The following is a 57,484-nucleotide window of genomic DNA, read 5'->3' as shown; positions in this document are numbered from 1 at the left end:
CAGGAGAGACCTTTCAACGGGTCTCTCCTGTTTTTTCGCGTCTGGGCATAACGAGAGTTGCCAGACAGACAAGTCTGGATCGGATTGGTGTACCGGTCTGGTGTGCCTATACCCCCAATGCCAAAGCGATTGTGATTGCTCAGGGTAAAGGCCTCGATGACGAGGCGGCACGTACATCGGCTGCTATGGAAGCCGTGGAACGCGCTGTTGCGGCCAATCCGGCCTGTGAGACACGGTTCGCCACCCCGCAGTTCCTACGCACGAGCGGCCAGAGCTTCACCTCGCTCGATAGCCTGCTATCCATCAGGATGGCACCGATCCGCGACGATGAGGTCGTGACATGGACCAAGGCGGAAAATCTGCTTACCCGCGATGAGACCTGGCTGCCATTCGAAGCCGTTCAGCTTGACCGCACGCTGATATCACCACGTTTCTGGCAATCGTCAGATGGGCTCGCCTCCGGCAACACCCGCGTCGAGGCAACATTGCATGGCCTACTGGAGCGCGTTGAACGGGACGCCATTACACTCTGGCAGGTGACATCACCGACAAAACGGCATCGCCAACGCATAGACACCGCAGAGATATCCAATCCGGCGCTATGCGGCCTGCTGGACAAACTCTCTGCGGCCGGACTGGACCTTGCGCTGTTTGATATCACCAGCGATCTCGCCATTCCTTGCGTGGTTGCCTTCATCAAACCACAACACCAGCCATCAACCGGCAACAGTCTGCGCCATGTCGATATTACACTCGGTGCAGGTGCTTCCGTATTCCCCGAGGTCGCAGCAATGCGGGCAATCACCGAGGCCATTCAGTCCCGCATGACCTTTATCGCTGGCGCACGGGACGACGTTCTGCCAGAGACATTCCTCAAACCAGCCGATCCGGTCATCCTTGCAGCCTTTGATGCTGCCGTATCACGTCAGCTCGCGGAACTGCCCCGCCTCGATGCCAACTCCGCCAGCCATGCCCTGGAGATCGTTCTTACCCGCCTGCAATCACATGGCATAACAGAGATCTATGTGGTCGATCTCTCCCCGGACTGGCTTCCAGCTTCCGTGGTAAAAATCATCGTGCCGCAACTGGAAAACCCGGATGGCGGTCGACGGCTACGTTTTGGCAGTCGCGCCATATCGCGAGCGCTGCAATGAAAGTGGTATTTGTTGGCCCGAGCCTTCCCGACGCGACGGACATGCCAGACATTCAAATCAGGCCACCAGCCTGCCAGGGCGATGTCATGCAAGCAGTGCTGGACGGCGCAACCGCCATTGGCCTGATTGACGGGCAATTCGAGTTTGTCGCTCCGGTCTGGCACAAAGAGCTGTTGTTTGCGCTCTCAAAGGGGATTGGGGTTCTGGGCGCTGCCAGTATGGGAGCGCTTCGCGCCGCAGAATGCTCGGCTTTCGGCATGGTTGGGGTTGGCCGAATTTACGAAGATTACGCCAATGGACACCGCGACGATGACGGCGACGTCGCATTGCTACACGGTCCAGCAGAGCTTTCCTACATTCCGCTGACGGTCCCGATGGTCAATGTCGACGCCACCCTTGCGCATGCAGAAGAGCTGGAGCTTTTGTCTGCGGCAGAGCGCCAGCATATTTCGCAGGCAGCGCGATGCGTGTTCTTCAAGGATAGAAACTGGGCAGTCATTGCAAAAACAGCAGGCTGTGACGTTCAACGATTACGCTCGATAGTAAAACAAGCTTGGGTTGATCAAAAGCGCCTGGATGCGTTGCAACTTATCGAGGCAATCAGGGTACCAGCAGCTCCAAAACCGGCCAAGACATGGACTTTCAACGAGATTTCCGTGTGGCGCAATCTGTTCCCCTCCGATGAAGGCGAGCGAAAACCATAAATCCCGCCGAGCGTGTGCAACGCTTTTGCAACGCGCACACCTGAAAATTCTATGCTTATTGTCGCCTCGACACTGTATCGAGGATGGGACATGATGAATAATGATGCCGGCATTCAGCTCAGCGAACGCCATGAGGAATTTCTCGCACTGATCAACATGATCGAATATTCCGTCGGAATTGCCGAAAGCCTTTCCGTGGATGGCGCAGCCTTCCAGCTGGATGCAGCCCGCAAGACCCTGCTCAGCGAATTGAAGGGTGAACTGGACCGCGAGTTGTCAGCGCGGGAAATTACACATCTGGCAGGCACCACAGTCGGCCATTGCTGAGACTGTAAAACAGGACCAAAGCGGCAAATAACATGTCGGCACATTTGTCTGCCGACATAAAATTCCGCTTCAAAACAGCTGACAATGCAGGAACATGAGACATCAAAACACTGGTATCTCTATGTTTTCTCGTCCAGACATCACACTGACATCGTGAAACCTGCTTTGATGTGTCGGTAATATATGCGCCAGCGTGGACCTGACCTAAAATAAGAACTGCGCCAGGAATGGTAAAGTTTGTTATCGGAAAGGGTCAGCGGAAGGCGACCACACCAAGGGCAACCGATCGTTGTCATGAGCAACAGGCTCTTTTCGAGCTGTTTGCCGGCATTTATCTCAGTTTGCCATCGGTGCCGCACCATTGTTGTTGGCGATATTGCATTTGCCTTGCCCGGCGCGCTCATGCCGGCCCTCACCCGCAATCCGCTCGCTGAATCCGGAATTATGGGCATCTATGCAGGTGCGGCCTTCGCCATGGTTGTGGCAATGGTGTTTTTGGTATTCCAAGTCCACTGTCGCTGATCTGGTTTGCCTTCATCAATATCAGCCGGGAGCGGCTCGACAAAGTTCAAGGCGTAATTTCGAGCAGAAGAGACTGGCTATCCCCGCCCAATTCCTGGCCAGACAATAAAAAGTTGCCATCCCTGGGTAGCGGCAGCTTTTTATCTTCAACGATCGGCGTGTCGCTACTGCACTTCAACCGGGCGCGGTACCGGCACCGGCACATTGGCCAAAGTATCGCTTTCCCAGGTCCTGATGGCATGGAGTTGGCCTGGCATCTCCTGCTGCAAGTTACTTTCATGACCCGGCAGGCCCATCGGGTACAGTTTCTCGCGGCTCACCTCGTAAGCAGCGCTCTGGTCTGTACACAGACGTACCCGCATATCCTCTGGCGCGACATCAGACCGATTGCTGATATCATCAACGCGCCCTTCGCGCGCCGGGAGACGCCCCTCAAAAGCCTGTTTCAGATATTGTGCAGAGCGCTCATTGCGTTCACGTTCCGTGGTTGCCCCCAGAACGACCACCATGACCTGCCTGCCATTCTGTGAAGCAAGGCCAACATAGTTGCGACCCGAGGCACACAGAAAACCGGTTTTCATGCCGACCGTGCCGTTAAAGCGGGTCAGCAACAGGTTGTTCGATTTGATTTCTTTGCCATCAATGGCAACGGCGGTTGCCTGGAAGAAGTAGCGATATTCAGGAAACAGCCGATCAATTTCCATTCCCAGGATCGCAAGGTCACGCGCGGTGGAATAGTTCTGTTTGCTGAACAAACCGTTCGGGCTGGCGAAATGCGTGCCGGTCATGCCAAGCTGAGCCGCCCTTTCATTCATGCGGGCAACAAATGACGGTTCGTCAGCGGCCACCGTTTCCGAGAGCGCAACAGCAACATCATTGGCAGACGCGGTGATGGTCGCATAGAGCGCATCTTCCAGCGTCATGGTGCGCCCGAATGTGAGGCCCGATTCCAGAAATGCCTGTTTCGTCGCATTTCGCGTCATCACCACGGGTGTTGTCAGCGTCACCTTATGGGCGCGCAGCGCCTCAAATGTCAGCAGCGCCGTCATCAGCTTGGTGGTCGAGGCCGGATACCACGGCACGCCGGCATCTTCCTGATAAAGCACATCACGGCTTGCGACATCCACAACAAGCACGGGCGTTGCCGCCGCAGGCACAGCAGCAAAAACGGATGCGACGAGCAAAACGCTGTTGAGCATTCTTCCCGTCAGAAACTTCATAACCATATCCAGACTTCCGAATGAACTTTGTTTGTCGATGCGGTCATAAGATCAGAGCAACAAAACGTTCGAATACATCCTCAACCACCCGGAGCGCAATGCCTAACCTCAATGGATCATCGGTTCGGTGGTTCCATGTGAACACAATTGAGCGATCAGCATCACTTAAAATCAAATAGGGGCAGCCTTTTCAGCAAGCCTGATGGAACGACGTTCCCAGGCGACCAAAACAAGGCTCGATGCCACGATGATGAAGGCACCGACAAAGACATTGGATGCTGGAATATCGGCCCAGATGAGGTAGCCGTAAATGAAGGCCCACACGAGGCCGGTATATTCCACCGGCGCCAGCGCCGATGCGGGCGCATGGCGAAAACCTTCGTAAAGCAGGTACTGGCCGATGGTCGCGATGAGGCCAAGCCCGATCATCAGTGCCCAGCCCATCAGGTCAGGCGTCTTCCAGATCCACGGAAAGGTGACGGCACAGGCAATGCCAAACAACAGGCTTGTTGCCCACATCTGGGTCAGCGTTGTTTCTGTTTTGCTGACCAGCCGGATCAGGATGGTGCTGCATGCCCAGAAAAAGCCAGCGATAATGCACATCAAAGCTGGAATGAGATTGGGCGAATGCGTCGGGTTTGCCGCAATCACCATGCCGGCGAAGCCGCCAAAACAGGCAAGCCAGCGACCAGCGCCGACCTTTTCCTTCAAGAACAGGATCGACAGAAACACGACCATGATCGGTGCAGAGAAATAAAGCGTGGTCAGCTCCGCCAATCCCATCACCTTGGCGGAGTTGTAGAACAGAAGCCAAGCAAACAGCATCAGTGCGGCACGCAGCACCAGTGTGCCGCGATATTTGCTCGTCAGGATCGAGGGGTGACGGAAATGTGCCGCAAGCGTGCCGGTGATCAAAACGATGACCAGACTTCTCATGAACAGGATTTGTGGAACTTCATAGGTTTCCACAAGCCACTTCACCAAGGCATCCTGCAGAGCAAAACAGGCGTAACCGCCGGACGCAAGGGCAATTCCAAGCAGGGTTTTGGTATCAGTCGCTGTGGCACTCATGATCTCGATACTTTTCGGATGCAGCGCATGACGGGGATGGCAATGTCGGATCTGAAACTGAAATGGGTTACAGGCACGACCTCAAAGGCGCTGTTATGACAACGCGTTAGAGCGTGGCGCGCTTTGTTGCAACTGCAAAAATGACCTGTGATCATTTGCTGGCGAGAAGAAGGAGCCTCTGGCCAAACCGGCCAGAGGCAGCGACTTATCCGAACAGAGATACCAGCACAAAGGTGGCGTAGGAAATCAACGCAGCCGCTGGCATGGTCACGATCCATGCAATGACGATATTGCCGGCAAGTCCCCAACGCACGGCCGACATGCGCCGCGCTGCGCCAACGCCGATGATGGCACCGGTGATCGTGTGTGTTGTCGAAACAGGAATACCAAGCCAGGTCGCAGCAAACAGCGTCAACGCTCCGCCTGTTTCGGCGCAGAAACCCTGCATCGGGTTAAGACGGGTGATCTTTGATCCCATCGTGTGCACGATACGCCAACCGCCGAACAACGTACCAAGCGCCATGGCCGACTGGCAGGTGATCACCACCCAGAACGGCACATGGAAATCCGAGCCGAGATAACCCTGACTGAACAGTAGAACCGCGATGATGCCCATGGTCTTTTGTGCGTCATTGCCGCCGTGACCCAGCGAATAGAGCGACGCGGAAATGAACTGCATGATGCGGAAGGTGCGATCCACCGCAAATGGCGTCTGGCGCACAAAGATCCAGGACACGGCCAGAACCAGCACAAGTGCCAGGAGGAAACCGATGGCCGGCGACATGAAAATCGCACCGGCCGTTTTCAGAAAACCGCTCCAGACGATCGAGGACACACCAACTTTGGCAATGCCGGCACCAATAAGACCGCCCACAAGAGCGTGCGAGGAACTGGACGGAATACCGAAAATCCAGGTGACGATGTTCCAGACGATCGCCCCCATCAGGGCAGCAAAAATCACCGATGGCGAAACGATGCCCGGATCAATGATGCCAGTCCCGAGGGTTTCCGCCACATGCAGGCCGAAAAACAGGAAGGCAATGAAGTTGAAGAAAGCAGCCCAGGCCACCGCATATTGCGGTTTAAGCACACGCGTTGAAACAATCGTTGCAATCGAATTGGCAGCGTCGTGCAACCCATTGAGAAAGTCGAAAAACAGCGCGATGCCGATCAAACCGACCAGAAGTGGAAAAGCAAGTGTCGCGTCCATCAGACGTTCTCTATCACAATGCCACTAATTTCGTTGGCAACGTCCTCGAACCGGTCGACGACCTTTTCCAACTCACCATAAATTTCGCTGCCAATCATATAGGCCATCGCATTGCCAGCCGCACCGTGACGCAGGAACAGGTCCTTGAGGCCCTGATCATGCAGGTCATCCGACCGACCTTCGACACGGGTTACGTCTTCGGCTATGGCGCTGAGGCGCTGGGCGTTTGCGCCAACCTTGTCGAGAAGTGGAATGGCCGTTGCCACGAGATGTGCAGCACGGACAACCTCTTCACCCATCTGGCGCATCAGCGGATCGAAGCTGCGCTGTTCAAAAAGACGGATGGTTTTGACTGCCTTATGCATCATGTCGATCGCGTCATCCATTGACTGGATGAGATCCTTGATGTCACCGCGATCAAAAGGTGTGATGAAGCTGCGACGCACGGCCAGCAGAACTTCGCGGGTAATATTGTCCGCACGATCCTCGAGCGCGACGATACGATCGCAATTGGCTTCGACGTCGATGCCGTTGAGCAGGTTCCGCAAGGCTTCCGCCGCCTCGACGACCGTTCGCGCATGTTCGCTGAACAGGTCGAAGAACTTGTCTTCGCGCGGCATCATTTTCCGGAAAATACTCATCATCGCTTTTCATTCCTGCCTATAGGTCCAGCGCGATCGCACTGTCATAAAACTGTCATAAAAGCAACTCGGCCATTGAAGCAACGCCGAAAATCAGCGATTTATCTTTGGATGAAAGCCGCCAGAAAGAACCGCAAGGGTTCGCCTCCGAAACAAACGACATTGCTTCAACAGCTTGCCTCCATGCCGGACAAGCTGTTCAACGGTGGTTTTCGGACACAGTATGGCGCCCTCTGTTTCCGGCAACTGCCGGAGGCTGGCGATGTTCAGGTGCTCCTGGTCACAACCAGAAACACCGGCCGCTGGGTCATTCCGAAGGGGTGGCCGATGAAAAAGAAGAAACCTTATGAGGCTGCCGAAATCGAAGCCTGGGAGGAGGCTGGCGTAAAGGGACGGGCCAGAAAAAAACCTGTCGGACGCTACACATATCTCAAATGGCTCGACAATGGCGATGTTGCGCCATGCGTGGTTGACGTGTTTCAGGTCGAGGTCTCAGACGTTGTCGCCAATTTCAAGGAACGCGGTCAACGCGAAGTGGCATGGTTTTCCCCCGAAGAAGCCGCCCGACGTGTGCGAGAGGTAGAACTCAAGTCGCTGCTGGTCGAATTTCAACCCAAGGGCAAATAAAGTCCGCGCTGATGACCGGTCATTTGGGGAAGCTCTGATCAAACGCTCCGTGCAGTTTGCAAATAACATCAAGGTGGGTATGGTCGAGCATTCCCGCCTTTTTGTTGCGACCATACCGCCAGAACATCCGAAATAGCACCGGCATGTCTGCTCGAAAATCTCACCGTTTACGTGCAGTTGGAACCAGATGCATCCTTTGGCCGTTCGCCATGACAGGTCAGAAACGGTCCCGAAACAAATCTCGATTGCAACTGACATTATTGATCGACTTTTAAGTAGTGGACACTAATATGTCGCAAACATTGAGCCGAGCAAGAGCTTCTAGCGACCAGTGACGAGGGGACACTCTCTGAAATGAGCAAAGCGCAATCGAGTTGGCAACAGTCTTCGGGCGGCACCAGTGATTGTGCTGACAAGCTCACGATCTTCGATCGCCAATTCAAGCTCGTTGATGTCCCCAGTGGCGTAAAATCGTCTATTTCCCGAGATCAAAATCCTTCGCTTTGGGAAATCTACCCTGAATTAGACAGGCTGACAGTTCTGAACCACTTCGGGTTGACGCCCGACCAGCCGTTGCGGTTAAGCCGTGATCTGGGTGGCGGTGCATTTCGGGAACTTGCCATCCATACCGTCGGTGATTTCTATGGCGTGGTTCAAACCTATCGTGCTGCCGACGAATCTGAACGCATGGCATTGCTTTATCAAGCCACCCATGATCCGCTGACCGGACTTCCAAACCGGCGCCAATTTGCCAGAGACCTGTCTGCAGCGCTTATGGCGATATCACCCGGCAACAATACCGTTTCCCTGATGCAGCTTGATCTGGATGACTTCAAACCCGTCAATGATACGCTAGGGCACCCGGCTGGCGACAAGCTGCTGCAACTGGCAGCCGATCGGATCACGCACTGTCTCGCCGGCAAAGAAATGGCCTATCGTCTCGCTGGAGACGAATTTGCGATTATTGCAGCGGGTCCGGATCAGCGGCTACGCACCCGCGAATTGGGCGATGCGCTGGTCCACGCATTCAAGCAAGCATTCACCATTGATGGCATCTCGGTGTTTGTCGGCCTTAGCGTTGGGATGTCGATTGCCCCCGGCGACGGCTCTGACCCTGAAACCCTGATGAAGGCCTCAGATATCGCGCTCTATGCCGCCAAGACCGAAGGGCGAGGCCGTGCCAGTTCTTTCGATGCAGCGATGTTGCAGATCATCGAACAACGCGAGTTGTTGCGGAGAAGCCTCCGAATAGCCTTGGAAAAAGACCAGTTTTTCATTGAATATCAACCAATCGCCGAAGGTAACGGACTTTTCGGCTTCGAAGCGCTGTTGCGGTGGCAACACCCGCTGCTCGGTGAAATTCCGCCCGCGGTGTTTATTCCCATGGCTGAAACAGATGGCTTGATGAGCGAAATTGGCCAGTGGGTGCTGGAGAATGCCTGCCGGGAAGCCTTGAACTGGCCTAACGACTACATCGTTGCCGTAAACCTTTCACCTGCCGAATTTCTCGTCAGCGGACTGACAGACCGCATCTCTCATGTGCTGGATACCGTCGGCCTTGCCTCCGAGCGCCTTGAGCTTGAGATTACCGAAGGTGTGCTGCTGGAACGGACCGTCAACAATCTCGATACGCTGAACACGTTAAGCGTGCTCGGCATCCGCATTGCACTCGACGACTTTGGGACGCAATATTCCTCGCTGAGCTACCTGAAAAACTTCCCCTTCGACACACTGAAAATCGACAAATATTTCGTGTCCGACCTCGAGAGCGAACCCAAAAGTCAGGCGATTGTCCGGTCCGTCGTGACACTCGCCCATGATCTGGGCATGGAGGTTGCGGCAGAAGGTGTTGAAACAGTAGAGCAGGCCAATTGGCTGCGTGGCCTCGGCTGTGACCGCCTGCAGGGGTACGCGATCAGCAGACCCATGCCCGCTTCTGCAATAGCTGGTTTTATGGCCCGCGCCGGTTCTTTGCCGGGCACCATCACCGGGCCACCCGTCATTGATGATAAAATTGACCAGATGTAATCTCGATATTTCAGTCTTTTCCTGAAACTGGGTGGAGGTAATGATGACCGGACACTATGCCAGTCCCAAACCGGACACATTTCAGGACATGGCGGCATTGGCGCTTGATGTCGGCCTCTTCACCTCAGAGTTTCGCCTATGTGATACCATTGCCGAATATCTGGCGGATATCGTCGCACAGTCTCACGAAGACCCGGCAAGATACGCCAATTTCAGCTCCCAGATGATCAACGAAATAGTCGAACTGGCATTTCGCTCCGCTGGCCCCGGCGGGAATATTGATTTCAACCTCCTCAAAAGCGAGGCCCGGGTCCGTGTGTCCATCGGGTTTCCCCATGATGGGCGGAATGCCCTTGCCTGGGAAAAACTGAAGCAATCCGATGTGACCGATGGTCAGCATCCCGCTCACAGCCTGCTGATGCTGTCAGATGCCATCAGGGTGGACTTCCATTCCGGCACCGATGGAGACGATCGCGTAACACTGACGGCAGATTTCGACCTGCGGGAGAGCGGCCGGTGAACCAGCTCTATTCCGCATTCACAGCAGATTTTGACGACATCAATCAGGAAATTGTCCTCAGCGGCAGGATGCGGCCGAAATCTGCGCATGAGATGTCGCACGTCATCAACGTGATCAAACAAAGCCTGAACGGCAGTAGCAGTATCGTTTATCTCAACATAAAACGCGTCACGCACCTCAACATGACCGCGTTTCATTGTCTGGCAGATGTGCTGATCAGTGCTTCCAGGGCAGAACCGAACCGCAAGATCGTCATCGTCACCTCAAGCGTCATTGCCTGGTCTGCGCCGTTATTTGAAACACTCGCGGCTGAACAACCCAACCTCGTAGTCGAGATTTACGATTCCGCATTTTATCCCGGTCAGACATTCGTGGAGGATGAGAGCTTCATTCCCATTCTTCGAACCCAGACAAAAATGACCTGGCGCCATGAACGTGACATCCTGCCTCGGCATGGTTTGCGCCAGGGTCTAACCATTGCCGATATCTGCTGCGGCATTGGAGACTTCGCGACCCTGATCAAACGGCAGTTCAAGCCGGTGCGGCTGGTTGCTCTTGATCACTCGAAGAAAAGCCTCGAATATGCCCGCAGAGTGGCTGCCGAATTCGGTCTAAGCACGATAGAATACACCTATGGCGATGCCGCGCAGATGCTGTTGGCTGACAATCAGTTTGATTTCGTCACCTGCCGGCATTCGCTGCAGATTTTTGATCGACCGGATATTTTGCTGCGCGAGCTTTACCGCATCTGCAAGCCGGGCGGCCGAGTTTACATCACCAATGAAAAGAACTCCCATTGCCTTGGTGAACCGCATTCGGAGTCGATCCGCTGGACCTATGAGCAGGTGGCGAAACTGTTCAGCCATTTCGACATGGATGTCGAGATGGGACCAAAAAGCCGGCGCCTGCTGAATGATGCAGGCTTTGACGATATCAAGGTTGAATCCTTCATGGTCACCAATCTCGATGGCGACCCGAGGGATTTTGCCGATGTGATCGAAGCATGGGAAAATGTCTATGCCGGGCAGATGGCCGTCCGACGCGGTGATCCACCCGATTTCATCCGGCGTTTTCGGCAAGGCTTCAAGGACCATGTTCTGGCAGCCCTGCATCCCAAGGGGTACGCGGGTTGGCCAATCTGGGCGGCGTCAGGACGGAAACCATATTGATGACCAGCACCTTGCGCAAAATCAGACCCTGGGCGTCCTTCAGAGCCAAATTCATCCTTGTTGTTGGCAGCGCGGTGTTGATCGATCTTTTGATCAGTGGTGGTCTGGCACTATGGAATGTGCAGCGGCTGTCGCGTGACGCGGCCAGCGAGGTTGGCCACGGACTTGAACAGGCAAGCCAAGACTACATCAGAACCTACGCAAACTCTACCGCCGCGCAGGTGTCGTTGCTTCTCGGCCAGGTAAACAATGATGTCAGCGTTCTTGCCGGCGTCTTGCAGGAACAGATCGACAATCCGCAAAGGCAGGCCAATATTGGTTCTGCCATGTCGGGCACCTCACCGGGCAGCGTACAATTGTCCTATGATGCGACCGGGCAGTGGGCACAAAATGCGCCAGGTGCCGCCTCGGTCGTCAGCGCCTGGGGTTATCTGCTGAATGACGATCACCTACCCCGCCCGGATGTGCAGACCGAAATTCAAACCAGCGCCGTTCTAGACCTTGTCGCACCGAGCCTCCTCAGAAACGGCTCATCCAAACTCCAGATGTATTTTATCGGACCAAAGGAACGGCCGATCTTTCGAACCGCGCCCTATACCGATCAGGCCCAGACCTTTGATCGCCTCTATCCCGGGCATAACGTTGCCAATTTCTGGGATTTCTTTTTTCCCGGTCTTTATGAATCCTGGCAGGGTCTGTCGGCCGAGGTACGGGCACAACCCGGCCCGGATGACATAACACTGACCGCTCCCTATACGGACGCCATCACCGGCAAACAGATCGTCAGCTTCTTTCACCCGCTATGGAGTGCCGACAGACAAAATGTTGCCGGCACTGCGGGGGCGGATATCACCCTCGACCAGCTTGCCGAGATCGTGGAAAATGTGAAGGTCGCTGAAAGCGGATTCGGTTTTCTCGCCATGTCGGACGGCAACGTCATTGCCATCAGCAAAGCCGGTGAGGAAACGATTGGTCTGCGTTCGGCAAGCGACGCAAAGGGAACCGGTGTGACCGGTCTTGAACGCTCATTGAAAGGCAGTTCGCAAGCAGCGATCACGGAACTGGCCAACAATCCGAACGAGGAGATAAAACACCTTCAACTGACGCAAGGCGACGAAACCGTGCCATTCATGGTCATCATGAAAAAGCTGCCCCCCATCAATCTCTGGGAGCCGGGACATGTCAGAAAAGATGCCATGTCGCTTGGCATCGTGGTGCCGGAACGTGAAATTTACGCTTCTCTTTACGCCGCACAGGCCAAGATCTCCGAAGCAACCAACCGCATCGTCATCTACCAGATCCTTGCCATTCTCCTGTCACTGCTGATTGTCACTTTTGCTGTGCTGGCGGTGTCAAAACGCATTACCGGCGGCGTCAGCGCACTGGCAGGTGCCGCACGACGCATTCAGGATCAGGACTATTCGGTCCGCGTTCCCGTTACCAGCCGCGATGAAGTGGGCCAGGCCAGCGAAGCTTTCAACCGCATGGCACAGCAGATCAGTTACCACACCGAAAATCTTGAACAGCTTGTGGAAGAGAGAACCTCCGAAATAGAGGAGGCGAAGGAAAAAATCACCATGCTGAACGCCCAGCTGGAGAAGGAGAACCGACGGCTGGGGACGGAACTTGCTGTCGCCGAACGTATCCAGATGATGGTTCTTCCCCTGGCGTCCGAACTGTCTTCTTCGAAGGACCTGGAAATCGCGGCCTATATGAGTGCGGCCGATGAGGTGGGTGGCGATTATTACGATGTTCTTGAGGCGGATGGACGGTTTAAGATCGGTATTGGCGACGTGACGGGACACGGGCTGGAAAGCGGCGTGTTGATGCTGATGGTGCAGTCTGTCGCGAGAGCGCTGCATGAAGCAGGCACCACCGATCCGGTCAAATTCCTGGTCGATCTCAACAGTGCCCTGTTCAAGAACATCATACGCACAAGGCTCGACAAACATCTGACCCTCGCGTTCCTCGACTACGACGGAAAGGACATGCTGATATCAGGCCAGCACGAAGAGGTCATTGTCGTGCGGGCAAACGGCGCACTAGAGCGGATAGAAACCATGGATCTCGGCCTGCCGATCGGCCTGGAATCCGACATCACGCCCTTCGTTGGCACACGCAAGATCAGGCTTGAGAAAGACGACATCATCGTTCTGCACACCGACGGTGTGACGGAAGCAGAAAATGCAGGCGGCGAACTGTTTGGTATCGATCGGCTTTGCGAGGAAGCCGTGAAGTTACATGCTCAAAGCGCAGACCGTATCGCCACCGGCATTATCGACCGGCTTATGGACTATATCGGTCCACAGAAAGTTCATGACGACATCACACTTCTTGTATTGCGGCACAGGTGAGCCATGTCAAAGAACGTCCTTGGGGTTTACGACCTTACCGAAACCAGCTTCTCATCGGGGGCTTGCCTCACACTCGTTGATGGCCCGCTGGAGCTTGGCTGGCGCCATTCAGGCCTGACGTCCGACTTCATTGCCGAGGCCATGGCCCTGCCCTTTTCCGGTTCGAAGGCGCTGCACACCAATATCCGCCACAACATCGGTTATCTCAGCAATGAACTGATCGAAAATGCCGTAAAATTCAGGCAGCCCGGCAAGATCATCATTGAAGCCTGCGTCATCAACGACGTGTTCCTGATGCGGGTACGCAACAAAATCAACACGGAGACATCAGGGCGATTTCAGGATTTCCTGATAAACATGTTATCGGTTGATCCGGGAGAACTTCTTATCCGACAAATCGAAGCAAACGCCGCGTCTGACAGCGGTGGCTCTGGACTGGGTCTGCTTACACTTCTAGCAGATTACGACGCGCGCATGTCATGGGAGTTTGAAAGCTCCAGTGACGATCGTGTGAGGCTTACGACAACCGCTTCGCTTGCACTGCCACAGTCATCAAACGGGTGAACAACAAATGGAAATCAGAGACGAAAACTTTCGCATATGGACCGAAAACGACTGTGTGTATTTCGACGGCGTTCTCAGACTGGCCGGACCGGATGCCTATGCGCCGATCTATTCTCTGGCTTTGACAGCCCTTCATGAAAATCCCGAACGGGTGATCTTTGACCTGACGGGGTTGGAGTTCCTCAATTCATCCGGCATCAATCTGCTGGCAAAGCTGACAATCGAGGCGCGCAAACAATCGGGCACACAGTTCTTGATCAAGGGTACGGCGCAATATCCCTGGCAGTCCAAATCGCTGCCAAACCTCAAGAAGCTCTATCCGCAACTGGATTTGCAGCTGGCCTGATCAACAGAGCACCAGGCGTGTATCACGCCGCCGGTGCTGTGACATATTGGCGAACGAGATCGCGAAACTCTGCCTGTTCCTTGAGGTAATTGCGATAGGCAATGAAGCCTGAGAGATAATGCTCGATATCGTCGATCCGCACTCTGAAGGCGTGATGCCGGATGAAGAAAGAACCGGCAATACGATCGGGTTTTTGGCAATACATCGCCATCTCAGGCCAGAAGTGCCCATTGCGAAGATGGTTCGCGCGCTTTTCGATCGCCCGCTCGAAATGGACGAGATCAATGCTGGCGAACAACCTGTGCAACTGTGGATCGGCAGCGATACGTGACAATGTCTGTCGCGCTGCCATCATCAATTCCAGCAAGGTCGGGAAAGTGGTGATGCGGTTTTCGACAAAGTTGAGAGGACCCAATATTGCGGATAGCAAAGCGAAAATAACGCTCTTCCGGTTTGTAGTGTGTCAGTTCATTGACACAATAACCAAGCCAATGGTCGTGATGTTTCCAGTGCTCCTTGGCAATGAAATGTTCAAATGCCTTCTCCACTGTTTTAAGCCAAAGATCGTTGCCTACTAGACCGTATAGTCGCATGAGCCCGAAGGCTGCCTCACCGTCATAATAGATGGTGCGGTATTTTGTTTGATCGAGAGGTCAGGAACATGGACAGTTAGCAGAGATTAGCGGGACGGCCAGTTCCATGATGGCGTCTCAATGCCTTCCGCAATCGTTTCGCCGACCACCTTGCTAAGTCTCACCATCAGCGCCTTATTCTCGGCGCCCAGTGCCGTCACCAGTTCCTCCGCATGCGAAACGACAATAAGCTGAGAGCGCTCACACGCCTGCAAGATTAGCCGCGAAAGTGGTGCAAGAAGACTGGGATGTAGGCTTGTCTCAGGTTCGTTCAGCACCATCAAGGAAGGTGGTCGCGGTGTCATCAATGCAGCGACCAGCAACAAATAACGCAGCGTGCCATCGGAGAGTTCAGCAGTTGAGAGCGGGCGCAACAGACCTTTCTGCCGCATCAGAAGTTCAAAACGTCCCCTGTCCTCAATGATTTCGATTGTGCTGCCAGGAAATGCATCATCGATAGCGGCATGGAAACCAGTCGCATCGCCAATCTCAAGAATTGTCGCGACGGCTGCAGCCAGATCGGCACCATCGGATGAGAGGACAGGTGTCCGCGTGCCGATCTGCGCCTGCCGAACAGGCGCGTGAGGATCTGTGCGGAAGTGATCATAAAACCGCCAGCCATTCATCCGGGCACGGAGATGCAACAATTCAGGAAGGTTCTTTGGATCGGCCGTCTGCATCATCATGCTCTCAAATGGCGCAAGGTCATGAAGCAAGATCTGACGTTGGCCGCTGGTTGAAAGCGCTGTGACGGTCGGTCCGGTTCGCTCCGCAAAAACATTGCGGCGGCTCAACACTTCGCCCGCCCATACCGCTTCGGCCTTGATTGCAGGGTCGAGCGAGAAATAGCTCGGTGGCGGCGGTGGTATCGGCAGACCAAGGTCAATCGCATACCCATAATCTTCCGAAGCAAACCCCAGTTTGAGCGCAACCGGGTTTTTCCGTACCGTGCCCTGCAGCGGCACGCTGCCATCCTTCATGCCGCGTGAAAATGTCTCTGGTCCGGCCCAGATGGTTGATTGCAATCCACCTTCTGACGCCAGTGACGCGATTACCCGCCCCTGCGCCACATCAGCAAGAAGCCGCAGCGCACGATAGAAACTCGATTTGCCTGAACCATTTGCACCCGTGACAACGGTCAGTCTTTCAAGCGGCAGCACGAGATTGCGAAGCGAACGATAACCGGAAATGGCGATGGTCAAAATCATGCCCGCGAACCTGTCACGCTTTGTACGGGCAAGGCAAGAGCTGCATTACATGATTGGCCCACGCGAAAAAGCACCCTCCCGGACGTTTTACCATCGTCCGGAAGGGCATTTATCGGCTCATATTCATGCACGCAAAAAGTCGGTGAGGCGCTCCAGACCCTGGGCAATACTGTCCTCGGACACGGCGTGGCACCAGCGCAACCAACCCTCACCTTCGTGACCGAAGGCGGCACCCGGTGCCAGACCAAGCCCCACTTCGCGCACAAGGCGCTGCGCAAGTTCAAGGGAGTTGTCGTAACCATCAATACGCAAGAAGGCATACATCGCACCACCGGCTTCCGGCACGCTGACACGGTTCATGCTGCTCAGTCCATCCACAAGTAGCGAACGGGTCTTGGCAAGATGGGTTCTCAGGCGCCGAACCTCATCCTCCCCTTCGCGGATCGCAATGGTTGCCGCACGCTGGGTCGGCTCAAAAATGCAGGAGAAATTATATTCGACCAGTTTGGTGGAATCCTGTGCCAGCACTTCCGGAATGACCATCCAGCCTATCCGCCAACCGGTCATCGACCATGCCTTGGAGAAGCTGTTGACCGAAATGATGCGGTCACCGGTTTCGTAGTATCGCAGAAACGACGGCGCTGTGTTCTGCGTCGTATCATAGACCAACCGCTGATAGACCTCGTCGGCCAGAATCCAGATGCCATGTTTGCGGCAATGAGCAAGGATGATGCAGATGCTCTCATCATCAATGGTCCAGCCCGTCGGATTGTTCGGCGAATTGATGATGACCATGCGCGTATCAGGGGTCAACGTGGCAATCAGCTTGTCGACGTCGAGCGACCAGCGTCCGTCATTCACCGACAATGAAACACGCTCAACCTTGGCACCAAGAATAAGCGGTGCCTCGCTGATATTCGGCCAAAGTGGCGTTACCGCCACGACCCGGTCTCCGGGTGACAGAACCAGCTGCATGGCAATTTGCAGACCCGTCATACCGGAGCCGACGGCCACGACCTGATCGGCAGGGATGGGACGGCCGAGCAGATCGCTTTGATAGGATGCGATGGCCTGACGCAGATAGGGACGGCCAAGGTTCTGCGAATAGAAGGTTTCGCCCTTCATCATCGATTCCGCTGCCACATCGCGAATGAACTGCGGGGTCGGGGTATCGGCCTCACCAAACCAGAATGGCAGAACATTGGTTTGCCCCATGGCAGCATTGGCAACTTCGCGGATCAGCGAACTGGAAAGCGCACGGACAGCGGGGCGCGCTTCAACGGCGGTATCAGTCATCAGGGATACTTTCATTTACGGGTTTGAATTCAGCCGGCCGCACCGTGCATGATGGAGCTTAACAAGACCTTGGGGCAGGTTCAGATCGCTCCTTGCATGTTGGCCATTGGAAATATCCATACCGCGGATATTTCGCCTGTCACCATAGTGTTTGCGACAATCAGGACCGCCCAACATAAAAATCCTGCTATACCCGGCGATAATAACATGATATTTATAGTCATGTTTATTTGACATGTCCTATCGCCTCCCGGTCGTGCTGGCCGTACCCGCCAATCTGATCTACTCACGATGCCGCAACGACCTGCAGGAACATTCATCCGTCCGGATAGCGGCGCAAAACCGCGAAAACTACCGCGCTGGCTCGGTCTGTGGCTAACGCCTCTGCCACCTATCTCGGCACTACTGATGTCTGCCGTCGTTCATGCTGGCGCAAGCGGTGCGCTCATCGCCTTCGGCTACAACGTAGACATGCCTGAGGCCGAACCCGAACCGGCTGCCATCACGGTGGAGATCATTCCCGATGCAAGGCCGCGTGACGAAACGCCGACGGAAATACCCAAGGGCGATCCAGAGCCAACACCGGCCGAGGAAACCGTTGCTACGCCGGAAAACATCACTGCACCGCCGGAACCTGTAAAAGAGATTGCCGCATTACCCACCGAACTGGCCCTGCCAGAATCCGTGCCAATGCCGATCCAGCGGCCAAAACCTCAGAAACAAAAGACCGAGAAACCAAGCGAAAAACCCAAGAAAGCAGAACCTAGAGGTATTGAGCGCAAGTCTGCCCCAGACATCACTCTCAGCGATGAAGCAACCGAGATCAGAACCTCGCAAACCTCTGCGCAATATGCATCACTGGGCAGCCAGACCCGCAATGTCAAAGCCGAGCAACGCTGGCTTGGGCAACTGGCCGCACATCTTGAACGACGCAAGAGATACCCACACGCCGCACAATCCCGCCGGTTGGAGGGTGTGGTGCGCGTGCGCTTTCTGGTGTTGTCCGATGGATCTGTCACGGCCACCGAACTGGTCGAACCGTCAGGTGTCAGTGAACTCGACGAAGAGGTATTGAACCTGCTTCAACGTGCCTCGCCAGTTCCCAAGCCCCCGGCTGATGTCAATCCGCTGATAACAGTGCCGGTGAACTTCTCGATCAAGCGCTGAGATCGCGGTGGAGCCATTTTAATGGCTGACCACCATGTCATTCAGCGCCTTGTGCCGCGCCATGGCCTGCTGCAAATCCGGCAAGGTTCTGTATCCTTCACGGAACAGATTGATGCAGATTTCGGCTGCGATACTCACGTCAGGGTCATCCTTGGCAAGAGCATGATGACTGCGCCACGCCTGCAAGGCGTCATCGATAATATTCAGTTCCAAAGGTCCAAATGTAGTTTCGAAAAAAGATGTCATCAGTATTCACTCTCCACAACGCAAAGCGATGTAAGAGACCGAGCAAAGAAATCAAGAATCTGCGCGGAAAACTTTGAATATTCGAAATTTCAATTATTAAACAATGATTTAATCGGCCATCCATCGGCACATGTTGCGCATGGTGATTTGTCTGCGCAAGGTACGAAAGTGCCGAGATTTTCAAGTCACTTTATTTTGAATCGCCACAAACCCGCCTTTCCATGCCCGTTAAAGAGGCAAGACTCTCTGCCATCTTGATGGCCGCCAGAACACCATCAACAACCGGCACGCCGAGCAGTGTTTGCAACTCCATCGCCCTCCCCGTCAAACCGCCTGAACCTAACAACAGGGCTTCGGCACCATCCTCATCAATCGCTTTACGAGCGGCATCCAATATCCGCCGATCCGTGTCTCCATCTTGTGCGGCCGCTGCTGCTACACCAACGCCCGCAGCCCTGACCGTGCATATATCTGCAGCGCCGTAGCGGTTCAGCAGGATCTTGATGCCAGGCACTGCAGAATGCACTGTTGTGATGATCGCAAATCTGCCAGCAAGTGTGCGGGCCGCCGCAATGCCTGCCTCACATGTGCCGACCACAGGCACCGACGCCAGGCGACGCGATTCCATCAAGCCAATGTCATCGAAACATGCAAAGGCATAGGCATGATAATCGTCATCCAGCGTGCTGCGCACCAAATCAATGGCCTGCGGTATGGCTTCCTCACGGTGAGCGGTGGTTTCAATGGAAAACGGCCCGATTTTCGGATTGACGACTGTTATGCTTGTACCCGGCAAAATCAGCTGATCCGCCGCTTGACGGATACGTTCTGTCACGGCTGGATTGGTATTGGGGTTGATAACAAGGAGACGGCGTACAGCCGCCTCCTGAAAGGGAAATTCACGCATCAGCATCATCGCCCCGCCAACATGTCAGGGAGCCACATGACAATGGCCGGAAACACGATCAGCAATATGGTGAAGACCATCATGATAAAGACATATGGCCAGGAACCTTTGACGACATCACTATAGCTGCCGCCATCCGTTCGCACGCCCTGAACCACAAAAAGGTTCATCCCAACCGGCGGCGTGATCAGTGCAGCCTCACACATGATCACGATAAAGATACCGAACCAGATTGGATCGACACCCGCTGCCACAACAACCGGAATGACAATCGGCACCGTCAACACCAGCATCGACATTGCATCCATGAACGTGCCGAGCAGAATGTAAAAGATCAGCAGTACAAACAGCAATGAGAACTGGCTAAGCTCAAAAGATGCGATCCAGGTGGTCAGGGCCTGAGCCGCCCCAGTCATGGAAATCGTGACATTAAGCAATAGAGAGCACACCAGCACGATCATCACCATGCCGCTGGTCTTGGCGGCCTGAATGGAGCACACAATCAGCAGATCAACGGTCAGCCGTCCGTTGAATGCTACGAAAGCCATGGCAATAATCACGCCAATCGCTGCGGATTCAGTTGGTGTCGCCAACCCTCCATAGATCGATCCCATTACCACAGTGAACACCACGAAGGGTGGAATGAGGTGGCGGGAAAGCGCCAGTTTCTGCCGAAGAGGCATATCGACGAGGTCACGTGCTTCCTGTCCAGCCTTGCCATGCGCAAAGAAGATGTAGAGCGAAAAAGACGCTGCCATCAACAGGCCCGGAATGACACCGGCTGCAAACAGCTGCCCGACCGATGTATTGGCGATTGAACCGTAGACCAGCAAATTGACGCTTGGAGGAATGAGAATACCAAGTGTTCCGCCTGCGGCCAGCGAACCGAGCGCCGGTTTTATCGGGTATTTATACTGTTGCAAGGCAGGTAGAGCGATGGTGCCTACCGTCGCTGCGGTTGCCACGGAAGAACCTGAGGTCGCAGAAAACAGCGTGCAGGTGGCAATGTTGGTGTGCAGCAGGCCTCCCGGAAGCCGGGCAAGCCACACCGCCATCGCATCATACATGCGGTCGGCAATACCACCACGCAGCAGCAGTTCGCCAAGCAGCATGAACAATGGAATGGCCAGCATGGAGGGGCTGTTGAGGCTCGACCAGATGACACCGCCCATCATCTCGACCAGCGGCATGCCGTAGAGCATGTAGCCGCCCAATGTACCAACCGCGACAATCGTAACTGCAATTGGAAAACTGAGAAACATCATCAACAGCATGGTCGCAAAGCCGATGGAAACAATCAAAATGCTCATTGGGCCAATCCTTCTCGCTTTTTGAGGTCATCAAGTTCGGCCTGCAGTTCTTCCTGTGCGGAGATTGGTCCGAACTTGTTGTAAAGGACCCGCCAATCGCCCCGGATTAAAAGAACGACGGCTTTGATCGCAATAATGATGGCTGCGACGGGAAAGGTCGCCATTGCGACAAGCCAAATGATTTGCGGATAGATCAAAGGTGTCGCCCAGGGCGTCTGGGCGATCGATTGGTAGGCCTGCGTCTCCAGAACCGTGTCGACAGTGAAGTAGAAAAAATACATCGCGAGGATAGCAAGCGAAAGCGCTGACAGCACATTCAGAAATGCTTGAAACTGTTTCGGAAAAAGCGACGTCAGCTGATTGATGCGGATGTGGGCGTTGTCAGCCAGCGCCACGGTGAACGCAAGCGGAGCGGCAATTGCAATTGCGTAACCGCTGAGTTCATCTATCCCGCCCAGAGAGTAGGAGAAGAACTTGCGCAATATGGTTTCTGCCGCTGTTGCCAGAGACAGTAGGATCATCATGACTCCAAATATGATCCCAAGAATGCGGGCGTAGACGTGCATGGTTCTTCTCCTACGCTGACAATCAGAGGCCGAGGTCCGCGCCGATGGTCTTCTTCCAAACCTCTTCGCAATCGGCAGCCACTGCATTGCATTGCTTGGCCCAGATCGGCAGCGAAACATCGGCGACAGCGGCAGTAACGGTCTTGATATCTGCATCCGAAACCGGCGCCTCAGTCAGCTTGTAGGGCTTACCACGTTCACATGGTGTAACACCGGCATTGCAGCGCATCGCATCCTCATAGAGTTCCTTCGAGAAATCCCAGATATCGGCATTCAATTCGCCAATTGCGGCTGCAAGCTTCTCTTGTTGTTCCGGCGAAAATTTCGCCCAGCTTTTCGTGTTGATGGCATAACCGTTGACGGCAAGCTGCAAGGCAACCGGCAACACGGTGGTTGCGGCTTCCGGCCAGCCGCCCGAATTGGCCGAGGCAGGACCGGTGATGGCGCAATCTACAACACCACGCGCCAGTGATTGCTGAACTTCACCAAACGGCATGGAAATGCCGGTCGCACCGAGCTTGGCAACGAAGTTTGCACCGCTCTGGTCGCCGACACGTACTTTTAAACCTTCAAGATCAGAGAGGCTCTTCACCTCCGGCTTGCAGAAGATAACCTGCGGTCCTGCTGGCCATACACCAAGAAGTTTCGCGTTGAACTTGCTCTCCAGCCGGCTTCCGACATAGCCGCTAAAAGCGTCCATGTGCTTTTTGCCCGCTTCGAAGGATGTATTGAGACCCACGAGATCAAGACCAAGAATCGATGGCTCGTCTCTGCTGACCTGCGGTCCACGCAGCGAAACGATGTCAAACAGGCCAGATTTGAGAACCCGCAGACCATCCGTATCAGGAATGCCGGCAACATCGACCGGCAGATATTCGACCTTGATATCGAGGCCGCTTTTTTCAGCAAGCTTTTGGAAGAACGGTTGTTCTTTTTGCTGTGCGATCAGGCCCGAGCCGGAAGGCTGGCCAAGCACACGCAGAGTAATGGTATCGGCATAGGCCGCACTGGCAGTTGCGATGGCAACAAAGGTAGCGGTAATGACTTTCAACATGCGAGTTCCCCTTGATTGAGTTTGAAAATGACTTGTCTGCTCGTATCAGTCTCATGTTGGGCAGGATGTGAGGAAGTGTCTGGACGATCCCCAGAGCGACACCCCTTACATTTGCCTTTTCACTGCAGCAGGGAATGCAGATTTCATGCCAGTTTACATGAAACTACAGTTTCATATTTAAATACAGATACTTAAGTATTTTTTGACGCCATCACCACCAAGAAACTGGAATTTCTTTCGGATTACAAAATAGCCGACGGTTTCATGCAGTTGCACAAAATAGCTTCAGAGTTCATCCAGCGCTTCGTTTATAGCCTCGATGTTCCGAAGTCGCGTCCGCCCGCTCGCCGCCGCATGTTCAATAGAACGCGTGATGATCAAATGGCAGAGCGCCATCACAGAAACATGGTTGAACAGCGGTCCCGGCGCCAGCGTCTGGCATCTGAAATGCCATTCAGCCGATGCCAGAAAAGGCACCTCTTCGTCCGTGACGAATAGGAGACGCGCGCCAGTCTTACGGATCTGATTGATAAGGGCATCGGTATTGGAAACCCGACGCCGTAATCCAAACAGAATGACGACATCGTCGCTTTTCATGCTCACGACATGCTCGCCCAGAGTTTGCCCGCTGGCCGGTATGGCAACCACCTGCTCGATGACCTGGGTCAGTTGCCACTGCAGATAGGACGCGAAGGGCGCACTGGCTCGAAAACCGATAACCCACACTTTTCGCGCGGAAAGGATCGCGCTGGCGACAGAATTGAGTTGTGTCTCGCCTACACCCAAAAAGGTTGCTTGCAGGTTCTCCACACTCTGCGCGACATGAGCAACGATGGACTGCTCACCCGCAGCATCAGCCGATGTTGTCAGAAACAGTCGAGATCCCGTGGCTTTTTCCGCTCGGGCGTGACGTCGCGCTTCCTCGTAATTTTCATAACCTAGGCGCTGAATGAACCGTGTGACCGTCGCCTTCGAAACATGCGCAAGAGACGCCAGTTCCTGTGCTGAATAACTGGCGAGTTCGCCTGGAAAATCGCAGACGAATTCACCGATGCGACGCTCTGCAGGATGGAGCTGTGGCAAGATCTGCTGCACCCGCGTCAGGAATGACTGTTCTTTAGGACTCACCGCAGCCTCATGAAATTACGATTTCATGAGAAGTGCCTTGTTTCGAGAAAAACCACAAGCGGAGTTGACATTTCACGTGATCATCGATGATCCCAATTTCAATGTCCGGTACGGCTTACGAAACCTGGAACGCGACGATACTTCATCTCAAAACCGTATGCCGCCTTTGCCTCTCCAGTTAATATCCCGTCATTTCGAGATAACCCCGCCCGGAGATACTGCCGTCAAAGGCAATTGGACCTTCCCAATAGGGTGTTGATGTGGCCATCCAGGCCTGATCGTTGAGCGCTTTCGTACGGATATCGAGACCATGGCTTGGTATCCTGACCCGCCATTCCACCGGAATTGTCTTGCCGCCAACATCCGCTGTTCTCAGCGGCTCGAAGAACACGTCGCCATTGGCAAGAGGCATCGTTTTGCCATCTGCATCGATCCACGTCGCCGATGTGTAACCGCCGGCACTGTCACGCAGACGAAAGGCCATGACCTTTTCACCACTGTCCAGATGCAATGAAAACCAGTCCCAACCGGTCTGGTCGGCGCCGAGCGGTTGCGATGACCATTCGCGGTCAAGCCAGGCTTTTCCCGTCACGTCAACCGATTGCCCGTCAAGCTGCACCGTGCCGCGCACCGTGTAAAACGGCTGCGAGTAATAATAGCTCGCCTGCCCCTCCAGAGATTTGACCGAATATCCCTTATCACCCTGTAAAGTCAGCGGACCTGTCGCCTCGAGGGTCAGACTGTAAGAGAAATCACTGCCACTGGCATTGATATCGAGGCGATCAAGCGCATCACCGCCAGATGCGGCACCCTTCATCTGCCAGTCGTCAATCCATGCTTCAAACGGTTGTGATACGGTTCCGGCCTGGCCGACGCCACCTCTGGCGAATCGCTCGGCAACATGGTGGCTGTTCTCGCTGGTCAGTGCGGCATGGCCAATCCATATTTGCGGGTCGGACCACCCAACCCGCATTTCAGGCGTAAGCGCTGAACGAAACAAGGTCCATTGCGCACCCAATATCCGGCCATCCGTCGTCTGAAGGTTGGCGGTGACGTACCACCATTCGATCCGGAAATCGGGATGCGCGGCATGGTCACGCGGGAATTCCAGTGTCGTTCCACGTTGTGGTACGGCAAAGCCATCGGCGTCCGATCCAAGCCCGGCAAAACCCTGCGCCAACACCATGGCCGGAGCTGATATAACAAGCATGAACACGGTAAAAAGCATCGCTTTAACGTTCATTGGCGAATACCTTTAAGAGATCGGCAGGATCGGTCTTTGCAAGTCTGCGCACCGGGATCAAAACGGAAATCAGGGCTGCGCACAGCGCAACGAAACCAAGCATCAGCCAATCGAGCGGAAACAGCATCAACGGCAGCTGCCATCCAAATGCCTCGACATTCACCACCGCCAACAGAACCCAGGCCAGTGCCAGCCCGACCGGCACTGCCGCAACAAAGACTGCCAGCCAGAGCGCCAATGTCCTGATGACCTCCAGCAGGGCAAGGTCACGACGGCGCAAGCCCGTTGCCCAGACCGGAGCCAGTTGCGGCAGGCGCAGTGCAGACAAGGTCAAAAGGCTGGAAAACATCGCAAATCCGGCAACCGCCAGCGTCAGCAGGTTCAGCGCATCGGTCACGGCAAAGGTCTGTTCAAAAATCGCGGTGGATTGCTTTTTCAACGCGGCCTGATCAATCACATTGCTGTCCGGCAAACCGAATTCATCAATCAGTTGCTGCTTTAGCTGCGGCACCAGTTGCGGGTCGAGGCGCAACCCGTAACGAAGCTTAGCCACATCAGGATAGTGCTGACGCAGAGCATCAATTCCAATCATCACCTGGCCGTTTGGATTGCCGTAATCGGAAAACACCCCGACAATTTCCGCGTCCCAATGCCCCGGCAGATCAATCCGATCGCCGAGGCTCAAACCGGCTGCGCGCCAGAGCTGCTCATTGATCAAGGCACCGCGACCGCTGGCAACCTCGTCCCACGTTTTCGGCGAACCCGCGATCAATGGCCAGTGATCTCGGTAGGTCGCATCATCGGCAACACCAACAATCTGCATAGGTCGATCAAGAACCTCGCCTTCCGTACTCCAGATCGGCAGCACTGCTCGTACATGCCCTGGAAGCCACATGCGCAGCCGTTCGGCCTCAACCTCGTCGCGCGCCGTGACATAGATCTCCGCTGCCAAACGCTGGTCGAGCCAACCAAGGAAAGTATGGCGGAAGCTGGCAACCATCGTTCCGACACCAACATTGGCGGAGAGCGCCAACAACAACGCCATCAAGGCCAGGGAAAGGCCCGGCAATTGCTGTCGGGTATCCGCCCAGAACCAGCGGGTCAGCACATGGCGGGACAATCTTTGTCCTGTCGCCATCACCAATGCCAGCAAGCCAGGCAGGATAAGTGCCGCGCCAAGCAGCAACGTGGCAAGCACCACAAAGCCGGCATAAAGGCCGTGACCGAAAGTGGTGAAAATGCCGGCAAGGGACAAAAGAAGCGAACCGGTAATGGCCTGCAGCGTGAGGCTTTTGAAGGATGCCCGCGCCCATGCTCGCTGTTGTGTGGCAGCCAAGATCGGCATTTGCCAGACCTGCCACAGATGCTGGGCTGTTGACAATAAAGTGCCGGCCAATGCCATGGCGAGACCGGCCAGCCACCATTCCGGCCGGATGGAAAGTCCACCGGAAACACTTGCGCCATAAAGCCCGCGCAAGGTAGCTGCAACACCCGGCAAAAGTATCGAAGCCACAACGTAACCCAGCATGACCCCGAGTGCGCCTGAAACAACGGCGAAACATAGGGTCTCAAGCAGCAACATGGCTGTCAAAGACCGCAGTGATACGCCAAGTGATCTCATAGTGCGGAACGTTGCCCGGCGTTGTTCAAAAGACAGGCCGGTTGCCGAATAGACGATGAACAGCCCAACGACGAAGGCAAGAAAACCGAAAGCCGTCAGATTGAGGTGAAAGCTGTCGGTCAACCGTGCAACATCGGGACGTTCTCCCGCATCGCGCAAAACCAGCTCAGGAGCGATGGCCGACAATGCCGTGATGCCCGGCCGCTGGTTTTTGGCAATGACAATACGGCTTAGTTCTCCATTGCGATGAAGCAGACGATCAGCCGTGCCAATATCAACAAAGGCTGCGCCATCGGGAAGATCAGCTGCCGTTTTAACCGCAAGACCTGTTGTGTCGCCAAGACGGGCAGCTGTTGCCGCCGACACGATCAATTCACCCGGCGCACTCATGAATTTGACGAGATCGCTGGCACTCGAAACGGGAACAGCACGCTCCTCAGACGGCATGCTCAATGGATCAATGCCAATCAACCGGATGCGGGTATGGCCGAAGCGATAATTGCCTTCAATAACAGGCGAAACGTTCCAGCCGGAGCGACGCAGCTGGGCATATGTCGCAACCTGAATTCCGCCCCCATCCCGCGAGACAAGCTGGTCGAGTGCATTCTGCTCAAAAATCGCCGCTGCACGCCCGTAATTTGCGCGCGCTTCCGCGTTGATCGCCTGAACGCCGGACCACAGTGCAGTTGCAAGCGCCACACCAAGGACAAGTGTTACACATTGCAATGGCCTGTAACGCCAATGGGACAACAGTGCCCGGAAAGAGATCCAACTCATGGGACGACTTTCCCACCGCTCAAAGTGATACGGCGGTCCAGCTTGTCGGCCAGCCTGTTGGAATGGGTCACCAAAAGAAGCGCTATTTTTGCCGATTTCGTCAGCCTGAGCATGATATCGAGAACAATATCGGCTGTCGCCTCATCCAGATTGCCAGTCGGTTCATCGGCAAGAACAAGCGGTGGTTTTGCCGCAAGCGTCCGGCCGATTGCCACACGCTGCTGCTGCCCGCCTGACAGCTGCTCCGGATAACGTTTGAGCAATTGGCCGATGCCAAGTTCATTGACCAGTTCCGCCTCCCAGGCAGCATCAAACCGACCAGCCAGCCTGGCATGGAAAGAGATGTTGTCGGCCACATCAAGGCTCGGGATCAGATTGAACTGCTGAAAGATGACCCCGACGTCCGTGCGCCGAAAGCTGGCACGACCTGTATCGTCCAGCGCGGTAATGTCACGACCATTCACCAGAATGCTGCCACTGTCTGGTCGGTCCAATCCTCCCGCAAGATGCAACAGCGTGCTTTTTCCGCTGCCTGATTCACCCGTCAACGCCAGGCTTTCACCTTGGGCCAGCCCCAGCGTCACACTTTTGAGAACGGCGATCGGGCCTTCGGCAGATCGGTATGATTTGGTGACATCTGAAAGCGAAAGGATCATGGCAGTCTCACTGTGGCATTCTTCTTATATAGACCGCTCACCGGCGAGTGCACGCATAACCATCATGCCTTGTTTGTTTTGACGCCGTATCCGTCAATTTCGTGCCTTGGCAGCAGGCCTTAATGGCTTTACATGCGCGCCACATCCCTCGCTTTCCGTTGTCGCAGCGCACTTCGATTGGTAACAGATTTGCGATAAGCTGCCGCAATCAACGCATCCTCAAGGCCACCTACATGAACAGCAAAGTCTCAGGCTACATTTATGTCCTGCTCGCAGTCACCATATTCGCCGGACAGGATGCGTTCTCAAAACTGCTCGGAGAAAAATCCCCGCCGATCCTGATCGTGATGATCCGGTTTTGGGCTTTTGCGGTATTTGTCACGATTTTGGCAGCGGCGGCACCGGGCGGGCTTCGGGCGTCGCTTGCCACCAAAAAACCGTTGCTGCAGATCATTCGCGGTATTCTCCTCGTCGTTGAGGTGGTGGTTGTGATCATCTCGTTCACCACCGCTGGCCTTGCGATGACCCAGGCGATCATGCAGTCCACACCATTGATTGTCACCGTTCTGTCCATTCCGCTTTTGGGCGAACAGGTTGGCTGGCGGCGTGGCGTTGCCGTTCTGGTCGGTCTGGTCGGCGTCCTTGTCGTTCTAAACCCGGTCAATGTCGACTTTGATGCCCGCCTGCTTATTCCGCTCGCTGCCAGCGTCATGTACGCCATATACAATGTGGCGACCCGCGCCGTGGGGCATTCCGACAGCCCGACAACCAGTGTTTTCTACGCCGGCGTCATTGGCGCTCTTGTTGCGACAGTGATCGGTCCATTTTACTGGACACCGATTGCCGCGAGCGACTGGCCTGCGATGGCGGCACTCTGCATTTGTGGCGCGGTCAGCCATTATTTCCTGATCAAGGCCTATGGCCTGCTCACCGCCGTTGAAGTACAGCCGCTGACCTATTTCCAGCTTGTTCTCAGCGTCGCCATTGCCACGCTGTTCTTCAACGAAACCATCACGCTCAACATGGTGGCGGGAGCGCTTATCGTTGTGGGTGCTGGGCTGTTCACGGTGTGGCGTGAATATCACCGGGCGAAATTCAAACCACAGTCGACGGATATCATCGGTTCTTGAGGCCGTGGTGGCGACTGGCCACTAACGAGCGGCAAGCCTTCGTTTCATGGCGCGAACGACATCTGCGTCCGTGTGTTTTGTTTTGGAGCCTGAAAATCCAAAAGCAATGATCGCGGGATCCGTGACATCGACTGTCGACGAGCAGGACGAATGCAGCTCCGAAATATCGAGCGACGAAATTATGGTCTCGATCGTCTCGAGATTGACGCCACCGCCGGGCATGATGGAAATGCGCCCTGCTGCAATCTCGATCAGCGTCTTCAGCTCAGACAAACCATCTGAAACGGTCAAGGCGCGGCCTGAGGTCAAAATGCGCTCAAAGCCGCAGGCAATGGCAATCTCAATGGCGTCCTCTGCATCCGGTACAAGATCGAACGCGCGGTGCAGCGTTCGCGGCATGCCCGCGACGGCGTTTGACAACCGCTCAAGCGCTGAACGGTCAAGTCGGCCATCGACAAGATTGGTGCCGAAAACAACGCCAGCCAGGCCGCAGGTCGCGGCAAAACTAATATCGTCTTCCATGACGGCAAGCTCGTCAGCACTGTAGACGAAATCTCCCGCACGCGGCCGGATCATTGCGTAACAGGGCACGGCAGCGCGCGCCGCCAGCGTCATCAGCCCTGCGGAGGGTGTCAGCCCACCAAGGTTAAGTGCACTGCAAAGCTCTATGCGATCGGCTCCGCCGTCGACCGCTGCCTGAAGGCCTGCCACATCATCGACACAGACTTCCAGTGCAATAGCGGTCATCGAATGGCTTTACCGTCTGCGTCAAACCGGTGGGTTGAACCGGTATTCGGCGACGCATACACCACATCGTCAGGCGCATAGGCATGTTCTCCGAACAGTCGTACCGTCAAGAGGCCAACGGTGTCGCTTTCCAGATAGACAATCGTGTCCGCGCCCAAGTGCTCAACGTGAACCACCTTGCCAGACCAAGTGCCGCTTTCGCGAGACAAGGTCATATGCTCAGGCCGGATGCCAAGCGTTTTATAACCGCTCTCGCCCAAACGGGCAGCGTCGATGAAATTCATCTGCGGCGATCCGATAAACCCGGCAACGAATAGGTTGGCAGGGCGATTGAACAGCTCCATCGGTGAACCGACCTGTTCGATGCGCCCGGCATTCAGCACCACGATCTTGTCAGCCAGCGTCATGGCCTCAACCTGATCATGGGTTACATAGATCATTGTCGCCTTGAGGCGTCGATGCAGGCGGGCAATTTCCAGACGGGTCTGGACACGCAGTGCTGCATCGAGATTGGAAAGCGGTTCATCGAACAGAAACAGTGTTGGTTCGCGCACGATGGCGCGACCAATGGCGACGCGTTGGCGCTGACCGCCCGACAATTCTGCAGGCCTGCGTTCCAGATAGGGTTCCAGCGAGAGAAGCGATGAGGCCATGGCGACACGCGACGCAATCTCGTCCTTTGGTGTGCCTGCCTGCTTGAGGCCGAGCCCCATATTGTCCTTCACCGTCAGATGCGGGTAAAGCGCGTAGGACTGAAACACCATGGCAATGCCACGCTTGGCCGGGGGCACTGCGGACACTTCGCGCCCGTCAATGACGATTTCGCCAGAGGTGATATCTTCGAGCCCGGCAATGGTCCGCAGCAGCGTGGACTTGCCGCAACCGGACGGGCCGACGAAAATCACGAATTCTCCGTCCTCCACCTCAAGATCGATACCTTTCAGTACATCGACTGTGCCGAAGGATTTTGCGACGGATTTGAGTGTCAGTTTACCCAAAACAATTCTCCAGATTCAAAGGTCGACCATGCGGCCGGTCCGCACGCTTTCGTCGGCAGCCAGGCAGATGCGCAGGGATTGCACGGCGTCGGTCATATGGCGGTCGAGATCGAGGTCCTCACGGATGGCCTTCAGCACATAGGCCTGCTCCAGATCACAAAGGTCCTGATGGCCCGGCTCACCCGCCATTTGCGAAAACTCATCCGGTGTAACAAAGGTGCCATCCGCATGTGTTTCTGCCCTGTGCAGACGTATGGTCGATGTCTTGGTGTGCGTATCGATATCATCCGACTTTGCATTCGGATCCATGACGATGGACACGCAGCCGTTGGGCGACATCACATCCTTGACGAAAAACGCGGTCTCCGAAATCATCGGTCCCCAACCCGCCTCGTACCAGCCGATCGATCCGTCATCGAACATCACCTGAAGGTGGCCGTAATTATACATGTCAGGCGCAATTTCATTGGAAAGTCGCAGACCCATGCCACGCACCGAAACAGGCTTTGCATCGGTGATCTGGCACATCACATCGACATAATGCACGCCGCAGTCGACAATCGGCGGTGTGGTCTGCATCAACGCCTTATGCGTCGCCCACGTATGTCCCGAGGACTGCTGGTTGAGGTTCATACGGAAAACGTAAGGACCACCAAGGTTACGAGCAAGCGAGATCAGCTTCACCCAGGATGGGTGGTGCCGCAGAATATACCCCACCACCAGCTTGCGGCCGTTTGCACGCGCACAGGCCACAACCCGTTCAGCATCGGCAACCGTGGTTGCCAGCGGTTTTTCCACGAAGACATGTGAACCCGCCTCCATGGCCATTATTGCGAAGGCGGCATGGCTGTCGGAATAGGTATTGATGGAGCAGAGGTCCGGTTTCAGTTCACTCAATGCCTCATCAAAAGACGGCAATATCTCGTGTCCTGCCAACGCAGCCGGCAGTTCCGGTTTCGAGCGATTGACCAAGCCAACAATCTCAAATCCCGGATTGGCTGCATAGGCCAAGGCATGGCTCAAGCCCATATTGCCGAGGCCGGCGACGAGAACCCTGAGGGGCTGCGCACTCATTTCACTGCTCCTGCCGTAATGCCGCGGATCAACTGCCGCGAGAAGATCATGTAAAGGATAAGGACCGGCGCAATTGCCAGCGACAAAGCGGCCAGCACGGCATTCCAGTTCGTCACGAATTGGCCAATGAAGATCTGTGCGCCGAGTGTGATCGTTTTCGTGGCTTCACTTGGTGCCAGGATCAGTGGGAACCAAAGGTCATTCCAGATCGGGATCATGGTGAACACGGCAACGGTTGCCATGGCCGGCCGGATCAGCGGCAAGACAAGGCGGAAAAAGATGCGGTATTCCGACAGACCGTCAATGCGCCCGGCATTTTTTAGATCGTCGGACACGGTGCGCATGAATTCCGACAGAATGAAGATGGAAAGCGGCAGACCTTGCGCGGTGTAAACAAGAACAAGCGCAGTTTTGGTGTTGACCAGACCGGTCGCCACCATGCCCTGCAGAATTCCGATCGTACCAAGCCGGATCGGGATCATGATGCCGAGCGCCATATAGAGACCGAGCAGGGTGTTGCCACGGAACCGGTATTCCGAAAGGGCAAAGGCTGCCATGGCACCAAACAACAGCACCAGACCAATCGAGCCGACGGTCACGATCAGCGAGTTCTGCATGTAGTGAACGAAATCGCCCTGCCCCAACACCGTGGTGTAACCGACGAGATCGAAAGTCGATGGGCTCGGTGGCTGCATGGGATCTCTAAAGATCGCATTGCGCGACTTGAACGAATTCATGATCGTCAACACTACCGGAAACAGTGAAATGGCGGTGTAGGCGAGAAGGATGGCATGGGCTGATGCGGTTCGGGCAAAGGAAGAGCGTGCTTTCGACATTCTTTTCTCCCTAGAACTGATAGCGGCGCATGCGGCGCTGGATGGCGAAAAGATAGAAGCTGACGCCCGCCAAGATAATGAGGAACATCACCGTTGCGATTGTTGCACCCATCGAGCGGTCACCAAGCTGAAGCTGGAAACCGAAGAAGGTGCGATAAAGCAGCGTTCCCAGAATATCGGTCGAGCCATCCGGGCCGGCAAGTGCCCCTTGCACCGTGTAGATAAGGTCGAAGGCATTGAAGTTGCCAACAAATGTCAGGATCGAAATGATCCCGATAGCAGGCAGGATCAGTGGCAGCTTGATCTTCCAGAACTGGCTCCAGCCGGTAATTCCATCCATTTCGGCAGCTTCGATCACTTCGTCAGGAATGTTGAGAAGTGCCGCATAAATCAGCATCATCGGAATGCCGACATATTGCCAGACCGAAATCAGCGAAACGGCAATCAGCGCCGAATTCGGGCGACCAAGCCAGGGAGCAAACAGGCTTTTCATATAGACCATGTCGAGCAGCATCGGCGCGATGCCCCAAAGCGGCGACAGGATCAATTTCCAGATGAAACCGACGATCACGAAGGACAGTAGCGTCGGCAGGAAAATCGCGGTGCGGTAAACGGCCGCGAAACGCAGCTTGGGAATGGACAACAAGGCCGCAAGTGCGATGCCAATCGGGTTCTGGACCAGCATGTGAATGATGAAAAATACCGTGTTGTTTTTCAGCGCATTCCAGAAACTGTCAGACCAGCGGGCCTCACCGAACAGTGTTTTGAAATTCTGCAACCCGACAAAAACCCTCTGCCCGTCAACCTCCGTGAAGAAGGAGACCCAGAGTGTGCTGCCAAGAGGAATGATCATGACGGCCGTATAGACAAGAAACGCTGGCAGCATGAACAGCAAGATATGCCAGCGCACGGGTCGCCGTGTCGGTCTTTGATCGATTGAAGTCATGTCGGCGCTCATTGGACCAGCCCGGCTTGCATGAAGAAAATGGATCACGGCATCGTGCCATGCAACGATACAGCATCAAATCCATAGCGGTAGTGCTTATTGGCAATGCCCGAGGCGTCAATTTTACGCCCCGGGCAAAGGCTGAGAACCTTACTTAGCTGGCTTGTGCCAGCTATCGAGACCCTTCTGCAGCTTTTCGGCGGCGGCAGCAGGTGTCGACGTGCCATTGATCACATTGGCCGATTCAACCCAGGTTTCATTTTCCAGATTCGGTGTGCCACGCGACAGGATCTGGTAGGTCGAACGGATGGTCGGCTTGCATGTTTCACGCCAGGACACGAATTCCTGAGCGAGCGGATCAGCCATTTTGACTGCGGTCTTGTTCAGGCTGAAGAAACCTGGCAGCGCGTTGGCGTAAAGATCGGCAAATTCAGGTGAAGCAACCCATTCAAGGAACTTCGCGGCTTCCGCAGCATGGGCGGATTTTGCATTGAGACCAATGCCGATATCCGTATGGTCGGAAATGTAGCAGGTATCACCAGCCTTTTCGACTGGCGGCGGGAACGCGCCCATCTTGAACTGTGCCTGCGTGTTGAAGCCGGAGATTTCCCATGAACCAGCCGGATAGATGGCTGCACGGCCAAGCGTGAACATGTTCTGGCTGTCAGGATAGGTCTGGGCCTCGAAACCGTCGCCGAGGTAATCCTTCCACTTGGCCAGTTCTTCAAAAGGCTTCACCCAGTCGGCATCGGTCAGCTTCTGTTCGCCCTTGATCAGCGCCAGACGGCCTTCCTCACCCTTCCAGTAGTTTGGACCAATGTTCTGGTAGCCCATGGTTGCGGCTTCCCACAGGTCCTTGGTGCCCATTGCCATCGGCACATAGGTGCCATCAGCCTTGATCTTGTCGAGCGCGGCAAAGAATTCAGCCTGCGTCTTTGGCACTTCGATCTTCAGCTCGTCGAAGGCATCCTTGTTGTAGATGAAGCCGTGAATAACAGATGCCATTGGCACACAGAAGGTCTGGCTGCCATCATCGGTCGTCCATGCGGCCTTGGCGACGTCGGAGAAATTCTCCATGCCGGCATTTTTGGTCAGGTCGGCAAGATACCCCTTCTTGAACAGTTCAAGCGAAGCATCAAACGGGCGGCAGGTAATGAGATCACCGGCAGAGCCAGATTCCAGCTTGGCATTCAGCGCAGCATTGTACTCCGTCGGAGCCATCGGCTGGAACACCACCTTGATACCGGGGTTCTTGGCCTCGAATGCCGGAATGAACTTGTCCTTCCAGATCGCAAGATCGTCATTGCGCCAGCTTTCGATGGTCAATGTCACGTCCTGCGCAGAAGCAATATTGGCATAACCAAGCAGGCTTGCGCCAACCAGCAAGGCCTTGGTGATAGTACGGGTCATCCTTCGTTCTCCCTCTTGATGTGACGCTGTTGTCGCGTACAGCAACTATAATTGTTCCGCTCTACCCGCCGATCAGTGCCAGCGCGCGGCGGACATTCTGTCCGCTTTGTGCAAGCATATCCTCGGCTGATTTCTTGTCTCCCGCCCCTTTGGCGAGCAGGATTGCAACCTTGACCGAGCCGGACGCCCTTTCCACCAAACGTCCTGCCTCTTCCGTCTCAACGCCCGTGATCCCAGCAACGATACGTGCTGCACGCGCGACAAGTTTTTTGTTATCGGCCCGCAAATTGACCATGTAACCGTCATGCACATGACCAAGCCGGATCGCCATCAATGTCGAAAACATGTTGAGTGCGATCTTCTGCGCCGTTCCAGCGCCCATTCGCGTCGAACCGGACACGAATTCCGGCGGCGTATTCAGAAGAACAGCCACGTCGCTGATTGCAAAAAGCTTTGCCGAGGCATTGTTGGCAATGCCCACGACACGCGCCCCTTTTTCCCGAGCCACCTCCGCGACGGCCAAAGCATAGGGTGTCGAGCCACTGGCCGAAATGATGACGACGCAGTCCCCCGCTGTGATCACAGCCTCCGCATCGACACGCCCCTGCTGCACATCATCCTCAGGCCCACCAGGCATTTCGGTCATATTTGCCGTACCGCCCGCAAACAATATGGCGATCTGCCGGCGCTCTATGCCGAACGTGCCGGGCAACTCCAATGCGTCGGCCATTGCCATCAGGCCGGAACTTCCTGCTCCGGCATAAACGAGCTTATGACCGGATGAAACGGCATGCGTGGCCAGCGCAGAGGCCGCGGCAATATCGTCCCGCGCAGCATCTACAGCACGTGCTGCTTCCTGCTGACCTCCGCTCAAAAGGGCAAGCACGTCGCCAGACACCATGGTGTCCAGGCCCCTCGCCCTGTCTTGCAAACCCTCTGTTCCGCCTGCGCTCATCAATCAAACTCCCAACGAACAGATTTAATGCCAAAAAAATACCACTTGTCCAGCGTCTTTTAATTTTTCTTTTACATCCGACACCTTCCACCGTTAAGAAACAGCGATAATTGTCTAAAACCACTGCATTTTTAGGAAAAAAATAAAATATCGCCTTACCCACTTGGAAATTGGTATTTTTTTGGTATCGTTAATTGAGGAGACAGTTCATGCATCGATATCTCGTGGGAGTCGACGGCGGCGGCACGAGTTGCCGGGCGGCGGTCGCAGACACAAGCGGCAGAATTCTTGGGCGCGGCAAGAGCGGCGCATCCAACATCATGACTGCGCCCGACATTGCCATACAAAACATAACGGCAGCGGCACAGGCAGCATTCATTGATGCTGGCCTCGGGCCTGAACGTATCACAGACGCCTGCGCATATCTCGGCCTTGCCGGCAACAATGTCGAAAACACCGTTGCCTACGTGCTGCCACGCCTGCCGTTTCAACACGCGATCATTGAATCGGACGGGCTGATTGCGCTGCAGGGTGCCTTGGGCGACGGCGATGGTGCAGTCGCCATTCTTGGCACCGGAACAATCTACATCACACGCATTGGCACCGAGGTGCGTTATGTCGGTGGCTGGGGTTATTATCTCGGCGACCTGGGAAGCGGCGGTCGCCTGGGACAGATGGCCCTGCAAGAAGCATTGCTTGCCTATGACGGCATATCGGCTGAAACGGCAATGACCCGGGCGCTGATGGACGAATTCGCCAATGATCCACGCAAGATGGTCGCCTTTTCACAAAGCGCCATACCGGGAGACTTTGGCCAATACGCACCAAAGGTTTTCCAGTTCGCAGCGCAGGGTGACAAGGCGGCCAACTCCATTCTCGGTCAATCCGTAGGCTTTATTGATCTGGCACTTGACCGCGTAGCAGAAATCACCGATGGCGGCAGGCTCTGCCTGCTTGGTGGGTTGTCGGCGCTCTATGCACCACATCTTGCCGAACGGCACCGTCAACGGCTGGTTCAACCAGCTGAAGACGCGCTGTGCGGTGCAATTTCGCTCGCCAAAGACGCCTTCCTGAAACAATCGGAGAAGACCGCATGACCCTGGCTCTGTCGGACTTATTGTCTCCCGATGACTTGCAGGCAAGCGGCACAGGCCCGCTTTACATGAAACTGCGCCAGTCGCTGGAAAACGCAATCCTGTCCGGCAAACTAACCCATGGGCAGGCCCTTCCACCTGAACGCGATCTGGCAGAATTTGCCAATGTCAGCCGGGTGACCGTGCGCAAGGCCGTGGACGATCTGGTCAAAGACGGTCTTTTGACCCGCAAACATGGTTCGGGAACCTTCGTTATGCGGCCGGTTTCCCGGCTGCAGCAGCCTTTGTCTCAACTGACCTCGTTTACCGAAGACATGGCGCGGCGCGGGTATGTGACGCGCTCGGAGTGGCTGGGTCGCGGCCTGTTCGCCCCATCGCCAGATGAAATGATGATGCTGGGCCTCAAGGTCGGCATGATGGTTGCGCGTCTGGAGCGCCTGCGCATTGCCAACGAATTGCCACTTGCCATTGAACGCGCAAGCCTAGCCTCGGACATATTGCCCGAACCGAAGACGATAGACACATCGCTTTACGCCGAACTTCGCCGCACGGGCTACAGCCCGGTACGCGCTGTGCAACGCATTTCCGCCTGCAATGTGACGCGCGAGGACGCAGCCCTGCTAGAAGTCCCCGAAGGTTCAGCCGGCCTTGCGATCGAGCGCATATCATATCTCGATTCCGGCCGGGTGGTGGAGTTGACCCGCTCGCTTTACCGCGGCGACGCCTATGATTTCGTAGCAGAAATGACACTGACAGACGGTTGAATTGCCCGTCAACGCGACAAGGAACACCAGATATGCCGACGCATATGCGACGCGAAATAAATGAAATTCCCGATGCGGCTGAACGGCTTCTGACGCAATCACATGATCAATTGAAGGCGACGGGACAGGCATTGCGTGAGCGTGACCCGGCTTTCCTGATCACCATTGCCCGTGGCTCCTCGGATCATGCTGCTCATTTCCTCAAATATGCCATTGAACAACAGGCCGGTCGTGCCGTTGCCTCGATCGGCCCATCGCTTGCCTCCATCTATGGCAAGTCCCTGAAGCTCGATCAGGCTGCGGCAATCGCCATTTCGCAGTCTGGCAAAAGCCCGGATATTGTCGCCCTTGCGCAATCGGCGACGCAATCCGGTGCATTGACGATTTCGCTCACCAACACCAAACCATCACCGCTTTCGGATGCCTGCGCCTATCCTGTTGATATCATGGCCGGCCCGGAACTGGCGGTCGCCGCCACCAAATCCTTCTTCAACTCTGTTTTGGCCGGACTGGCAATCCTTGCAGAATGGACGCTTGATCAGGAACTGCAGCGCTCAATCACGCAGTTTCCGGAAAAGCTGACTAAGGCAATTAAGCTGGACTGGCACGAGCTTGCCGACGAATTGGGAGAAGCGGAATCGCTTTACATGCTGGGCAGAGGTCCGTCTCTTGCCATTGCCAGCGAAGCGGCTCTGAAGTTCAAGGAAACATCTGAAATGCACGCCGAGTCCTATTCCAGCGCCGAAGTGCTGCACGGGCCTGTCGCACTTGTCGACCGTCGTTTTCCGGTGGTGACTTTTGCCGCGCGTGATGCAGCACTGTCCTCCGTTTTGGCGACGGCCGATGGACTGGCCGAAAAGGGCGCGCTGGCCTTCATCTCGGCTGATGGCGCGGCCCATGCGCGCCGCCTGCCCTTTATCGAGACGGGTCATCCATTTACCGATGCGCTGGCGCTGATCGTGCCTTTTTATGGTTTTGTAGAAGCATGGTCACGGGCGCGTGGGTTTAATCCTGATGCGCCGGCCGCGCTTAAAAAAGTTACGGAGACCCGCTGACCATGGCAACAGCACTGATCAACGCGCGCATTTTTGATGGCTTTGACTGGCATCAGGATAAGTCCCTGCTGATAAAAGACGGCAAGATTTCCGGTCTGGTGTCAGCCGACGACTTGCCACCTGACGCACAGAAAGAAGACGTCTCAGGATCAATCATCGTGCCTGGTTTCATTGACCTTCAGGTCAATGGTGGTGGCGGTGTCATGTTGAATGACGAGCGTTCCGTTGAAGGCATTCGTCAAATTTGCGCTGCCCATGCCAAGTTCGGCACCACGGCTCTGCTGCCCACATTGATAACCGACACGCCTGATATCACTGCCGCTGCGATCGAGGCCGGGCTCAGAGCCAAGGATGCAAATGTACCGGGATTTTTGGGCCTGCATCTGGAGGGTCCACATCTTTCCGTCGCCCGCAAGGGTACTCATCACCCTGGCCTGATCAGGCTGATGGAAGACATTGATCTGCAGCGCCTGCTGAAAATCGGCAGCAGTTTCGATGCTTTGATGATCACCATTGCGCCGGAAAACACAACGACAGAACAGGTACAAGCCCTGGCTGCCAGTGGCTTTATCGTTAGCCTTGGGCACACCAACGCACCTTACGAAACCGTGCAGGACTATGTCGCTGCCGGCGCACGGACTGTGACCCATCTTTTTAATGCCATGAGCCAGCTGGAAAATCGTGCTCCCGGACTTGTGGGAGCGGCCCTCAACATTGGCGCGCTTTCGACCGGTATTATCGCTGATGGCTTCCACGTGCACCCCGCAACAATCGAAATCGCACTGCGCTCAAAACGGGGACCGGGCGAGATTTTCCTCGTCACGGACGCCATGTCGACCATCGGCACCGACTTGACAGGCCTCACCCTCAACGGGCGCGAAATTTTCCGCAAGGATGGCCGCCTGACACTGGCCGACGGCACCCTTGCCGGCGCAGATATCGACATGTTGTCATCCGTTCTGTTCATTCACCGGAAACTGGGCCTCGCCTTTGAAGAGGCCGTGCGTATGGCAAGCCTCTATCCGGCGAAAGCTGCCCGTGTCAGCGACAGAAAAGGTCGATTGCTGGCAGGTTACGACGCCGACTTTGTGGTGTTGAGCGACACCCACCAGATGCGACAAACCTGGATCAGCGGGCAGCAGGTTTATTCAGCCTGACGCCGGAATGAATGGTTTTCTACTCTCCTCATATTGACGACCAACTGTCAGCCTGCCTTTCCATCACCCTAAATTCCTTGGGAACAGAAACGGGCGGCTGGCGGTTATATGGGCTCAACCATCGAAGGAGGAATGAAGATGGACCATACTCATCACGTACGTTTGGCAACGACCGAATTGACCCCTGCCATTCTCGAAGGCGCAACGGTTTATGGCGCCGATGACCACAAGGTTGGCAAGGTAGACCATGTCCATGGCCTTGGTGCACAAAGCACCGCTGTGATTGATGTGGGTGGCTTCCTCGGCATTGGTGCCAAGCCGGTTGCCGTTCCGCTGTCTGATCTCGAATTCATGCGTGACGAAGACGGCGACGTTCATGCCGTGACAGGCTGGACCAAGGACCAGCTGAAAGAAATGCCCGAACATCACCACTAGTCTCACAGACATGATCTGCATGAACAACGGGCGCATCATGTGACCATGGTGCGTCCGTCGTCATGTCTGCCTACTGAATAAGGTGCTGCGTAACAAAATCCCCTGACTAAGTCGGGAAACATAACGCCGTCAAATTTGTGAAACCGGAAAATTCAGACTGATAACTCGCTATACGCACATGCACCAAGTGAATTCATTAGCGGGCTCGGACGTAGCGGAAATCCGACCGCGACACACAAAGCCCGCATCAGAAGATGTCGATAAATTTTTGTTGAACCAGCTGGTTGCAACGAAATTGGCCGGCAGATGTTCCCGTAACAGCGCGCCGCGACAGCGGCCGTTTTTTGCCAGCACCCAGGGAGCCATTGATGACTAGAAAATCCTACATCCTCGCCACCACCATGCTCGCGTGCAGTTTGATCGGCGCTCCCGCGTTGGCTCAAAACAGCAATACTGCAGAAACGGGAGAGGCCAATGCGCCACAGCAGACGCCTGCCTTCCAGAACCAGACACGGGCACCTCTGCCTGCCAATCAGCCTCGCCTTGAAATGGCGGTGATCGCCAAGGATCTGCCGCATCTCTGGGCCATGGAATTTCTGCCTGATGGGCGCATGCTGGTCACGGCAAAAGAAGGTGCAATGCATATCATCTCACAGGATGGCGGCGCCGTTAGCGAGGCGATAGAAGGCGTGCCGGAAGTCGCTTCTGCGGGTCAGGGCGGATTGCTTGATGTTGCCTTGGCACCTGATTTCGAGACCTCGGGCATGATCTATTTTTCCTTTTCCGAGCCACGCGAAGACGGCAACGGCACATCCGTTGCCTCTGCCAAACTCGTTGAAGCTGACGGTGGCGCAAAGTTGGAAAATGTGATGACCATCTTCCAGCAGACACCAAGCTATGATGGTGACAAGCATTTTGGATCACGTCTGGTGTTTGGTCCTGAAGGTGAGCTCTACGTCACCGTTGGTGAGCGATCGGATGCAGAAGTCCGAAGCGGCGCTCAGGATCTTGCAAGCGGATTTGGCAAGGTCTTCCGGATCGACACATCAGGCAAGGCGATTGAAGGCAATCCGTTCATCGCCACCGAAGGCGCGCTCGACCACATCTGGAGCCTCGGGCATCGCAACGTGCAGGCAGCCGCGCTCGACGGTCAGGGACGTCTGTGGCTGGTTGAACATGGACCGAAAGGCGGCGATGAACTTAACCGCCCGGAAGCCGGCAAGAACTACGGTTGGCCGGAAGTCACCTATGGCATTGAATATAGCGGCAGTGCAGTGGGAGACGGTGTCACCTCACGTCAGGGCACGGAACAACCGGTCTATTATTGGGACCCGGTCATTGCCCCCTCTGGAATGGCCTATTACGACCACGACCTGATACCGGAATGGAAGGGTGCCTTCCTGATTGGCGGACTGGTGAGCCAAGGCATTGTTGCCGTGCATCTCGATGGCGACCGCGTCGCGCATGAAGATCGTGTGGACATGCAGGCGCGGATCAGGGACGTCAAGGTTGCAGCCGATGGGTCTGTTTTTGCCGTGACCGAACAGCGCGGTGGTGGAGCCTCGACCATCGTCAAAATCACCAAAGCAGGCTAACCAGCCAACCGGTGTTTGCCACAAACAAAAAGGGCGGCTTTTAAAGCCGCCCTGATTGCTGTCTATTGGCAGAGGAAAGGTGCCCTAAGGCAACTGTCATTACAATGCCGGAACAGTCGCACCCTTGATTTCGCCATCCATGGCACGAATTCTGACCTTGTCGATGTTGCGGCCATCCATGGCCACCACTTCGAATGTCAGGCCGTCGAAATTGACCGTCTCGCCGCCTTCCGGCAGATGTCCCAGACGCCACAGGATCAAACCGGCCAAGGTCGAATATCGGTCGGCATCATCGACCAGATCGATGTCGAGGATTTTCGACACATGGCGGATAGCAATCCAACCATCGACAAGCAAAGCCCCATCATGCTCTCGTTCGACGGTCAGTTGTTCCTCGTCATCATCGGCAAAGTCACCGGCAATAGCTTCCAGCAGGTCGGTTGGTGTGACCATACCTTCCATCGAACCATATTCGTCAAGAACGATCGCCACCTGAAGAGGCGACTGGCGCAATTGCTCCAGCAGGCGGAGGGCACTGACGCTTTCATGCACCACCAGAGGCTGGCGCAGCGAACGGTCGAAATCGATCTTTCCGGTTTCCAGCAGGTCTCTCAGCATGTCCTTGGCAAGTGCCACGCCAAGAAACTCGTCAAGGCTGCCACGACCAATCGGAAAACGGGAATGGCCGGTTTCGACGATCTGTTTTCTCAGCTCTTCTTCGCTGTCTTCAATATCAAGCCACTCCACATCACGACGCGGGGTCATGATGGATTTTGCCGGACGATCGGCCAGCGTCAGAACGCTCTCGATCATCTCATGCTCGACAGGTGTGAACAGTTCATTTTCTGTCGCCTTGTCGGCAATGACATCAGCGGCTTCACCAAGCGGTGTGTCACTCTTGCGGCCACCCAGCAATGACAGGACGGCACTTGCCGTTCGGTCACGCAGGTCTCCCGTACTCATGAAACGTTCGCGGTTGCGACGTCCGACCTGGTTGAATGCCTCGATAAGCACCGAGAAGCCGATTGCCGCGTAGAGGTAACCCTTCGGGATATGGAAACCAAGGCCTTCAACGATCAGCGAGAAACCGATCATCATCAGGAAACCAAGGCATAGGATAACCACGGTCGGATGTTTCGACACGAATGCCATCAACGGTTTGGAGGCCAGCATCATGACGGCCATCGCCACGATGACACCGGTCATCATGATCGACAGTTCCTTCACCATGCCAACGGCGGTGATGACACTATCAAGCGAGAAGACGGCATCAAGAACGACGATCTGGACCAGAACCTGCCAGAAAATGGCATGCTGGACCCGGCCTTCCTTGCGTTCCGTATGGCCCTCAAGCCGCTCATGCAGTTCCATGGTTCCCTTGAACAACAGGAACACACCACCAAGGATGAGGATGAGGTCACGGCCGGAAATTTCCATGCCAGCCACGGTAAACAGCGGCGCCGTCAACGTTACAATCCAGGCGATCGAAGCCAGCAACACAAGGCGCATACCCAGCGCCAGGCTGAGGCCGATCAATCGAGCCTTCTCACGTTGATGTTCGGGAAGTTTGTCTGCCAGAATGGCGATAAAGACGAGGTTGTCGATGCCGAGAACGATCTCGAGGACGATTAGGGTGGCTAGTCCCGCCCAAGCGGCAGGATCGGACATCCATTCGAATATCATAGAGTATAGAGACCGCCCTTCAGGGGCAGGCCAATCCTTCTGTTGATGACGTTGATAAACGCAGAAAACCGCACCGAAAACGGCACGGGGATAATGGAAATATCGATTTTAGAGTCGAGGAAAAGCGACGCCGCGCCCAAGCGGGTCGCGGTCATTCGGTGTCGATCAGTACTGTCGCCGTCGTCGGCTTCGTCTGGCATAATCAGGGTTCCTCAGGAAAACGCATATAACACGTACACCGCGCAACGCCAGACCAGACCCTTGATTTTCGTTACGCCGCATCATCTGCCGCTCGAAATCCAGGGTGGTCGGGAGGCCACAATTACAGCGCGAACTTCGACAACGACTTGGATCAAAAGGCGATTTGACCGGTTTTCCTGCGCCAGAACTGCGTCTGCCTCATCATCGGTCACAATCCCGTGATAGGGCACATTGAAAAGGTCAGCCGGTGGTAAATCGCGCTGCCGCCCGGAAGGAACGGAACGCGTTGAGCGCCTTGATCGACCGGCCATTATCGATTGATGCGAGATCGAGAATAACGGCATTGGCAATCGTCATTGGCACGACCAGCGACTGGGATTCACCCGGTTCACCGCGTGACACAAGGATCTGGTGATCCGGTGCAGGATCGATGCGTGTACCGCCAACATCGGTGATCGCCAGCGTCGTTGCTCCGCAATTTACCGCAACATCGCGCACTTCCTGCAACAGTGCCGGTGCCCTGCGAAATGACAAAAGCCAGACAACGTCGTCTGCGGCCAGGGTCGACAGCAGCTCCGGCAACTGATGCAACTGATTGCCGAGATCAACCGTCTGATATCCCGAGCGGTTAAGACGAAGCGTGATCAACGAACAAAGGGCTGCAAAATGACCGCGCCCGAACAGGAATATCTTGCGGCTGTCGCGCAGTGCCGTCGAAAAGGCGCGAATGTCGGCATCCGACACGCTGTTGCGTGCCTGTTGAAGGGCAGCAATTTCACTGTCGAGCAGCGATGCCAAAAGACCATTGTCTTCGGCCTTGACCAGCCGTGCCGCCATGCGGGCAGCCGGGCTTTCAAAGTCATTGCCACCTTCCGTCAGGCTCGACTGCAGAAAGCTTCGAAACTCCGGATACCCCTTGAAGCCCAATCGTCGCGCCAGTCTGACGGCAGACGCCGGATGCACACCGGCGCGTGACGACACGTCCTTGCCATTTTCCATGGCGGCGCGAATAGGATCCTGGATCAATACGTCAAGCAATCGCGTATCCGCATCCGTTAGCCGCGTCGAATGCCGGTTGATCAGATCGCTTAATGCAAGCGGTGCATCCTGCTTGTCCATATTGTTACCCCCCAACCGCAGCGACACGGTGACCATTGATGAGACCGACGCGGTCACCACTCTGGCCATCGAAAAACAGCGCACGGTCGAGATCGCAGGACACCCAGAATTCATCTGTGTTTTCAGGTATATCCCGCCGCGCCGCCGTTACAGTCAACCGGCCGGCTTGGCTTTCGCAATGAAGCAACATGTCCGATCCGGTCATCTCCGACATCAGCAACCGTGCGCGCAAGGTTGCACCGCCTGGGTTTGTTGCGTGGACCGTCAGCAGTTCCGGCCGCAGACCCACGGTAAAACCCCTGGCGTTTTCCAGCCCCGGCAATGCATCTGCATCAAGAAAGTTGATGGGCGGCACGCCAAGAAAACTTGCCACGAAACGGTTGCGCGGCCTGTCATAAATCACATCGGGGCGATCAAATTGCTGCAGATGACCATCCTTCATCACGGCAACGCGGTCTGCCAGAGACATCGCTTCTGTCTGGTCATGTGTGACATAGATGATCGTCGCGCCCAGCTGCCGATGCAGTTCCTTGATTTCCGTACGCATGGTGATGCGGAGCGCATTGTCGAGGTTGGACAAGGGTTCATCCATCAGGAAGATCGCGGCATTGCGGGCCATGGCACGACCCATCGCAACGCGTTGACGCTGGCCGCCGGACAGCGCTGCCGGTTTACGGTCCAGATAGGGCTCAAGCTGCAACATCCGGGCGACGTCGCTGGCCCTTTCGTTCCGCTCTGCCTTTTTCACACCGCGCAGTTCCAGCCCGAATGCGATATTTTCTCGCACGGTCATATGCGGATAAAGCGCATAGTTCTGAAAGATCATCGCGATATCGCGATCCTGCGGCGCCAGATCATTGGCCAGCCTGCCACCGATTTCGATCCTGCCTTCTTCGCAGCGATCAAGCCCGGCAATCAACCGCAGCAAGGTCGACTTGCCGCAACCGGACGGCCCGACAATGACCACAAACTCACCTGCCTTGATGTCCAGCGATACGCCGTGGAGAATGCGCGGGCCATTGGGATAGGATTTACGGATATCCTGAAGTGAGATGCCACTCATGCCCTGCGCCCTCCCTGATGGCTGTCGCGAATGGCAATTGCCAGCGTCGGGCGGTCGGTCGTGAAAACCTTGACGCCAAGATTAAGTGCCTTAGTGATCTGCTCTGACGTATGCGCTGCCCAGCAGCCGAATTCGATACCTGCGGACTGGAAGAGGTCTTTCAGTGCAGCATCTGTTGTGTCGATGTGAATACCGACTTCACCAATCGCATGGGCCTTCGCCACTTCGATAACCGCATCAGCGCCCAGTTGGCGCAGAACCGACGGGCTGACGAGCCAGAGCCGTGGACGATCTGTTGCCTGCGCGATTTCATCCATTGAGCGGACAAGAAACGATGAAAAGACCGTGCGCTCCAGCATTCCATGTTGGCGCAGAACAGAGATGACGCGGTGCACGAAATCGCCATAGGGCATGCCGTCAGCATCGGGCTTTATTTCGCAGCGGAAATTGACTGTGCTGTCAGCGTAAAGCGTGCAAAGTTCTTCCAGCGTCATGGGATGGCCGCCAGCGCTGTAGCGGATTGTCGCCTTACGGATCTGCGCAAGTGTCATCTGCGCGATGGTGCCGCTGGTATCCGTCGTGGCGTCCAGCGTCGCGTCATGGTGCACGACAATGGCACTGTCCAGGGTCGGGTGAACGTCAAACTCCACTTCCTCGAGCGCCATCTGTGATGTGGCCGTGAAACCCTGCGGTGTGCTGTCACCAAATTCGAGCGTGCCACCGCGGTGTGATGCGATACGTGTCATATATAAGATGTCCTTGATTTATTTGACGGCGCCCATGGTGATGCCGCGCACGAGATGGCGCTCCACCAGAAGGAAACCGAGGAGAACAGGCAGGATGGTGATGGTCGAAGCCGCCATCACAAGTGGCCAGTCGACCAGCCCCTCGCCGGGATTGGTACGGTAAAGACGGGCCAGCCCCACCTGCAATGTGTAGAGGTCCTGTTTGCCGACAGCCACCAGCGGCCAGATGTAACTGTTCCACTCTGTCATGAAGATATAGAGGGCCATTGATGCGATGGCCGGACGTGACAGTGGCACGATGATACGCCACAGTACCTGCAGTGGTTTTGCCCCGTCCATATAGGCGGCTTCATCAAGTGCTTTGGGAATGCCACGAATATATTGCCGCAGGAAAAATGCCGCAAAACCATTGGAAATCGCCGGCAAGATTAGCCCGGCATAGGTATCAAGCAGCCCCACCTTGGCCAGAGACAGATAGTTGGGAATGAGGCTGATATGGCTTGGGATCATCAGTGTCGCCACCGTAGCGCCAAACAGCAGATTGTTGCCTGGGAAGGTAAAGCGGGCAAAAGCATAAGCAGCCATCGTCGCAAAGCTGATGCCCAACAGCGTGACCATGCCCGACACGATCAGGCTGTTGAGCAGATACCGTGCGAAATTGTACTGACCGACGGCGCGTCCGTAATTGTCGAGGGTAAAGGCGATTTCCCCGGCATAATAGGCATCTGACGTCTGGAACGAGATCCAGATCGAATAAAGAACCGGCGACAGAAACAGCAGGCCGGCAACCAGCGCGATGCCCGCCAGAATGGGGTTTTCAGGCTTCATAATGCACCTTCCTGCCAATGATGCGGGATTTGAGGATTGCAAGCGCGACAAGCAGCACGAACAGCAACACCGCGAGTGCAGAACCGCGTCCGATATCGAACAGGACAAAACCAATCTCATAGAGAAGATTGACAAGCATGTCGGTTGCACCGGCCGGGCCACCCTTGGTCATCACGTTGACAATGGTGAAGACCTGGAATGCCTCAATGACCGAAATGACCAGAAGGAAATAGGTCGTTGGCATGACCAGCGGCAGCGTGATGCGGCGAAAGACGTGCATACGGCGACCGCCATCGACAGAGGCGGCGTCGTAAAGCTCACGCGGGATGGCCTGCAACCCGGCAATGTAGATGACAATATCGTATCCGAGCTGTTTCCAGGTATTGACGAAGATCAGAACCCAAAGTGCCAGATAGGGGTCCTGTAGCCACTGTACCTTGCCGATCCCGACGATACCGAGGATCGCGTTGACCATGCCGTAATCGGTGGAGAATATCCAGGAAAACACCACGGCAATCGACACGGTTGAGGTGACCGATGGCAGGAACAGCGCACCGCGCAGCAGACGTGAATGAACGGATTCACGCACGAGATAACCGGCAATAACAAGCGCCAGCCCAAGTCGCAGCGGCACTGACAACACGGCAAAAACTGTCGTGACCCACAGCGAATTCCACAATTCGCGTGACGCCAGCAATTGCTCATAATTGCGCAGGCCAACAAAGGGCATGTCGGGTGACAGGAAGTTCCATTCCCGGACGCTGAGATTAAGGCTCGCCAGGATCGGGATATAGGTGAAAACCGCGATGGAAATCATAAGCGGCGCCACAAAGAAATAGGGAGTGAGTTTGCGTAGCATGACCATAAAACCGTGTCGGCGGCACGGGTCGCAACCCGCCCGCCGACATCCCTGAAGGAGGATCAGTTACCGACGCGCTTTTCTTCTGCGCGCGTCTGCTCAGCGAAGTCCTTCATCGTCTCGTCAACCCCGCGCTGACCAAGCGCCATGGCCTGCCACATCTTGTATTCCGTGGTGCGCATCCAGGTGACAACAGTTGTTCGTGCACGGCCATGTGCATTGGGCAGGGAATCGATGGCAACATCGATGCCTGGCTGTGTTGCCAAGGCTTCCTTGGCAACAGGAAGCTCCGCGCTCTTCTTGTTGATCGGCAGATAACCGGTGGCCGCAAACCAGATGGCGTTGGCTTCCGGCGACGCCGCATAGCTGACGAATTTGTAGGCCGCGTCCTGTACGTCCTTTGGCGAAGTGGCCATGATGCCAATGCCAGCGCCACCGATTGGAACCGAGCACGCCTTGTTGCAAGGCATTGGACGAACGACCAGATTGTCGCCAAGGGCCTTTTTGGCCTCACCGTAATTGCCGGTCGAGTTGAACATCATGCCAACCTTTTTCGCCAGGAAAGCATCACGTCCATTGTCTTCTTCCGTCACACCATCGGGCGAAGCAACCTTGTTCTCGTGCACCAGAGATGCCATCCACTGATAGGCTTCGATGGTGTTTGGTTTGTCGAGCAGAATTTCGCCGCTCATCGGATCAACCAGCTCGCTGTCATTCGCCATGACCAGACCCCAACGGGCAAACTGGCCAGGGGCTGCAATGCCCGAAATGCCTTCCGAACCCAGCTTTTCACTGACAGTTTTTGCAGCAGTCATGATTTCATCAAATGTCTTCAACGGCGTATCGGCTGGCAGGCCGGCGCGGGTGAAAATGTCCTTGTTGAAATAAAGAACCGGCGTGGAAGAATTGAACGGCACGACATAGTTCTTGCCGTTGATGACGCCAACTTCCTTGGCGTAATCGTAGAGATCGGCCTTCAATGGATCAGCGTCAAAATAGGGCGTCAAATCGGTGAGGATATTGTTGTTGGCAAACAGGCCGTAACGGGTCACCTCAAGGATAACGGCGTCCGGTGCACGGCGTGCCGGAATGGCCGCCTGCAGTTTGGCAGTAATGTCGTTGTAATTGCCGACAAACTCGGCCTCGACATCGATATCCGGATTGGCCGCCTCGAAATTGGCGATGATCTTGTCCAGCGCCTGACCGTTGGATTTGTTGAAACTGTGCCAGAATTTGACCGTCGTGGCGGCTTCGGCTGCACCAACGCTGGCAATAAGGCTGAATATGCCTGCTGCAACTGCGCTCTGTAATTTCCGTGACATCTGCATCTCCTCTGCAAACAAAATTGCAATGAGAGCGAATTAGCAATCGCAAGCGACAGTTTCTTGAAGCGTGTATGAATGTTCAATGACAAGACGGCACAAGTTTCGTCTCGTCGCGAGAACCGGGCCGTCTGGCGCAATATTAGCACTGTATGACGGGCGTTGACTGAATGCCGAAAAAGCCCCAGCTATCAGCACCTGATCTGCCGGCTGCACTGGCAGTCCACGAACAGTGGCTACGTCCTATCCTCGCACGCCTACAGGCGCGTAGCCGCAAGTTGGCGGCCGTTTTCATTCCGCAAAGCAATTTCGCCTTCAAACTTCGCAATATCATCATGCGTAACATGCCAAAACGTTTGCTGGGATGGTACTTCAGCGGCGCAATCAAAGCGGAAATGAAGCTTCTGGAAAAATAGGATGGCGACTGCCTACCCGGCGGCTGAAGATCGACCGCGTAGGCAAAACTCCCAAATCTGCACTTGTTGCACCCACGCTCAAAAGCGGATAGTTGAAGTCAACAATCTTTGACTGGACCGGCGCGCATTTCGTGACGAACAAAACGCTCAAGGGGCTTTTTCTCGCGCACCGGCGTGAACTACAGGCCTATCTCACTTCCAAGCTGCGGGACCCTGAGGTGGCTGCCGACCTGACACAGGAAGCCTTTTTGCGCTTTGCCGAGCAAACCGAAAAAGGCAACGCCTCCGTCGAGCATGCGCGCTCCTATCTCTATCGAACAGCACACAATCTTGCCGTCGACCATACCCGCCAGATGGCGCGTCGGAAAACAGATACCACCCCCAATGAAGCGCTGGTCGCCTTCGCAGACGATCGACCTTCTCAGGAGGAGGAAGCCTCTGCACGGCAAACACTTGAACGCCTTACCGCGATCGTGAAGGAGCTTCCGGAACGCACGCGAGAGGTGTTTGTGTTGAACCGCATCGATGGCTTGAACTACGCACAAACGGCAGAACGGCTTGGCATTTCAGAGAGCGCTGTGCAAAAACACCTCGCCAAGGCACTGCTTTACGTGACCCAGAGGATTCGCCCGCAATAAATAAAACTGCCGATGCGTTACTGATTTGACGCTGCCGCCCGTCTTATTTCTTGGACAACATAATTCAGACCCCGACATGGACCAAAACGTGGGAATACAGGACGATAAAGAACAGATCGAAGCCGAAGCGGCTGAGTGGGTGATCCGCCTCGGTGACGAGCGCGTTTCCCAGCACGATCGCGTCCTCTTCGATCAATGGTGCGCGCAAAGCGAGCGACATCGCAAGGCATATGATTTTGCGGAAAAAACCTGGGGCGATCTTGCCGGCCTGCAATCTGCAAAGTCCATTCTGATGCCAGATGCGTTCAGCATCGACGCTACGCCACCCTATCGGGCGGTGCGCTCATCTGCCAGCAGACACTTCCTTCGTTCGGGCGTCATTGTTGGCCTGCTTACCATCTGTCTTGTTATGTCTGCCTTCGTTGCAACCTTGTGGTACGGCAATCTGGCAACAACACTGACAGCCGATTATCAGACCGCCCCCGGCGAAACTCGCACGATAACACTTGCAGACGGCACCAAGGTCGACCTCGCCTCGGGAAGCGCGATTGCGCTTGCCTTCAATGATAAGGAGCGGCGTGTCAAATTGCTCGAAGGCGCTGCATATTTTACCGCAGCACCGAAAACCGCCCAGGAAACACGGCCATTCGTGGTCGAAGGCGACACAGGCACCGCGACAGCGCTTGGAACGCAGTTTGCCGTCAACAAGCTGTCAGATGCAGTTGAGGTCACCGTCGTTGAACACGATGTACGGGTCACCCTTGGTGATACCGACAGTACCGGAGGCGTTACATTGTCGCCGGGTCAGAAAATCCGCTACTCCGACAAAACCGGTCTCGGAGCCGTGCACAACACAAGCACGGATATGACGGCAGCGTGGCGTCGAGGGCGCTTGATCTTTGATAGCGTGCCACTGGCTGATGTTGTTGCTGAACTTAATCGCTATCGCCACGGCCGGATTATCATTTCGAACAGTGCGCTCGCACAACGCCAGGTGAGTGGTGTCTTTTCCACGGATGACCTCGGTGACAGCCTCGCCGTGATTGTCCGAGAGCTTGGCGCTCATTCGGCATCCGCGCCTCCGCTTCTGACCGTAATCTATTAATCCAATATAAAAATTATATTTAATAACAGTATATTACGCGATTTATCAGAAAAAATCCGAAATCCCTTACCGGAAACATGACCGGATTCGTCTTATTTGCCGACCAGTGAGAGGGGCTCTTGCTGGAATGCGTAAAATCGATGAAAGGGCATTTCGAATGGGGACGCAATCAAGGCACTTGGGCAAACGGCAAGGCTCGAGACCAACAAAGGGACTGAGCGCATCTGTCAGTGCGATAGCGCTGTTATGTGGCCTTGCCTGCACCGTAAGCACTACCTCTGCCCAGGAAAATACGGGCGCGGCTGTTTCGGCACGTGGAAATGTTGCCTTTAACATCCCAGCCCAGAACCTCAACAGCGCCATTCTTGCCTTTGCGGATCGATCCGGCATTCAGGTGTTTTACGATGTCTCACGTGTCAGCGGTCTGAGAAGTGCCGCTGTGAGCGGCAGCTATTCCAATGAAGAGGCACTGTCGCGTCTTCTGGCAGGCACCGGTGTGTCCTACACGTTTTCGAGCGCCAACCGGGTATCGTTGAACGTTCCCGGCACGACCGACGGAGCTGCCCTTCGCTCCGATGGATCAACCGTGCTGGACACCATCACTGTTCAGACACAGGGTGCGGTTACCGAAGGCACAGGCGCCTATACGGCGGACTGGATGCGTACGGCAAACGGACTGGCCCTTTCACAAAAAGACACACCGCAATCGACCAGTGTCGTGACCCGGCAGATGATGGACGATCGCAACGAGAACTCCATTAAGGATGTCCTCGAAAATGCCACCGGCATCACCACCAATCAGGCTGAAACTGACCGTTTCAATTTCTATTCACGCGGTTTTGTGATCGACAACTACCAATATGATGGCGTTCCAACCACGCTGGATGCGACATACCAGTATGGCGACGGTGTTGCCGATACGATCATCTACGATCACGTTGAGGTGGTTCGTGGTGCCACCGGCCTGTTGACCAGCGTTGGTGAACCCGGCGCTTCGATCAACTTCATTCGCAAGCGGCCAACTGACGAGTTTCAGGGTTCGATTACCGGCCTTATCGGCACCAATCAGAATTACCGAACAGAACTTGACCTCTCCGGACCGTTGAACAGTGACGGCAGTGTGCGTGGTCGATTTGTCGGCGCCTTGCAAACCAAGGAAGACACGATTGACTTCTACAGCAACGACAAGAATGTCTTCTACGGTGTCGTTGAGGCGGATGTTGGCGATTCAACGCGCGTCACCATCGGTGCAAGCCGCCAGGAAACAAACGCCGAAGGCACGATGTGGGGTGGATTGCCAGCTTTCAACAACAATGGTGAACTGATTGACTGGGCGAAAGGCTCCGGCCTTGGCACCGACTGGACCGGCTGGGACACGGTTGCCACCGATATCTTCTCGTCAATCGACCATACGTTCGACAATGGTTGGGAAGCGCATGTTTCCTATTCCTATCAGAAGAACAAGTTCGATGCCCCTCTTCTATTTCTTTACGGCAACCCGGATCCGACCACCGGTCTCGGCCTCAGCGCACTTGGTGCGCATTTTATCGGTGAGCGTGAACAACACGCACTTAATGCTCGCCTGAATGGTGATTACGAACTGTTTGGCCAAACGCATGAATTCGTTGTGGGTGCCTACGCGTCACAAGCCAAGGGACATATTGACCGTTATGCGCCGACAGGTGCCATGGCAACGGTCGGCGACGTGTTCAACTGGGACCCATCCTACGCCGCTCCGGTGTGGAGCACCACACCGATGGCAACATGGGACACGGAAGTGCGCCAGGCAGCAATCTACGGTGCTACCCGCATCAACGCGACAGACCAGCTTGCCATCACCCTCGGTGCTCGCGTCAATTACTGGGATGGGTTCAACGACAACACCTATAATTTCTACGACTATAAGTTCTCAGGCGTTGTTTCACCCTATGCCGGCGTAAGCTACGAACTGACCGACCAGTTGACAGCTTATGCGAGCTACACCAGCATCTACAAGCCGCAGCAGTTTGAAGACATCAACGGCAAGTATCTCGATCCGGTCTATGGCCACAACTATGAGGTCGGATTGAAAGGCTCATTCCTTGATGATCGCCTGAAAGCCTCTGCCGCAATTTTCCAGACCAACCAGAAGGATCTGGCCGAATATGTCGGATATGACGCTGTCACACAGCGCTCCTATTACCGATCAATCGACGGCACCACGACGCGCGGCTTCGAGCTTGAAGTCGCGGGCGAGGTTCTCGACGGCTGGAATGTGTTTGGTGGCTTTACCTACCGATCGTCAAAAGACAATCTAGGCAACAAGGTACAAACCTTCCAACCACAATCTGTTCTGAAACTCGGTAGCACCTATGAACTGACCGGCGTACTCGACGGCCTGACGATCGGTGGTGCCATGCGCTGGCAGAGCAAGACGGAAAACCTTGCCAACTATTCCTCCACGCCAGCCAGCATCACGCAGGATCCCTACGCCGTGTTCGATCTGATGGCGAGCTATGAGTTCGACGAACAGACCAGCCTGAAGGTGAATGTCTCCAACGTTTTCGACAAGCGCTATTACCGAACAATGGGTTTCTATGACTCGGTTTTCTACGGCGACGGGCGCGCTGCAACAGTCACGCTGAAGCGTACCTTCTGATCACCGGCGATCCGCCACCATTCGAAGGTGGCGGATCGTTTTTTCAAGACTGTGTAAGGTTTCCCCTCCCATGCCAGAGCTCATGACACGGCGCCGGTTGCTGCAATCGCTATCAGTTTCACTGATTGTTGCATCATCACATCAAGCCCATGCAGCAGCTTTCAACACGTCGGCTTTCCCGCTGACGGTTTCGCATGCATTGGGAAATGTCACGATACCACGCCAGCCAACCCGTATCGTCACACTGGGCTGGAATGGCGAAGACGCCGTCGTTGCTCTGGGTTCCATACCAGTTGCCATGCCAAGGCGCGCATTGTTCGAGGGGGAGATATTTCCCTGGGTTGAAGACAAGATCGGAAATGCCGAGCCACATCTGCTGTCCGGTGATTTTAATTACGAACAGATAGCAGTGTTAAAACCGGACCTGATCCTTGGTGTCTTTTCGGGCATTGGCGCAAAAGCCTATGCCCGACTGTCGCGCATTGCGCCAACTGTCGTATATCGCTCAGGCCCCTGGCAGGCAGATTGGCGCGAACAGACCCGGATGACGGGACTTGCACTTGGGCAGGCTGAATGCGCAGACGCGCTTGTCGAAAACACCACTGGCTTTTTACGATCTCTGGCAGCCACCCATGACAAGCTGCAAGGAAAGTCATTTGTATTTGGCACGTACAATCCGGGTTCATCGGAAATTGGTGTCTACCTGCCATCAGACCCGCGTATCGAACTGCTGCAGGAACTCGGTCTTCGCCCGTCATCCGGCATTGAAGCCTTGGCCGCGCAACGGCATGGGCGGCGCTCCGCGTCCGTCAGCCTTGAAACAGTTGAGATGATCGACTCTGACATTTTGATCATGTGGTACGGTTCCGGTGCCCGCGCGGCAGCGGAGGCGCAGCCACTATTCAACCGCTTGCCCGCAGTTCGCCGCCATTCCTATGTCGCGCTCGAAGATGCCATCGACATCTGGTCGACCTCAGCGCTCAGCGTACTTTCCATTCCCTACGGCTTTCCAAGATTTGTTCCGCGCCTGGCCGAAGCCGCCCGGCGCGCCAATGGAGATTGACATGACAGCAGATACCCTTGTCTTCGATGAGCATGATGATCACGATCACGCACCTTATGTTGAAGATTACTTCCTTGCCAAAACGATTGCCGTAGAGCGCCTGACACCATCGATGATCCGCACTGTCCTCAAAGTGGATGGTGGTGAACGGTTGATTGCAAGCGGCCATCCGGATGAGTGGGTCCGTCTGGCGTTGCGACCGGATGCAAATACGCCAGTCACCATCCCTGTATTGATGGAAAACGGAAAATGGGGCCGTCCCGACGGTTCGCAACATTGCCCCAGCCGTCCCTACACTGTGCGCAATTGGAACCCCGTCACCTGCGAAATGGTAATCGATATTGTCGTGCATGAGGGTGGCGTAGCAGCAGGCTGGGCGATCAATGCCGAGGTGGGCGACATCGTTGGCATCTGCAATCCGGAAGGGCGTTTCTGGTTTCCAAAAACTGCGCAGTGGTTGATGATGCTGACCGACATCACCGGTCTGCCGGCTGTCGGGCGCGTGCTGGAAGAGCTGCCTATCGGGTTTCCTGCGATCATTCATGTTGAAGTGCCATCTGATGACGATCGCCAGCAGTTCAACACAGGGGCAAATGCAACGATTACCTGGCACGCCTGCCACGGCCTGAAACCCACACGACCCGGCCATACCGAATTGCCGCGGATCGCGGGTAACATTCATGCTCTTCCAGACGGACCGGGCTATATTTACATTGCCGGTGAAGCCAAGGCTGTTTCCGTGTGCCGAGCGCATTTCCGTGACGTGCTGGGTTTTGACAAGAAGCGCATCGATGCCGTGGGATACTGGATTGAGGGACAGGCCCGCATATGACGTTCATCGATGCGGCGACACCTGTGATTGGCACGAAACCACAGCACTGGATACGGCAACCATGTCCATGGTTGCTGGCTGGCTGTGCCCTTCTCACCATCTTGTTTATGGCCAGCCTGATATTGGGTGTTCGCCCGATCACGCCGGCCGTCGCCGTAGACAGTTTTGTCGCGTACAATGCCGATCTCGCCGACCATCTTGTCATCCGTGATTATCGCCTGCCCCGCGCACTTCTGGCAGTGCTATGCGGCTCTGCATTTGGCGTTTCCGGTGCACTGATACAGGCAGCGACCCGCAATCCGCTGGCCGATCCGGGTATTCTCGGCGTCAATGCCGGTGCAGCCTTCTTCGTGATCCTTTCTGTCGGCGTGCTTGGATGGCATTCCATTGAAACATATATCTGGGCAGCTCTGGCCGGCGCGATAATCGTGACCATACTGGTCTATGCTCTCAGCATCTCAAACCGTGGCAGTACCACCCCGATACGTCTGGTGCTGTCTGGGGTCG

58 protein-coding genes (1 of these 58 only partly in view) are annotated in these 57,484 nt (G+C 55.3%); 27 read left to right on the top strand and 31 right to left on the bottom strand.

Annotated elements, in window-relative coordinates; all coding sequences use genetic code 11:
• The 4 genes from RT613_RS07740 to RT613_RS07725 form a co-directional block, all read left to right on the top strand.
• On the top strand, positions 1-1,154 hold the 3' portion of the coding sequence (locus RT613_RS07740) for a YcaO-like family protein (protein ID WP_313614295.1). It extends 52 nt beyond the left edge of the window; only the last 1,154 of its 1,206 coding nucleotides appear in the window; its start codon lies off the left edge, out of view; its stop codon occupies positions 1,152-1,154.
• Entirely contained in the window at positions 1,151-1,858 is a 708-nt protein-coding gene (locus RT613_RS07735; protein WP_313614293.1) for a TfuA-like protein, read from the top strand. Before RT613_RS07740 ends, RT613_RS07735 begins: the two co-directional genes overlap by 4 nt.
• 90 nt (positions 1,859-1,948) lie before the next feature.
• Entirely contained in the window at positions 1,949-2,185 is a 237-nt protein-coding gene (locus RT613_RS07730) for a hypothetical protein (protein ID WP_313614292.1), read from the top strand.
• A 294-nt stretch (positions 2,186-2,479) separates the two neighbouring features.
• On the top strand, positions 2,480-2,707 hold the full coding sequence (locus RT613_RS07725) for an iron chelate uptake ABC transporter family permease subunit (RefSeq protein WP_313614290.1): 228 nt from the start codon (positions 2,480-2,482) through the stop codon (positions 2,705-2,707).
• 164 nt (positions 2,708-2,871) lie between these two features.
• Here the strand turns inward: RT613_RS07725 and RT613_RS07720 are convergent, their stop codons facing one another.
• From RT613_RS07720 to RT613_RS07705, 4 genes are all read right to left on the bottom strand, one after another.
• The gene (locus RT613_RS07720; protein WP_313614288.1) at positions 2,872-3,933 is read right to left on the bottom strand and encodes a D-alanyl-D-alanine carboxypeptidase family protein; all 1,062 of its coding nucleotides are present in this window, start codon (positions 3,931-3,933) and stop codon (positions 2,872-2,874) included.
• A 165-nt stretch (positions 3,934-4,098) separates the two neighbouring features.
• Positions 4,099-4,998 (bottom strand): DMT family transporter, encoded by a 900-nt coding sequence (locus tag RT613_RS07715; RefSeq protein ID WP_313614287.1) that lies wholly within the window; start codon positions 4,996-4,998, stop codon positions 4,099-4,101.
• A gap of 205 nt (positions 4,999-5,203) precedes the next feature.
• Positions 5,204-6,208 carry an inorganic phosphate transporter gene (locus RT613_RS07710; protein WP_313614285.1) on the bottom strand — a complete coding sequence of 335 codons (1,005 nt, stop codon included), beginning with the start codon at positions 6,206-6,208 and terminating at the stop codon, positions 5,204-5,206.
• A complete protein-coding gene (locus RT613_RS07705; protein WP_313614283.1) occupies positions 6,208-6,852 on the bottom strand; it encodes a DUF47 domain-containing protein in 645 nt (214 codons plus the stop codon). Before RT613_RS07705 ends, RT613_RS07710 begins: the two co-directional genes overlap by 1 nt.
• Before the next feature lie 108 nt (positions 6,853-6,960).
• On the opposite strand from RT613_RS07705, the gene RT613_RS07700 reads away from it, so the two are divergent.
• From RT613_RS07700 to RT613_RS07670, 7 genes are all read left to right on the top strand, one after another.
• Entirely contained in the window at positions 6,961-7,476 is a 516-nt protein-coding gene (locus RT613_RS07700; RefSeq protein ID WP_313614282.1) for an NUDIX hydrolase, read from the top strand.
• A 354-nt stretch (positions 7,477-7,830) separates the two neighbouring features.
• Complete coding sequence (locus tag RT613_RS07695; RefSeq protein WP_313614280.1) at positions 7,831-9,504, top strand: EAL domain-containing protein; 1,674 nt, start codon at positions 7,831-7,833, stop codon at positions 9,502-9,504.
• 43 nt (positions 9,505-9,547) lie between these two features.
• Positions 9,548-10,024 carry a hypothetical protein gene (locus tag RT613_RS07690; RefSeq protein WP_313614278.1) on the top strand — a complete coding sequence of 159 codons (477 nt, stop codon included), beginning with the start codon at positions 9,548-9,550 and terminating at the stop codon, positions 10,022-10,024.
• Between the two features lie 68 nt (positions 10,025-10,092).
• Positions 10,093-11,193: a class I SAM-dependent methyltransferase gene (locus RT613_RS07685; protein ID WP_313614323.1), complete on the top strand. Its 1,101-nt coding sequence runs from the start codon at positions 10,093-10,095 to the stop codon at positions 11,191-11,193.
• Complete coding sequence (locus RT613_RS07680; protein WP_313614277.1) at positions 11,193-13,547, top strand: SpoIIE family protein phosphatase; 2,355 nt, start codon at positions 11,193-11,195, stop codon at positions 13,545-13,547. Before RT613_RS07685 ends, RT613_RS07680 begins: the two co-directional genes overlap by 1 nt.
• A gap of 3 nt (positions 13,548-13,550) precedes the next feature.
• A complete protein-coding gene (locus RT613_RS07675; protein WP_313614275.1) occupies positions 13,551-14,111 on the top strand; it encodes a slr1658 superfamily regulator in 561 nt (186 codons plus the stop codon).
• 7 nt (positions 14,112-14,118) lie between these two features.
• Complete coding sequence (locus RT613_RS07670) at positions 14,119-14,457, top strand: slr1659 superfamily regulator (RefSeq protein WP_313614273.1); 339 nt, start codon at positions 14,119-14,121, stop codon at positions 14,455-14,457.
• 22 nt (positions 14,458-14,479) lie between these two features.
• Here RT613_RS07670 and RT613_RS07665 read toward each other — a convergent pair whose 3' ends face one another.
• The 3 genes from RT613_RS07665 to RT613_RS07655 form a co-directional block, all read right to left on the bottom strand.
• Positions 14,480-14,872 carry a hypothetical protein gene (locus RT613_RS07665; protein ID WP_313614271.1) on the bottom strand — a complete coding sequence of 131 codons (393 nt, stop codon included), beginning with the start codon at positions 14,870-14,872 and terminating at the stop codon, positions 14,480-14,482.
• 264 nt (positions 14,873-15,136) lie between these two features.
• Complete coding sequence (locus tag RT613_RS07660; RefSeq protein WP_313614269.1) at positions 15,137-16,297, bottom strand: AAA family ATPase; 1,161 nt, start codon at positions 16,295-16,297, stop codon at positions 15,137-15,139.
• A gap of 123 nt (positions 16,298-16,420) precedes the next feature.
• On the bottom strand, positions 16,421-17,593 hold the full coding sequence (locus tag RT613_RS07655; RefSeq protein ID WP_313614267.1) for a pyridoxal phosphate-dependent aminotransferase: 1,173 nt from the start codon (positions 17,591-17,593) through the stop codon (positions 16,421-16,423).
• 235 nt (positions 17,594-17,828) lie between these two features.
• Between RT613_RS07655 and RT613_RS07650 the strand changes: the two genes are divergently transcribed.
• Together RT613_RS07650 and RT613_RS07645 are read left to right on the top strand one after the other, a co-directional pair.
• Positions 17,829-17,972: a hypothetical protein gene (locus tag RT613_RS07650; RefSeq protein ID WP_313614265.1), complete on the top strand. Its 144-nt coding sequence runs from the start codon at positions 17,829-17,831 to the stop codon at positions 17,970-17,972.
• A 29-nt stretch (positions 17,973-18,001) separates the two neighbouring features.
• Positions 18,002-18,760, top strand: a complete 759-nt coding sequence (locus RT613_RS07645; protein ID WP_313614264.1) for an energy transducer TonB — start codon at positions 18,002-18,004, stop codon at positions 18,758-18,760.
• A gap of 18 nt (positions 18,761-18,778) precedes the next feature.
• On the opposite strand, the gene RT613_RS07640 is transcribed toward RT613_RS07645, so the two are convergent.
• From RT613_RS07640 to RT613_RS07600, 9 genes are all read right to left on the bottom strand, one after another.
• The gene (locus RT613_RS07640; RefSeq protein WP_313614262.1) at positions 18,779-19,006 is read right to left on the bottom strand and encodes a hypothetical protein; all 228 of its coding nucleotides are present in this window, start codon (positions 19,004-19,006) and stop codon (positions 18,779-18,781) included.
• Positions 19,007-19,196: 190 nt separating this feature from the next.
• The gene (locus tag RT613_RS07635; protein WP_313614261.1) at positions 19,197-19,913 is read right to left on the bottom strand and encodes an aspartate/glutamate racemase family protein; all 717 of its coding nucleotides are present in this window, start codon (positions 19,911-19,913) and stop codon (positions 19,197-19,199) included.
• Positions 19,914-19,918: 5 nt separating this feature from the next.
• The gene (locus RT613_RS07630) at positions 19,919-21,223 is read right to left on the bottom strand and encodes a TRAP transporter large permease subunit (RefSeq protein ID WP_313614260.1); all 1,305 of its coding nucleotides are present in this window, start codon (positions 21,221-21,223) and stop codon (positions 19,919-19,921) included.
• Positions 21,220-21,789 (bottom strand): TRAP transporter small permease, encoded by a 570-nt coding sequence (locus RT613_RS07625; RefSeq protein ID WP_313614258.1) that lies wholly within the window; start codon positions 21,787-21,789, stop codon positions 21,220-21,222. Before RT613_RS07625 ends, RT613_RS07630 begins: the two co-directional genes overlap by 4 nt.
• 22 nt (positions 21,790-21,811) lie before the next feature.
• A complete protein-coding gene (locus RT613_RS07620) occupies positions 21,812-22,843 on the bottom strand; it encodes a TRAP transporter substrate-binding protein (RefSeq protein WP_313614256.1) in 1,032 nt (343 codons plus the stop codon).
• 285 nt (positions 22,844-23,128) lie between these two features.
• The gene (locus RT613_RS07615; protein ID WP_313614254.1) at positions 23,129-23,971 is read right to left on the bottom strand and encodes a MurR/RpiR family transcriptional regulator; all 843 of its coding nucleotides are present in this window, start codon (positions 23,969-23,971) and stop codon (positions 23,129-23,131) included.
• Between the two features lie 178 nt (positions 23,972-24,149).
• Positions 24,150-25,214 (bottom strand): lipocalin-like domain-containing protein, encoded by a 1,065-nt coding sequence (locus RT613_RS07610; protein WP_313614252.1) that lies wholly within the window; start codon positions 25,212-25,214, stop codon positions 24,150-24,152.
• Positions 25,204-27,612 carry an ABC transporter permease gene (locus RT613_RS07605; protein WP_313614250.1) on the bottom strand — a complete coding sequence of 803 codons (2,409 nt, stop codon included), beginning with the start codon at positions 27,610-27,612 and terminating at the stop codon, positions 25,204-25,206. The genes RT613_RS07610 and RT613_RS07605 overlap by 11 nt, the downstream gene beginning before the upstream one ends.
• Positions 27,609-28,268, bottom strand: coding sequence for an ABC transporter ATP-binding protein (locus tag RT613_RS07600; protein ID WP_313614248.1), 660 nt, complete (start codon positions 28,266-28,268; stop codon positions 27,609-27,611). Before RT613_RS07600 ends, RT613_RS07605 begins: the two co-directional genes overlap by 4 nt.
• Positions 28,269-28,501: 233 nt before the next feature.
• On the opposite strand from RT613_RS07600, the gene RT613_RS07595 reads away from it, so the two are divergent.
• The gene (locus tag RT613_RS07595) at positions 28,502-29,398 is read left to right on the top strand and encodes a DMT family transporter (RefSeq protein ID WP_313614247.1); all 897 of its coding nucleotides are present in this window, start codon (positions 28,502-28,504) and stop codon (positions 29,396-29,398) included.
• A 21-nt stretch (positions 29,399-29,419) separates the two neighbouring features.
• Here RT613_RS07595 and RT613_RS07590 read toward each other — a convergent pair whose 3' ends face one another.
• The 7 genes from RT613_RS07590 to RT613_RS07560 all read right to left on the bottom strand — a co-directional run bounded on the left by RT613_RS07590 (position 29,420) and on the right by RT613_RS07560 (position 36,364).
• Complete coding sequence (locus tag RT613_RS07590; protein WP_313614245.1) at positions 29,420-30,145, bottom strand: copper homeostasis protein CutC; 726 nt, start codon at positions 30,143-30,145, stop codon at positions 29,420-29,422.
• Positions 30,142-31,143 (bottom strand): sn-glycerol-3-phosphate ABC transporter ATP-binding protein UgpC, encoded by a 1,002-nt coding sequence (locus RT613_RS07585; protein ID WP_313614243.1) that lies wholly within the window; start codon positions 31,141-31,143, stop codon positions 30,142-30,144. The genes RT613_RS07590 and RT613_RS07585 overlap by 4 nt, the downstream gene beginning before the upstream one ends.
• A 15-nt stretch (positions 31,144-31,158) precedes the next feature.
• Complete coding sequence (locus RT613_RS07580) at positions 31,159-32,217, bottom strand: Gfo/Idh/MocA family oxidoreductase (RefSeq protein WP_313614241.1); 1,059 nt, start codon at positions 32,215-32,217, stop codon at positions 31,159-31,161.
• Positions 32,214-33,053 carry a carbohydrate ABC transporter permease gene (locus RT613_RS07575; RefSeq protein WP_313614240.1) on the bottom strand — a complete coding sequence of 280 codons (840 nt, stop codon included), beginning with the start codon at positions 33,051-33,053 and terminating at the stop codon, positions 32,214-32,216. Before RT613_RS07575 ends, RT613_RS07580 begins: the two co-directional genes overlap by 4 nt.
• Before the next feature lie 10 nt (positions 33,054-33,063).
• Entirely contained in the window at positions 33,064-33,999 is a 936-nt protein-coding gene (locus RT613_RS07570; protein WP_409558780.1) for a carbohydrate ABC transporter permease, read from the bottom strand.
• A gap of 150 nt (positions 34,000-34,149) precedes the next feature.
• Entirely contained in the window at positions 34,150-35,409 is a 1,260-nt protein-coding gene (locus tag RT613_RS07565) for an ABC transporter substrate-binding protein (protein WP_313614236.1), read from the bottom strand.
• A gap of 61 nt (positions 35,410-35,470) precedes the next feature.
• A complete protein-coding gene (locus RT613_RS07560) occupies positions 35,471-36,364 on the bottom strand; it encodes an N-acetylmuramic acid 6-phosphate etherase (protein WP_313614235.1) in 894 nt (297 codons plus the stop codon).
• A 209-nt stretch (positions 36,365-36,573) separates the two neighbouring features.
• Here RT613_RS07560 and RT613_RS07555 point away from each other — a divergent pair, with 209 nt between their 5' ends.
• The 6 genes from RT613_RS07555 to RT613_RS07530 all read left to right on the top strand — a co-directional run bounded on the left by RT613_RS07555 (position 36,574) and on the right by RT613_RS07530 (position 42,464).
• The gene (locus RT613_RS07555; protein ID WP_313614234.1) at positions 36,574-37,461 is read left to right on the top strand and encodes a BadF/BadG/BcrA/BcrD ATPase family protein; all 888 of its coding nucleotides are present in this window, start codon (positions 36,574-36,576) and stop codon (positions 37,459-37,461) included.
• On the top strand, positions 37,458-38,222 hold the full coding sequence (locus tag RT613_RS07550) for a GntR family transcriptional regulator (protein WP_313614233.1): 765 nt from the start codon (positions 37,458-37,460) through the stop codon (positions 38,220-38,222). Before RT613_RS07555 ends, RT613_RS07550 begins: the two co-directional genes overlap by 4 nt.
• 32 nt (positions 38,223-38,254) lie before the next feature.
• Positions 38,255-39,277, top strand: coding sequence for an SIS domain-containing protein (locus RT613_RS07545; RefSeq protein WP_313614231.1), 1,023 nt, complete (start codon positions 38,255-38,257; stop codon positions 39,275-39,277).
• On the top strand, positions 39,274-40,434 hold the full coding sequence (gene nagA, locus RT613_RS07540) for an N-acetylglucosamine-6-phosphate deacetylase (protein WP_409558782.1): 1,161 nt from the start codon (positions 39,274-39,276) through the stop codon (positions 40,432-40,434). The genes RT613_RS07545 and nagA overlap by 4 nt, the downstream gene beginning before the upstream one ends.
• 138 nt (positions 40,435-40,572) lie before the next feature.
• The gene (locus RT613_RS07535; RefSeq protein WP_313614227.1) at positions 40,573-40,869 is read left to right on the top strand and encodes a PRC-barrel domain-containing protein; all 297 of its coding nucleotides are present in this window, start codon (positions 40,573-40,575) and stop codon (positions 40,867-40,869) included.
• A 368-nt stretch (positions 40,870-41,237) separates the two neighbouring features.
• Complete coding sequence (locus RT613_RS07530) at positions 41,238-42,464, top strand: PQQ-dependent sugar dehydrogenase (protein WP_313614225.1); 1,227 nt, start codon at positions 41,238-41,240, stop codon at positions 42,462-42,464.
• A 99-nt stretch (positions 42,465-42,563) separates the two neighbouring features.
• Here RT613_RS07530 and RT613_RS07525 read toward each other — a convergent pair whose 3' ends face one another.
• The 8 genes from RT613_RS07525 to RT613_RS07490 form a co-directional block, all read right to left on the bottom strand.
• Positions 42,564-44,147, bottom strand: a complete 1,584-nt coding sequence (locus RT613_RS07525) for a TerC family protein (protein ID WP_313614224.1) — start codon at positions 44,145-44,147, stop codon at positions 42,564-42,566.
• Positions 44,144-44,347, bottom strand: a complete 204-nt coding sequence (locus tag RT613_RS07520; protein WP_313614223.1) for a hypothetical protein — start codon at positions 44,345-44,347, stop codon at positions 44,144-44,146. Before RT613_RS07520 ends, RT613_RS07525 begins: the two co-directional genes overlap by 4 nt.
• A gap of 241 nt (positions 44,348-44,588) precedes the next feature.
• Positions 44,589-45,467, bottom strand: coding sequence for a MurR/RpiR family transcriptional regulator (locus RT613_RS07515; protein WP_313614221.1), 879 nt, complete (start codon positions 45,465-45,467; stop codon positions 44,589-44,591).
• A 4-nt stretch (positions 45,468-45,471) separates the two neighbouring features.
• Positions 45,472-46,530: an ABC transporter ATP-binding protein gene (locus RT613_RS07510; protein WP_313614219.1), complete on the bottom strand. Its 1,059-nt coding sequence runs from the start codon at positions 46,528-46,530 to the stop codon at positions 45,472-45,474.
• Positions 46,527-47,276 carry a glycerophosphodiester phosphodiesterase family protein gene (locus RT613_RS07505; RefSeq protein ID WP_313614218.1) on the bottom strand — a complete coding sequence of 250 codons (750 nt, stop codon included), beginning with the start codon at positions 47,274-47,276 and terminating at the stop codon, positions 46,527-46,529. The genes RT613_RS07510 and RT613_RS07505 overlap by 4 nt, the downstream gene beginning before the upstream one ends.
• Positions 47,277-47,294: 18 nt before the next feature.
• A complete protein-coding gene (locus RT613_RS07500; protein ID WP_313614217.1) occupies positions 47,295-48,104 on the bottom strand; it encodes a carbohydrate ABC transporter permease in 810 nt (269 codons plus the stop codon).
• The gene (locus RT613_RS07495) at positions 48,094-48,963 is read right to left on the bottom strand and encodes a sugar ABC transporter permease (RefSeq protein ID WP_313614215.1); all 870 of its coding nucleotides are present in this window, start codon (positions 48,961-48,963) and stop codon (positions 48,094-48,096) included. Before RT613_RS07495 ends, RT613_RS07500 begins: the two co-directional genes overlap by 11 nt.
• Positions 48,964-49,025: 62 nt before the next feature.
• Positions 49,026-50,285, bottom strand: coding sequence for an ABC transporter substrate-binding protein (locus tag RT613_RS07490; protein ID WP_313614214.1), 1,260 nt, complete (start codon positions 50,283-50,285; stop codon positions 49,026-49,028).
• A gap of 170 nt (positions 50,286-50,455) precedes the next feature.
• Here RT613_RS07490 and RT613_RS07485 point away from each other — a divergent pair, with 170 nt between their 5' ends.
• The 7 genes from RT613_RS07485 to RT613_RS07455 form a co-directional block, all read left to right on the top strand.
• Positions 50,456-50,701 carry a hypothetical protein gene (locus RT613_RS07485; protein ID WP_313614212.1) on the top strand — a complete coding sequence of 82 codons (246 nt, stop codon included), beginning with the start codon at positions 50,456-50,458 and terminating at the stop codon, positions 50,699-50,701.
• A gap of 131 nt (positions 50,702-50,832) precedes the next feature.
• On the top strand, positions 50,833-51,339 hold the full coding sequence (locus RT613_RS07480; RefSeq protein WP_313614210.1) for an RNA polymerase sigma factor: 507 nt from the start codon (positions 50,833-50,835) through the stop codon (positions 51,337-51,339).
• Between the two features lie 88 nt (positions 51,340-51,427).
• Positions 51,428-52,444, top strand: coding sequence for a FecR family protein (locus RT613_RS07475; RefSeq protein WP_313614208.1), 1,017 nt, complete (start codon positions 51,428-51,430; stop codon positions 52,442-52,444).
• Between the two features lie 157 nt (positions 52,445-52,601).
• Positions 52,602-55,082 (top strand): TonB-dependent siderophore receptor, encoded by a 2,481-nt coding sequence (locus RT613_RS07470; RefSeq protein WP_313614206.1) that lies wholly within the window; start codon positions 52,602-52,604, stop codon positions 55,080-55,082.
• A 70-nt stretch (positions 55,083-55,152) separates the two neighbouring features.
• Positions 55,153-56,145, top strand: a complete 993-nt coding sequence (locus RT613_RS07465; RefSeq protein ID WP_313614204.1) for an iron-siderophore ABC transporter substrate-binding protein — start codon at positions 55,153-55,155, stop codon at positions 56,143-56,145.
• Position 56,146: 1 nt separating this feature from the next.
• On the top strand, positions 56,147-56,977 hold the full coding sequence (locus RT613_RS07460; protein ID WP_313614203.1) for a siderophore-interacting protein: 831 nt from the start codon (positions 56,147-56,149) through the stop codon (positions 56,975-56,977).
• A partial coding sequence (locus RT613_RS07455) for a FecCD family ABC transporter permease (RefSeq protein WP_313614202.1) occupies positions 56,974-57,484 on the top strand: 511 nt, incomplete at its 3' end. The genes RT613_RS07460 and RT613_RS07455, both read left to right, overlap by 4 nt.

The organism is Agrobacterium sp. (assembly GCF_032092815.1).
In the GTDB taxonomy this organism is placed as follows: Bacteria; Pseudomonadota; Alphaproteobacteria; order Rhizobiales; family Rhizobiaceae; genus Agrobacterium.
Note: the sequence above shows the minus strand (reverse complement) of the source record. Positions and strands in the feature narration are given on the sequence as shown.

Excerpts from the sequence above, each read along its gene's own strand:
- RT613_RS07735 (WP_313614293.1), top strand. The coding sequence starts at position 1,151 with ATGAAAGTGGTATTTGTTGGCCCGAGCCTTCCCGACGCGACGGACATG.
- RT613_RS07730 (WP_313614292.1), top strand. The coding sequence starts at position 1,949 with ATGATGAATAATGATGCCGGCATTCAGCTCAGCGAACGCCATGAGGAA.
- RT613_RS07725 (WP_313614290.1), top strand. The coding sequence starts at position 2,480 with ATGAGCAACAGGCTCTTTTCGAGCTGTTTGCCGGCATTTATCTCAGTT.
- RT613_RS07720 (WP_313614288.1), bottom strand. The coding sequence starts at position 3,933 with ATGGTTATGAAGTTTCTGACGGGAAGAATGCTCAACAGCGTTTTGCTC.
- RT613_RS07715 (WP_313614287.1), bottom strand. The coding sequence starts at position 4,998 with ATGAGTGCCACAGCGACTGATACCAAAACCCTGCTTGGAATTGCCCTT.
- RT613_RS07710 (WP_313614285.1), bottom strand. The coding sequence starts at position 6,208 with ATGGACGCGACACTTGCTTTTCCACTTCTGGTCGGTTTGATCGGCATC.
- RT613_RS07705 (WP_313614283.1), bottom strand. The coding sequence starts at position 6,852 with ATGATGAGTATTTTCCGGAAAATGATGCCGCGCGAAGACAAGTTCTTC.
- RT613_RS07700 (WP_313614282.1), top strand. The coding sequence starts at position 6,961 with ATGAAAGCCGCCAGAAAGAACCGCAAGGGTTCGCCTCCGAAACAAACG.
- RT613_RS07695 (WP_313614280.1), top strand. The coding sequence starts at position 7,831 with ATGAGCAAAGCGCAATCGAGTTGGCAACAGTCTTCGGGCGGCACCAGT.
- RT613_RS07690 (WP_313614278.1), top strand. The coding sequence starts at position 9,548 with ATGACCGGACACTATGCCAGTCCCAAACCGGACACATTTCAGGACATG.
- RT613_RS07685 (WP_313614323.1), top strand. The coding sequence starts at position 10,093 with ATGCGGCCGAAATCTGCGCATGAGATGTCGCACGTCATCAACGTGATC.
- RT613_RS07680 (WP_313614277.1), top strand. The coding sequence starts at position 11,193 with ATGACCAGCACCTTGCGCAAAATCAGACCCTGGGCGTCCTTCAGAGCC.
- RT613_RS07675 (WP_313614275.1), top strand. The coding sequence starts at position 13,551 with ATGTCAAAGAACGTCCTTGGGGTTTACGACCTTACCGAAACCAGCTTC.
- RT613_RS07670 (WP_313614273.1), top strand. The coding sequence starts at position 14,119 with ATGGAAATCAGAGACGAAAACTTTCGCATATGGACCGAAAACGACTGT.
- RT613_RS07660 (WP_313614269.1), bottom strand. The coding sequence starts at position 16,297 with ATGATTTTGACCATCGCCATTTCCGGTTATCGTTCGCTTCGCAATCTC.
- RT613_RS07655 (WP_313614267.1), bottom strand. The coding sequence starts at position 17,593 with ATGACTGATACCGCCGTTGAAGCGCGCCCCGCTGTCCGTGCGCTTTCC.
- RT613_RS07650 (WP_313614265.1), top strand. The coding sequence starts at position 17,829 with ATGTCCTATCGCCTCCCGGTCGTGCTGGCCGTACCCGCCAATCTGATC.
- RT613_RS07645 (WP_313614264.1), top strand. The coding sequence starts at position 18,002 with ATGTCTGCCGTCGTTCATGCTGGCGCAAGCGGTGCGCTCATCGCCTTC.
- RT613_RS07640 (WP_313614262.1), bottom strand. The coding sequence starts at position 19,006 with ATGACATCTTTTTTCGAAACTACATTTGGACCTTTGGAACTGAATATT.
- RT613_RS07635 (WP_313614261.1), bottom strand. The coding sequence starts at position 19,913 with ATGCGTGAATTTCCCTTTCAGGAGGCGGCTGTACGCCGTCTCCTTGTT.
- RT613_RS07630 (WP_313614260.1), bottom strand. The coding sequence starts at position 21,223 with ATGAGCATTTTGATTGTTTCCATCGGCTTTGCGACCATGCTGTTGATG.
- RT613_RS07625 (WP_313614258.1), bottom strand. The coding sequence starts at position 21,789 with ATGCACGTCTACGCCCGCATTCTTGGGATCATATTTGGAGTCATGATG.
- RT613_RS07620 (WP_313614256.1), bottom strand. The coding sequence starts at position 22,843 with ATGTTGAAAGTCATTACCGCTACCTTTGTTGCCATCGCAACTGCCAGT.
- RT613_RS07610 (WP_313614252.1), bottom strand. The coding sequence starts at position 25,214 with ATGAACGTTAAAGCGATGCTTTTTACCGTGTTCATGCTTGTTATATCA.
- RT613_RS07605 (WP_313614250.1), bottom strand. The coding sequence starts at position 27,612 with ATGAGTTGGATCTCTTTCCGGGCACTGTTGTCCCATTGGCGTTACAGG.
- RT613_RS07600 (WP_313614248.1), bottom strand. The coding sequence starts at position 28,268 with ATGATCCTTTCGCTTTCAGATGTCACCAAATCATACCGATCTGCCGAA.
- RT613_RS07595 (WP_313614247.1), top strand. The coding sequence starts at position 28,502 with ATGAACAGCAAAGTCTCAGGCTACATTTATGTCCTGCTCGCAGTCACC.
- RT613_RS07590 (WP_313614245.1), bottom strand. The coding sequence starts at position 30,145 with ATGACCGCTATTGCACTGGAAGTCTGTGTCGATGATGTGGCAGGCCTT.
- RT613_RS07580 (WP_313614241.1), bottom strand. The coding sequence starts at position 32,217 with ATGAGTGCGCAGCCCCTCAGGGTTCTCGTCGCCGGCCTCGGCAATATG.
- RT613_RS07575 (WP_313614240.1), bottom strand. The coding sequence starts at position 33,053 with ATGTCGAAAGCACGCTCTTCCTTTGCCCGAACCGCATCAGCCCATGCC.
- RT613_RS07570 (WP_409558780.1), bottom strand. The coding sequence starts at position 33,999 with ATGACTTCAATCGATCAAAGACCGACACGGCGACCCGTGCGCTGGCAT.
- RT613_RS07565 (WP_313614236.1), bottom strand. The coding sequence starts at position 35,409 with ATGACCCGTACTATCACCAAGGCCTTGCTGGTTGGCGCAAGCCTGCTT.
- RT613_RS07560 (WP_313614235.1), bottom strand. The coding sequence starts at position 36,364 with ATGAGCGCAGGCGGAACAGAGGGTTTGCAAGACAGGGCGAGGGGCCTG.
- RT613_RS07555 (WP_313614234.1), top strand. The coding sequence starts at position 36,574 with ATGCATCGATATCTCGTGGGAGTCGACGGCGGCGGCACGAGTTGCCGG.
- RT613_RS07550 (WP_313614233.1), top strand. The coding sequence starts at position 37,458 with ATGACCCTGGCTCTGTCGGACTTATTGTCTCCCGATGACTTGCAGGCA.
- RT613_RS07545 (WP_313614231.1), top strand. The coding sequence starts at position 38,255 with ATGCCGACGCATATGCGACGCGAAATAAATGAAATTCCCGATGCGGCT.
- RT613_RS07535 (WP_313614227.1), top strand. The coding sequence starts at position 40,573 with ATGGACCATACTCATCACGTACGTTTGGCAACGACCGAATTGACCCCT.
- RT613_RS07530 (WP_313614225.1), top strand. The coding sequence starts at position 41,238 with ATGACTAGAAAATCCTACATCCTCGCCACCACCATGCTCGCGTGCAGT.
- RT613_RS07525 (WP_313614224.1), bottom strand. The coding sequence starts at position 44,147 with ATGATATTCGAATGGATGTCCGATCCTGCCGCTTGGGCGGGACTAGCC.
- RT613_RS07520 (WP_313614223.1), bottom strand. The coding sequence starts at position 44,347 with ATGCCAGACGAAGCCGACGACGGCGACAGTACTGATCGACACCGAATG.
- RT613_RS07515 (WP_313614221.1), bottom strand. The coding sequence starts at position 45,467 with ATGGACAAGCAGGATGCACCGCTTGCATTAAGCGATCTGATCAACCGG.
- RT613_RS07510 (WP_313614219.1), bottom strand. The coding sequence starts at position 46,530 with ATGAGTGGCATCTCACTTCAGGATATCCGTAAATCCTATCCCAATGGC.
- RT613_RS07505 (WP_313614218.1), bottom strand. The coding sequence starts at position 47,276 with ATGACACGTATCGCATCACACCGCGGTGGCACGCTCGAATTTGGTGAC.
- RT613_RS07500 (WP_313614217.1), bottom strand. The coding sequence starts at position 48,104 with ATGAAGCCTGAAAACCCCATTCTGGCGGGCATCGCGCTGGTTGCCGGC.
- RT613_RS07495 (WP_313614215.1), bottom strand. The coding sequence starts at position 48,963 with ATGCTACGCAAACTCACTCCCTATTTCTTTGTGGCGCCGCTTATGATT.
- RT613_RS07490 (WP_313614214.1), bottom strand. The coding sequence starts at position 50,285 with ATGTCACGGAAATTACAGAGCGCAGTTGCAGCAGGCATATTCAGCCTT.
- RT613_RS07485 (WP_313614212.1), top strand. The coding sequence starts at position 50,456 with ATGCCGAAAAAGCCCCAGCTATCAGCACCTGATCTGCCGGCTGCACTG.
- RT613_RS07470 (WP_313614206.1), top strand. The coding sequence starts at position 52,602 with ATGGGGACGCAATCAAGGCACTTGGGCAAACGGCAAGGCTCGAGACCA.
- RT613_RS07465 (WP_313614204.1), top strand. The coding sequence starts at position 55,153 with ATGCCAGAGCTCATGACACGGCGCCGGTTGCTGCAATCGCTATCAGTT.
- RT613_RS07460 (WP_313614203.1), top strand. The coding sequence starts at position 56,147 with ATGACAGCAGATACCCTTGTCTTCGATGAGCATGATGATCACGATCAC.